Raw genomic sequence first — 57,671 nt, 5'->3', positions numbered from 1 at the left:
GAAATGCCATCGATTTAGTAAAAACAACTGCAAATGAATCAACACTGACCAATGAAGAAGATGGTGTTGGCGTCTATTTAAATGAATTATTGAATTTAAAGGTATATTAATTAATAAAATAGAAAGCGTCCTTTAAGTTAGGGAATTGCCTAGCTTCAGCGCCTACCCCCTCGAGGTCACAAGCCAATCCCCCCAGAAAGGAAAGGTCAACTTTCCGTGCGGTTTGTCTTGTGCTTGTCGGGGGTGAGCAAGGCGCTTACGCATGTCTATTTCTGCCGTTTTTTCTCAAAACGGTTAAATGATTCCCTTTTTAAACAAGAAGACATTGCACATACTATAAAACGAAGCAGCGGCAGCTGTTTCAACATTCTTCATTTGGAGGGGATTCGATTGGGTAAACGTACGAAATCGAGGCGCTTTGTACAACAAGGAGTAGATTCTGTTACTAAGCACGCTGAACGTATCCCGTATCACATGACATATGCTGAAGCTGAAGCTGAAAAGTTAAAGAATGTGAAAGAATCTTCTCTTGGAGGAATATAAAATGGGCAATAGACTGTTTCAAGAAGCGAGACGTTTGGTTGAACAAACGAAAAATGTTGAACCAGTCGATCAGCATCAGCGGATCATTAGCGCTCAGAATGCTTTAAGTTCTGCAATTGCAAATGCCACAAGGGCAGAGCAAGCACAGCTCAGTGAGATGCAAAGTGATCTGGATGAATTGAAGTAATGAGGAGAAGCTGACATATAACATGTCAGCTTCTCTCTTTTTAATGGATTAGCGCAGAACAAATGGATAAATGTGAAGTTTTTTTCCCTCCCTATTTTTATCGAATAAATATAGGGTAACCGTTCCATTTTCGGGTATGTTTTCTTTCCGGAGAGTAAAGGTAAATGAGAACTTAGACCATTGTGAGTTGTTTGTATTCACTTTTTGCCTTGTTTCCGTAATCAGTTCATTATGACCGTCTTCGACAATATAGTAGAATTCTCTCTTGTTTGAGCGAATTTCCCCTGTTACTTTGTAAACGCCATTTTTTCCTGTTGCTTCAACACTTCTGAATAACTCCCTTTTTATGGAATCACTTGAATGTTGAATAAAATCTTGATTGTCTATGTGGAATGGCTGAACTTGTAAAAGGCTAATGACAGTAAAAACAAAAAGCATTCGCATAATATCCCTCCAAAAGTTTTAATCCTTACGGAAGAAACCAAAAATACCAACTGTTTGTACAATATTAGTAAAAGCTTGTGGATCTACTTCTTTAATTATTCTTTCAAGTTCAAATAATTCATATCGGGTTATAACGACGATCATCATTTCCTTGCTTTCATTTGAAAAAGCCCCCTTTGCTGGTACTGTTGTTATACCCCGTACGAGTCTTCCATGAATCATTTTTTTCATTTCCTCAGATTTTTTTGTTATAATCATGGCTGTAACCTTTACGTGTCTTGTGTGAATCGCATCAATTACCCTTGTTGAGGCATATAAGGTTACAATAGTGTATAATGCTTTTTCCCATCCATATAGTGCACCTGCAGTAATAATGATAATGGAATTCAATGTGAAAAAGTACGTTCCAATAGGCTTGTCTTTCATTCGGGAAAGAACCATGGCGATGATATCCATTCCACCTGTTGAAGCACCCCACTTTAAAGTCATTCCAACTCCTACAGCTGCAATGACCCCGCCAAAAACTGCATTCAATAAAATATCTTGAGAGAAATGCTTTATGGGGATTACTTCCATGAAGAATGACATGGCAAAAACACTTATGAAACTATAAAGAGTAAAAGTCTTTCCGACCTTCTTCCAGCCAAGAATTGTAACTGGAATATTTAAAATGAAGAGGAGAATCCCTGTTGAAATGTTCCCTCCAAGAACGCTGGACAATAATTGTGCCACACCAGTAAACCCGCTGGCATAAATATTTGCCGGAATGAGGAAAAAATTCATAGAAATAGCACCTAAAAGTGCACCAATCAGTACAATAATTATTTTTTTAGCTTCTATCAAGACCAATATAGACCCTCCCTGTTTTTTGTGAAAAATTAAATTGTCGGTCTGATTAATTGAACAAGCCTTTATGTACGAAGTAATAACAAGCGTAGTGAAATTAAGCAGACCGACATTTACATACATGGTTGAGAGCATATGCTTATGAATGCTTTGTATATAATTATCTCAACTCCCGAATAATTTTCGTTGTCTTTTTTTTCTTATTTATATACACTTATAGAATATATATTGTATGGAAAGCAGGTGAATAAGGGTGTCAGTGAAAATATTGACAGACAGTGCAAGTGATCTGCCGCTAAGCTTTTATGAAAAAAACAACGTTACGCTTTTGCCGCTGAAAGTTCATTTAGATGATACTGAATATGTAGACCTATTAACAATCGATTCAAAAACAGTCTATCAAGCTATTCGTGAGGGAAAGGTTCCAAAGACGTCTCAGGTGTCGCCTCAAGTTTTCGAGGAAACATTTACAAAAATGGCTAAAAATGATGAAGATGGAATTTATATCGCGTTTTCATCAGAATTATCAGGGACATATCAAACGGCAGTCATGATGCTAGATCAGGTAAAAGAAGCTTATCCAGATTTTAAATTAACAATCATAGACACAAAATGTGCCTCTCTAGGCTTTGGTCTTATTGTTAAAGAAGCTGCAAGGCTAGCCAAAGAAAATACTCCCAAGGAAGATATTTTAAAGGATATTAAATTCCGCTGTCAGCACATGGAACATTTATTTACTGTCCATGATCTTGACTATCTTGCTAAAGGAGGACGTGTTTCAAGAGCATCCGCCTTTCTCGGGGGTCTTTTGAATATTAAACCATTATTGAATGTCGAGGATGGAAAGCTTGTCCCGATCGAAAAACACCGTGGAAAAAAGAAGCTACTTCGCCGTATCATTGAAATAATGAAGGAGAGAGGCGAGTCATTGGATCAGCAAATAATCGGTATTAGCCATGCGGACGATGAAGAAACGGCTTTAGAAATGAAAGAGCTTATTGCACAAGAATTTCATCCAAAAGAGTTTTATATTTCTTCCATTGGCTCTGCAATTGGGTCGCATACAGGATCTGGAACAATCGCTATATTTTTCCTTAATAAAGTGCAATCATAATTATTATACTTAGCAATCGGGTGCCCGATTGCTTTTTCTTATTTTCCCACATTTAATCATACATACTCCTTTTCATTTTACAGACAATAACATGAAGCAGCTTTCTTCAAGAAGGCAGCAATTTTGATTATAATGGAAGGAGTATTTCTATTATGCCCCGAACTTCTGATAACGATAAAAAAGCGCAGGATAATAATGCCTTTCGCCATGAAAAAAACATGATGCGTGAAAAAAACCAAAAAGCTGGTAAGAACCAGTATTCTAAAAAGACAGATCATTTATAAAAAATGAGCAAGCGGTCATGACCGCTTGCTCGTTTATTTTTCCCCTTTGCTATATGTCCAGCCCTCTTCTTGATAGATCCGTCCTTCTTTCATTAATCGGCCAAGTGCTCGTTTAAATGAAGCTTTGCTCATTTGAAAACGTTCCTGTATATCCTCTGGAGTGCTTTTATCTCCATACGGCATGGCTCCGTTACGTGTTGCTAAGTAACTCAAAATGGCTTCTGAATCCTGATCGAGTGCTTCATGTTTCCGTGGTGCCAAAGACACATTGATTGTTCCATCCTCTTTTACATCAATAATCCGTCCTTCTACTTTTTCGCCTAGGCGAGGCTCTGTCTTCCGCTGTGATTCATGAATAAATCCTTTAAATCCTTCTGCCGTATAAATCCAGCTTCCAACTTTTGCCGTACGATAAATATGTCCATGTATATTCTTATTGAAGTCTTGTCTAGTTGCTTTAACAGCGACTCCATCAATGACTGGATCTGTTGCTAATTTCACATAAATTCGTTCATTGCGGTTGACTCTTAAAGTAATATATAGTAAATCTCCTACCTTTGGCCAGACGGATTGATGAACGGGCAGGTCTTCTTCACCGAGCAGCATATCCTTCTTTATACCGATGTTGATAAATATGCCGATTCCGGGTTTTATATCGCTAACCTGCGCCCAGCCGTAGTTTTGCGTTGTAATTTCAGGAATAGTGGTTGTAGCGGCAATTCTTCCTCTTGAATCAGTATAAAGAAAAACCTCAACCTCTTGTTCCTCTTCTAACTCTATATCCGTATCGTTTTTGTGCAGCAGAACATCTTCTTCGCCATTAGATAAAAAATAGCCGAATTCAGCTAGTCTTTCCACTTTTAAATTTACAGTTTGTCCAATATATTCGCTAATTGCCATTAATAACGCTCCTTTATTTTTCTAGTATATATGAAAAGTTTCAAAAGTTACTCCTTAAGTTGTATGAACTGCTATATTTTACTATAATTAAAGAACAAAGTGAAACCTCTTTAGTAAAGAGGTAGTTTTAAGGAGGCAGCCATGTCGAAAGAAAGTTCATTTGATATTGTATCCAAAGTTGATTTTTCAGAAGTAACAAATGCAATTAATATTGCAATGAAGGAAATTCAAACCCGCTATGACTTTAAAGGCAGTAAGAGCACGATTTCACTTGATAAGGAAGAGCTTGTGCTAATTTCAGATGATGAATTTAAGTTAGAACAGCTTAAGGATGTTCTTTTTAGTAAAATGATTAAAAGAGGGATTCCTGTTAAAAACCTGGATTATGGCAAGCTTGAAGGTGCATCGGGTGGAACTGTCCGTCAAAGAGCCAAAATTGCACAAGGCATTGATAAAGAAAATGCAAAAAAAATTAATATGCTCATTAAAAATAGCGGATTAAAGGTCAAAAGCCAAGTACAAGATGATCAAGTCCGTGTTACCGGCAAAAACCGTGATGACCTGCAAAAAATTATTGCAGCAGTAAAGGAAGCCGATTTGACGGTTGATGTACAATTTGTGAATTATAGATAATGGAATTGGAAAGCAGTCCTCAAATGAGGCTGCTTTTTTTCTATGACTTTATAGTGGCGTTCCGTAAGTCTAGTAGGTATAATTATCTAGGAAAGACGCACCATTGAAAGCCATTAGGAGAGGATCTTTTATGCTGGATAAAATTAAATTTAGAAGTATTCGATTAAAAATGATTGCAGTCATTGTGATCGCATCAATTATTAGTACACCACTTTCTTCAAAGCTAAATGAGTATGTTATGGATTTTGTAGATGTACATAAAAGTTTTGGTATTTATATTAACACGATTATTAACCTCATAATAGCAACATTTATTGTTGCAGTTTTCACTCGATGGATCATTATTAATCCGCTCCGTAAACTATTAGAAGCAACGAACAAGGTTTCAGAAGGAGATTTAAGTGTTGAAGTGGATTTTTCAAAACGTGTGGATGATGAAATTAGCCAATTGGCAAAAGGTTTTCAGCAAATGACCGAGCATCTTAAAAATGTTGTTAGCAAAATTAATCACACATCAGACAGAATAACAGTTTCAGTTAATCAATTATCTGCAAACTCAGAAAATACAGCATTGGTTTCGGAGCAAATTTCCGCTGCAATCCAAGGAGTTGCTGCAGGATCTGAAGAACAGACGGCTGGAATGAAAAAAATCGCATCAGCTATGAATGTGGTCAGCAATGAGATTGACGATATTTCTACTAATACTGAAATTATTAGCAATCAATCGAGAATGAATACAGCAGTTGCTGAAGAAGGGGAAAAAACGGTTGATAGAACGGTAAAGCAAATGAGTCTTATTCAAAACTCTGTCAGCCAGTCGGATCATTCGATTCAAATGCTTCAGGAACAGACAAAAGAAATTGGTCAATTTTTAACAGTTATTACAGATATTGCGAATCAAACAAATTTATTAGCACTAAATGCTGCCATTGAGGCTGCACGTGCTGGAGAAGCAGGAAAAGGCTTTGCTGTAGTAGCTGAAGAGGTCCGCAAGCTTGCTGAGCAGTCAAACGAATCTGCTCAGCAAATTGCAGAGCTTGTAAATGAGATTCAAAAGCAAACAGGCGATTCCGTTGCAACGATGAAGCATGTAATAGACGATGTTCAAGAAGGAATTATTATGACAAACGAGACAAAAGACATTTTCCATCGAATCTCTCAATCGATGGCAGAGATGAACGGTCAAATGGTGAAAATCCTAAATGGAGGAAAAATGATTTCTGGCAGTGCTGCGGAAGTAACTGCTGCTGTTTCAGCTGTAAGTTCGATTGCAAACCTTAATAGCCAAAATTCAATGAATGTTTCAGCAGCTTCGCAAGAGCAGCTTGCTTCAATTGATGAAGTTGCAAATTCGACAAAGGAATTAGCTGAAGTAGCTGAAGATCTCCAAAAACTTACACATATTTTTAAAATTTGATTAGCCGCTTTTATAGGGGAAAACACACTGGACTCTAACAATCATAGTGTGTTTTTTTTGTTGTTGGAAGGATCCCTGCGAAATATCCTCATCTGAATTTCAGTCAAAAAGTGACATTTTCCTCAATATATATTAAGTCAATGTGAGATTTTTCACTTATTTATTTGGAATAGTCCTCTATAATTTGAGTGTAAAGATGATCTATTGAAAAATAAAATCCGACATTTTCTCATGAATAGAAATATAAATGAGGGTGTTGAAGGAGGATTTTTATATGCCTTTTAAACGTGATTTTAACCAGGACCCATTTATCGTGATATGGGAATTAACGAGAGCTTGTCAGTTGAAATGCTTACATTGCCGTGCAGAAGCTCAATATAGAAGAGACCCTCGCGAATTATCATTTGAAGAGGGGAAACAATTAATTGATCAAATCTATGAAATGAATAATCCAATGCTTGTATTTACAGGCGGGGACCCATTAATGAGAGAGGATGTCTTTGATATTGCAGAATATGCTGTCAAGAAAGGTGTACGCGTTTCGATGACACCTAGTGCAACCCCTAATGTAACGAAAGAGGCAATTGAGAAGGCGAAGGAAGTGGGGTTGTCTCGCTGGGCATTTAGTTTAGATGGACCGAATGCAGAGGTTCATGATCATTTTCGTGGAACGGCAGGCTCATTTGATTTAACGATGGAACGGATTAAATATTTGCATGAACTTGAAATACCTATTCAAATTAACACGGTTATCTCCAGATATAATATTGATTATTTAGATGAGATGGCTAAAGTTGTTGAAGGGTTAAAATGTGTCCTTTGGAGCGTCTTTTTCCTTGTACCGACAGGAAGAGGACAGGAATCTGATATGATTTCTCCTGTTGAACATGAAAAAGTGTTTACTTGGCTGTATGAGCTAAGCAAAAGGGTGCCATTTGACATAAAAACGACTGCGGCTCAGCATTATCGCCGTGTTGTTATCCAGCAAAAAATGCGCGAGGCAAAAGATCATAGAGATGAAATACAATATTTAGATGCATTGACACAGCAAGGCTTAACAGGCTCCATTGATGGGCTTGGCAGAGCGCCAAAAGGAGTTAATGATGGGAATGGCTTCGTCTTTATTTCCCATGTAGGTGATGTTTATCCGAGTGGATTATTGCCTGTAAAAGCAGGGAATGTGAGGGAACAAACGCTAGGAGAGATTTATAGAGAATCCCCTATTTTTAAAGATTTGCGAAATCCTGATAAATATAAAGGGAAATGCGGGGTTTGCGAATTCAGATATGTATGTGGGGGCTCAAGATCACGTGCCTATGCGATGACTGGGGATTATATGGAAAGCGAGCCATTCTGCGTCTATATTCCTAAAGCTTTAAGAAAGAAAGCTGCAGCTAAATAATGGCTATTTTCTAAAAGGGTGTTATTTCTGAGTCATTTGTGAATAGATTTTTTTTTCGGAAAATTGTTTGACTGGAGCGGAAATCAACCCCTACTCACTATACTTTAATAGCAACAATGAATGTAAAAACTGCTAGAATAAATGTAATTAATTTTTTTACCAGAAAGTGCAGTCTTGTTCTAAGGCTGTACTTTTTTTAATCTTATTAGATATATGTTACCTTTAATACAATGAGAATAATGACAACATCATGACATTTTAAATATGTTATTAACATATAGGTAGTTATATGGTGTAATGATAAGTATACATGGTTCATGCAGTGTCATTTGTAACCAGAATGTAATGTGAGATTGTGTACAGTTTCTAAAGGGAACGTGTGATAGAATAGTTAATAAAGAGATCACTCTTAATCTGGAGTTGATAAAATGGAAAGAAATATTATTAAAGATCAATTAAATAGACCGTTAAGAGACTTACGAATTTCAGTGATAGACCGCTGTAATTTTCGTTGTACGTACTGTATGCCTGCTGAGAAGTTTGGTCCTGATTTTGCCTTTTTACCAAAAAGTGAATTATTAACCTATGAAGAAATTGAACGTCTGGCTAAAATATTTGTCAGTCTAGGTGTTGAAAAAATCCGGCTTACAGGTGGGGAGCCTTTGCTAAGGAAGGACTTGCCAACGCTAGTTAAGAAGCTTTCAGAAATTGAAGGCTTAAAGGATATTGGATTAACAACAAACGGGGTATTGCTGCCAAAATTTGCAAAAGAGCTAAAAGAAGCTGGGCTTTTACGTGTGAATGTCAGCTTGGATACACTTAATAGTGAGCTTTTTGGAAAGATTAATGGCAGAGGAGTCGGAGTTGACGTTATTCTTGAAGGGATTAAAGCTGCACAGGATGCTGGTCTTGGTGTAAAAATCAATATGGTTGTGAAGAAGGGCTTAAACGATTCAGAAATTGTTCCGATGGCAAAGTTCTGTAAGGAGCAAGGATTGCAGCTTCGTTTTATCGAATATATGGATGTTGGCAGCACAAATGGCTGGAAAATGGATGATGTGGTGACGAAGAAGGAAATCTATGAATTGCTTAAAGAACATTATCTTTTAGAACCAGTAGATCCTGCCTATTTTGGAGAAGTAGCCAAAAGATATCGCTATGAAGGGACGAATGTGGATGTAGGATTTATTCCATCTGTTTCCGAATCTTTCTGCTCAAGCTGTACTCGTTCAAGGCTTTCAGCAAATGGACAGATTTTTACATGCTTGTTTAATGGAGAAGGGCATGATATTAAAGAATTCATGCGGAAAAATGTGACAGATGAGGAGATAGCCAATCGCATTACATCTATATGGAGTGGAAGAAAGGATCGCTATTCGGACGAGCGGACGGAAGAAAGTGCAAAGACTAGAAAGAAAATCGAAATGTCCTATATCGGCGGATAAAAATACCCCCTGTTGTAATTAACAGGGGGTATTTTTTGTCCTTGTTTTAAGTTGTGCTAATGATCGTCTTGCGAGGTATGCGGAACTTTTTTCATTGAGTTTGAACACGTACCTCGCAAGCTTTTTTATGAAAAATATTTTAGCCTAAATATCTTGGGAATAAAATATTATTCTCTAGGTGAACATGCATGAATGTAAATCCTTCTAGCGCCTCAAGACGCTTGTATACTAGTGTGTACGTTCCGCATGCATCAAGTGGAAGCTCATAATCTGATGTAATTTCTCTTAGCTGTCTTAATATTTCTCCTACATGATCATGCTCTTTTTCAAGCTCAGTTATATAATCAACAATTTCTTGGCGATTTTCGAGTGTTGGATCCTCTAATTTTTTTAGCATTGGGAAGACAACTTCTTCTTCTTTCGCTGTGTGTTCAATCATTTCTTTTTTAAACTCATAAAATAATTCATAAACCTTTAATAGTTCTGGATGGCTGTCACCATGAACTTTTGATACTTTTGTGACATATGGACTTAATTGAGCAAGTTCATCTAGTGTTGTGGCATGATAGTGTTCACTAATATGTTTTATAATATTTTCTGAACTACTATCTGTCCAAACAGCCATATCATCTTTATTATTTTCTTCTTTTATATAGACTTCCTGCAGATCAGACATTAATTTGTCCATATCTACTGAAAGGTCAGCAGCAGCTTTGTTTAACGGAATATTCCCGCCACAGCAAAAATCTATACGATAACGTTTAAAAACATCGCTAGTTTTGGGTTGCTCATTTACAATATCCTTAACTAATGTGGTTTCAGTAATAGTCAATGCCATTTTATTCATATCCTCCTTAGTAATCCATTCTTTATTTCATAATAAGCATAACGGATAATATGCTTTGAGCAGGTGACCCTCATCACACTTCTAACTTTTTTTTTGGATGACTGCATTAAATTTTGCTAATGATTTTCGCTACAGGCACTTAGCGATCGCGGGGCAGGCGGTAACCCTGCGCGTGGCTTGCGCTCCTGCGGGGTCTCACCTGTCCTTCTCTTTCCGCAGGAGACTCGTGCCTTCCGCAAGAATCAACGTATGATAATCAACATTTAACTTTCACTTGAAACATAGTTGTGAGGTTTGTCATGTTGAATACGATGCTGTACATTTATAATATAAGAAGAGATAAGCTTGACTTTTTTGAGGAGCTGATAGGAATGATAGAGAGAAGAACACCCATCCCAGTTGGAGAGGCAGTTAAACGGATAATGAATCACCAATGGAGCGGACAAACGGAAAATGTCTCTATAAAAGAAAGCTATGGAAGATATTTATCAGAGGATTTAAGAGCGACAAGTGATGTTCCTCATTTTGACCGGGCTCCATACGATGGTTTTGCTGTCAGAACAATTGATACAAAGGATGCATCCCAAACGACTCCTGTGGAATTTGAGGTGGTTGATCATATCGGTGCGGGAATGGTAACAGCGAAAACGGTAGGTGCTTTTCAAGCAGTTAGAATTATGACTGGTGCACAAATGCCTAAGGAATGTGATGCTGTTGTCATGCTTGAGCTAGCTAAGGCATATGAAAAAGATGGAAAAAACTATATGTCTATTAAACGTACATATAAACCGGGTGATAACGTCTCGTTTAAAGGTGAAGATGCAAGAGAAGGGGATGTGCTAATTAAAAAAGGTACAAAGATTAATCCAGGAATTCAAGCAATCCTTGCTACCTTTGGCTACTCGCAGGTGCTTGTAGCAAAAAAGCCAATTGTAGGATTATATGCAACAGGTACAGAACTATTGGATGTACATGACGCATTAGAGCCAGGAAAAATAAGAAACAGCAACTCTTATATGATTGCAGCTCAAATTGAACGTGCAGGTGCCGATGTGCATTACTTTGGACAGCTCCCTGATGAATTTGAAACTTGCTATGAAGCAGTAAAAAGTGCACTTGGGAAAGTAGATATGCTCATAACTACTGGCGGTGTTTCCGTTGGGGATTTTGATTATTTGCCAGCTATTTATGAAAAAATGAAAGCGGAAGTGTTATTTAATAAAGTAGCGATGCGTCCAGGCAGTGTAACAACTGTAGCGCAATTTGAAGGAAAGCTTTTATTTGGTCTATCAGGAAATCCATCTGCATGTTATGTGGGATTTGAATTATTTACAAGACCCATCATAAGGAGAATGCTGTTTGCTGAAAAGCCGCATCTTCGAAAGGAAAAGGCTATTCTTGATGTTGATTTCCTAAAGGCGAATCCTTTCACCAGATTTGTTAGAAGTGCCGTAACTGTATCAGATGGCAAGCTGATCGCTTCTCCGAGCGGGCTTGATAAATCGAATATCGTTATGAGCCTTGCTGGGGCGAATTCTTTAATGATATTGCCTGGAGGAACGAGAGGCTTTGAAGCAGGTTCTGAAGTAGAGGTTTTATTGCTTGAGGACTTTGATGGAAGCGAGTGGCCATGGTAAGAAAGCCAATTTTGCTTCAGATTGTTGGTTTTCAAAACAGCGGCAAAACGACTGTTGTTAAAAAGCTTATCCAATGTCTTGCTGCTGATAATTTTAATGTAGCTACAATAAAGCATCATGGGCATGGGGGGAAGCCGGATATAGTCGAAGGCAAGGATTCCAGCGAGCATATTTCCTCAGGTGCAAGTGCATCTTTAATTGAAGGGGACGGACGAATTCTGCTGCAAGCAGAAAAGGGTAGCTGGACATTAAGTGAGCAAATTAAAATTCTTGAAATTTTGCGCACTGATATCATTTTAATTGAAGGTCATAAAAGGGAAAAATATCCAAAAATAGTTTTAGCAAGGAATATAGATGATCTTGACCATTTGTCGAAATTAAAGAATATTCAAGCTGTATTATTTTGGAATGAAGAATGTTTGGAAATGAAAAGCCAGTTAGATTCTGTCCCATTTTTCAGTATTGACGATTATCAGTGTTATGAATGGATATACAATTATCTGACTAATGAGTTGAAATAGATGTTGATATTTGTCGAAAAACCGTCACAATTTGGCGGTTTTTTCTGTGATGATCTTCACTTTTTTACTTTCAGGTTTTAGATATAGTATGGGTAGCATGCTATAAGGGGGAATAATCATGAAGATATGTTTACCAAAACAGCATGGTGCTTGGGCGATGTTAATCATCCCATTTTGGCTTGGAGTGGTTGCTTCTGAATTTATGTGGTCACATATTGCCTTTTTCATAGGCTGGTTATTTTTATATTTAGCTACATATCCATTGCTTTTATTATTTAAAAAGAAAAAAATGAAGTATTACACGAAGTGGACAATCATTTATTTTGTTCCAGCAATCCTATTGCTGTTAATTCCGCTATTTGTTCAGCCATCTATCATTATATTTGGTTTAATTATGATTCCTTTATTTATTTTAAATGCCTATTTTTCATCGAATAATCGCGAAAGGGCTTTTACGAATGATATTAGTGCGATTTGTGTATTTGCTATTGCTGGTTTAGCAAGCAGCTACCTGCCTAACGCAGAAATCAATTCCTTAGCAATTATAGTATTTATTACATCCATTTTATTTTTTACTGGTTGTACTTTTTTCGTAAAAACGATGATACGCGAGAAAAAAAATCCAACATTTAAATGGCTGTCATGGGGTTTTCATATAGCTGTCCCATTCATTTGGATTCTATTAGGGGAGTGGCTAATTGCCATTGCTTTCATTCCGAGTTTAATTAGAGCATTTGTCTTCTATGGCAAAGGAATGACAATGAAAAAATTAGGCATTCTAGAAATCATCAATTCTGCCTTCTTTTTTATCATTATGGTCATCGTTGTTATTTAACAATAAAGAAGCTGCATCTCAAATATGGAGATGCAGCTTTCTTTATTCAATATTACAAATGTTAACTGGGCAATTCTCACAATCAATAGATTCTTTTAAATAGGTTAGGTCGTGAATGGTAATCATTCCTTTTTCGATCGAGAGCACTTCATTTTTGCGAAGTTCGCCTAACATTCTATTGACAACTTCTCGTGAGGTTCCGCAAAAATTTGCAAGCTCTTGGTTTGTTAAAGGGGTATTGATCATAATCCCCTTCTCGGTTTCAATGCCATAGCTATTAGTTAGCCGGATTAAGGTAGAGTAAAGCGCTCCTTTTTTTCCATGTAGGACAAGATCTCGAAATTTAGTTTGTGTTTTACGATATTGGAGACTAATCCATTTCATCAATTCAAGCGCTAGGGAATGATCTTGATTGAGCTTTTCTTCAAGCTCCACCTTATTAATGATTGCTACAACTCCACTCTCAATCACTTTTGCATTCAGCATATATTTAGGCGATGGGCAGAAAAGTGATAATTCCCCAAACAAATCTCCTTCCCCGCACATTCTTAATGTAAGCTCACGGCCATCAGGTACAATCTTACTAATTTGAATTAAACCGCTTTGAACAATAAAAAGTTCATTTGCTGTCATTCCTTCTTGGTATAGAAAGGATCCCTTCTCAACCTTTTTGTTATGATGTGAGGCTTGTAATAATACATTAAGCTTTTCAGAAATTTTAATATTTGATTGCATGTATTACCTCCTCTTTCGGTAATGCATCCGTCCGTTGTATATAAGATAATACTACTATTATATTGTAAAGATTAAAAACTTCAAGAAAAAACAGTTGATTTTCTATTCTTAACTTTCTATAATAAGAGAAATATAAAATTAATAAATATTTACCAAGATGAGTAAATATACAAAAAGTGAAGGGGAAAATCATGAAAGTCTCTATAATTGGAACAACAGGATATGGAGGAGTTGAATTACTGCGAATTTTACACCAGCATCCTACATTCAAGATTCAATCCATCCATTCAACGAAAGATGAAATACCCATCTGGAAGGAATATCCGCACCTCCACTGTTTACTAGATAAAAAAATGGAGCCAATTGATCCTGTACAAATAGCCAATCAATCAGAAATTATCTTTCTTGCTACTCCATCAGGCATTTCTGGGCAATTAGCAAATGAATTTGTTAACAAGAACATAAAAGTGATTGATCTGTCAGGGGATTTAAGATTGTCTGCTAAAGATTACCAAGCCTGGTATAAACACGAGCCTGTTCATGAAAACTTGCAATCTCAAGCAGCGTATGGGTTGCCTGAGTGGAATAAGAAGACGATTAAAAATTCAAGTTTGATTGCTAATCCTGGCTGTTATCCAACTGCATCACTGCTAAGTCTAGCCCCAGTTGTAAAAGCAGATTTGATTGATCCGACAAGTATTATCATTGATGCAAAGTCAGGCGTTTCTGGTGCAGGAAAATCTCTATCAAGAAATACAAGCTTGGCTGAAGCGAATGAGAACTTCAGAGTGTATAAGGTAAATGAGCATCAGCATACACCAGAAATTGAGCAGCAGCTTCTCCAATGGAATAATGACATTCAGCCAATTACCTTCACCACACATCTTTTGCCAATTACAAGAGGGATTATGACAACAGCCTATGTTCAATTAAAAGATGAGCAAAATACGAGCCAATTGCTAGAATTATATAAAGAAATTTATCATCAGCATCCATTTATCCGTATTCGGCCGGAAAATACCTTCCCATCAATTAAAGAAGTTGCTGGCTCGAATTATTGTGATATTGGCCTGCATGTAGATGATCGAACGGGAAGGCTGACAATAATTGCGGTGATTGACAATTTGATGAAGGGGGCAGCGGGGCAAGCTGTGCAAAATGCAAATATTATGAGCGGTTTTGATGAAGCAGCGGGACTTGATTTTGTCCCGATGTATCCATAAGGGAGGAAGAATTCATGTATACTTTATCGCACTCTCTAGCGATTAAAGAAATTGCTGGAGGGAGTATTACAACGCCAATAGGGTTTAGTGCTTGCGGTGTACACGCAGGGCTTAGATACTCAAAGAAGGATATAGGTGTGATTCTAAGCGATGTTCCTGCTAATTGTGCTGCTGTCTATACAACGAGCCAGTTCCAAGCAGCACCGCTTAAGGTTACACAGGAAAGTATTGCATTAGAACAAAAGCTTCAAGCAGTGATTGTGAATAGTGCGTGTGCAAATGCATGTACAGGTGAACAAGGCTTGCGTGATGCCTATCAAATGAGACAGTGGACAGCAGATCATTTTCATCTTCAAGCACATCAGGTAGCAGTTGCTTCAACGGGTGTAATTGGGGAGTTTCTGCCAATGAAAAAAATTCAAAAGGGGATCCAATCTCTTGAACCTGGAAAAGGTAATGAGTATGCTGCAGATTTTCAAACAGCTATTTTAACAACAGACCTAGTCATGAAAAGCTGTTGTTTTTCAACTGAAATTGAAGGAAAGCCTGTTTATATGGGAGGGGCAGCGAAAGGCTCCGGGATGATACATCCAAATATGGCAACGATGCTTGCTTTTATTACGACAGATGCAAAGATTGAGAGTCATTATCTTCAGATGGCACTTAAGGAAATAACGAATACAACCTTTAATCAGATTACTGTGGATGGGGATACATCGACGAACGACATGGTGCTAATCCTGGCTAATGGGGAAAGTGGAACGAATTCATTAACACCAGCGCATGAAGACTGGGATCATTTTGTCCAATTACTTGCAAAAAGCTGTGAAAGTCTAGCGAAGCAAATTGCAAAAGATGGCGAAGGAGCGACTAAATTAATTGAGGTTGAAGTGAATGGAGCGATAAATGATGAGGAAGCAAGAATGGCTGCGAAGCAAATTGTCGGGTCTAATCTTGTTAAAACAGCCATTTATGGAGAAGATGCAAACTGGGGAAGAATTATCGGTGCCATTGGGCAAAGTGAGGCAAATGTTAATCCAAATACAGTTGATATTTCGATTGGACCAATCTCGATGTTAAAAAATAGTGAACCACTGCCTTTTTCTGAAGAGGATGCATCCACCTATCTGCAGAATAACATGATACAAATTTATGTTGATCTCCAAAATGGAAATGGAAACGGAAAAGCCTGGGGCTGTGACCTGTCCTATGATTATGTGAAAATCAATGCAAGCTATCGGACATAGGGAGGGAATGATTTGAAAACAGTTTTACTAAAATGCGGTGGCAGTGTTATTGATGAATTATCACCTGCATTTTTTAATAGTTTAAAAGAGTTGGAGAAAGAAGGGTATCATTTTCTGTTTGTTCATGGCGGAGGTCCTGATATTAATGCGCAGCTGGATCTTTATCAAGTTCCGCACGAATTTGAACATGGGCTGCGGAAAACAACAGCTAAAGTGATGGAGATTGTCGAATTGGTCTTGGCTGGGAAAACCAATCGTACCCTTGCAGCAAAGCTTGCTTCTCAAGGATTTCATGCATTTGGAGTAAATGGAAGCGATGGCGGTTTTTTACAAGCTGATTTTATTGACCAAGAAAGATTGGGCTTTGTTGGTGATATTGTAAAAGTAAAAACAGAGGTAATCTCCATGCTGCTAGAAGAGAAGTATACACCTGTCATTACGCCAATTGCCGCAACTGTTAATGGGATTAAGCTAAATATTAATGCAGATTTTGCAGCAGCAGCAATTGCTCTTGCGCTTCATGTAGACCATTGTATTTTTGTTACAGATGTACAAGGAATTCTCATGAATGGAGAACTAGTCCCACAAATAAGTAAGGAAGAAATCGAAACGTATATTCAGACTAACATCATAACAGGTGGAATGATCCCAAAAGTTCGTTCAGCTGTTAACGCAATTGAAAAGGGGCTGAAAAGTGTGAGAATTGTGTCTGGAAAGGAAGTATTTTTCAGCCAATCACAATGGATTGGAACTGAAATTATTGCCAAAGAGGGGATCTTGAGATGAGTTATTTATTTCCTACTTATTCCCGCTGGGAAGTAGAGCCTGAGCATGCAGAAGGAAGTATTATTATTGATAAGCATGGGAAAAGATACTTGGACTTTACCTCGGGAATTGGTGTTTGCAATTTAGGACATCGCCCTGTATCTGTGCAGGAGGCAATCACTAGTCAGCTTAGCCGTTATTGGCATGTTTCTAATCTTTTTATTCAAGAAGAACAAGAGAATGCAGCGAGGCGATTGGCAGAAAGCGCGGAGATGGACTGTGTTTTTTTTGCAAATAGTGGTGCAGAAGCGAATGAAGCAGCCATCAAATTAGCTCGAAAGGCAACAGGAAAAAAGAAAATTATTACCTTTGAAAATTCCTTTCATGGCAGAACATTTGCAGCAATGTCAGCAACTGGGCAGGATAAAATTAAAACGGGATATGGGCAGATGCTAGAAACGTTTATTTACCTTCCATTTAATAATATTGAGGCAATAAAAAAGGAATTGGATGATGAGACTGCGGCTGTGATGCTTGAGATTGTTCAAGGAGAGGGCGGCATTTATATTGGCGAGCATGCCTTTTTGAATGAAGTTAATAAACTTTGCAAGGAAAAAGGGGCACTTCTTATTATTGACGAAATCCAAACAGGAATTGGCCGAACGGGGAAACCTTTTGCCTTTCAGCATTTCCAATTAACGCCTGATATTGTTACGTCTGCAAAAGGGTTAGGCAGCGGGCTGCCAATTGGAGCGGTAATCGGGAAAAAGGAACTTGCTCACTTTTTTGGACCGGGCAGCCATGGTTCAACTTTTGGTGGAAATCCATTGGCGATTGCAGCTGCAACAGCAACGATGGAGACCATTTTTCAAACAGAATTTTTAGAGGAAGTGAGGAAAAAGAGCTCTTACCTGTTTGAACTTATTTGTATGGAATTGAAGAAGATTCCTGACATAATGGATATTAGACAATTAGGAATGATGATTGGCATAGAGACATCAATCGAACTGCCGATTTTATTGAAGGAATTAAGAAATCATGGATTGCTTGCACTGCCAGCGGGAATGAATGTGTTAAGGCTTTTGCCGCCATTAACGGTTACGATAGATGAAATTGATGAGGCGATAGACATTGTACAATCTGTAATAAAAAAATTTTCACAAGCAGCCGTATAGGCTGAAATTTTTTCTCAATAATGCATAAAAATTTAAAATTATAAATAAATATACAAAAATTGAGAGGTGGAAACATGAAAGGATATTTACACTTGAAAAATAATCATTGTTTCAACGGTGAATGGCTGACAGCTCCTCCTAATCAGCAGATTGAAGGGGAAATCGTTTTTTTTACTGGAATGACTGGTTACCAAGAGGTGCTGACAGATCCTTCTTATAAGGACCAGATCATTGTTTTTACATATCCCTTAATCGGAAATTATGGAATTAATGAACAAGATTATGAAAGTAAGGAGCCGCATGTGGCAGGTGTCGTTGTTTATGAAGCAACGAATCATCCGTCTCATTATCAATCCACTTATTCACTCAAAGAATACCTACAAAAATGGGATATTCCATTATTGGGTCATATAGATACGAGGGCGGTTGTTAAGACCATCAGGAAGGAAGGCACGATGCCAGCGGTAATGTCTATTAATGAATCGTTTATGAAGACCGATGTTGAATTGCACAAAGATGAAAAGGTTACAAAGGTAACAGCTAATACTAATGGTTACTATGGGGAAGGCGAAACACATATTGTTCTTGTTGATTATGGGACAAAGAAATCCATCATACATTCCTTACTTAAAAGAAACTGCAGAGTAACAACCGTTCCTTTTAATACGACATTTCAAGAAATAAAAAAACTAAAGCCAGATGGAATTGTGCTTTCCAATGGCCCTGGAGATCCAAAAGAGCTAACAAGTATATTGAAAAACATAAAAAAAATGCTAGAACAGTACCCATCGCTAGGAATATGCCTTGGACATCAGCTAGCTGCCTTAGCTTTTGGAGGAAACACGAAAAAGCTTCCTTTCGGTCATAGGGGTGCAAATCATCCAATTGCTGACTTGAAAAAGAGAAAAGTATTTATGTCTTCTCAAAATCACAGTTATGTTGTTGATGAAGAAAGTCTTCAGAAAACAGGGTTTGAAAAGCGCTTTATTAATCTTCATGATCAGTCGGTAGAAGGACTCATTCACCAAATTTTGCCGATTCAAACGGTTCAATTCCATCCAGAAGCACATCCGGGACCTGCAGATGGTGAGTATATCTTTGATGAATTCTTGAACATGATAAAAGCGAACGATGGGAGCGTTATTGCATATGCCTAAAGATACAAGCATCCAGTCAATCCTAGTAATTGGGTCTGGTCCCATTGTTATTGGGCAAGCAGCAGAATTTGATTATGCGGGGACGCAAGGATGCGCTGCATTGAAAGAAGAAGGGTATAAGGTCATCCTTGTAAATAATAATCCAGCAACAATTATGTCAGATAAGGTTTTTGCTGATCGCATTTATTTTGAGCCATTAACCGTAGACAGCTTAGAGAAAATTATTGAAAAGGAACGTCCGGACGGAATCCTTGCTACATTAGGCGGCCAAACAGGGTTAAATTTAGCTTTTCAGCTAAGCGAATCAGGTATTTTGGAGCGTTTTGGTGTGAAGCTTTTAGGAAGCAGCATCGAGTCTATAAAAAAAGGGGAAGACAGGGAAGCCTTTAGACAGCTAATGAAAGAATTGAATGAGCCAGTTCCAGATAGCACGATTGTTCATGATGTAGAGGGAGCAATTCAATTTGCTGAAACAATTGGATTTCCGATCATTGTTCGTCCTGCCTATACGCTTGGGGGAACAGGAGGCGGCATAGCTAATAGTCTTGCTGAATTAAAATCACTCGTTAGAGGCGGTTTGAATGAAAGTGCAATCAACCAATGCTTGATTGAAAAAAGTATTGCTGGTTTTAAAGAAATTGAGTATGAGGTTATGCGGGATTCAATGAATACGTGTATAACGGTTTGCAATATGGAAAATATCGATCCTGTTGGCATCCATACGGGTGATTCAATTGTTGTTGCTCCTTCACAAACGCTAACAGATGAGGAATATCAGATGCTTCGAACGGCATCAATAAAAATTGTTTCTGCACTTGGTATTATCGGCGGATGTAATATTCAATTTGCCCTAGATCCACACAGTAAAAACTATTATTTAATCGAAGTGAATCCAAGGGTTAGCCGTTCTTCCGCGCTTGCTTCAAAAGCTACTGGCTACCCAATTGCAAGAATGGCTGCAAAGCTTGCTGCAGGATACACATTATCAGAAATTATTAATCCAGTAACAGGAGATACATTTGCAAGCTTTGAGCCTGCTCTCGACTATGTAATTGTAAAGTTTCCAAAATGGGCATTTGATAAATTTCCAACGGCAGATAGAAAACTTGGAACACAGATGAAAGCAACGGGCGAAGTGATGGGAATCGATCGAAACTTAGAACGTGCCCTTTTGAAAGCAGTCCACTCCTTAGAAGGAAAGACATTAGATTTAAAGAATCCATCTTTTGCAGAAGCAGCGACTTTACAATTAGAAGAAATGCTAAAAGAGCAAACAGATGAAAGATTTTTTATTATAATGGAGCTCTTGCGCAGGGGTGTATCAGTAGAAGGCCTGCATGAAATCACAAAAATAGATTATTATTTTTTGCATTCCTTTTTGGAGCTTGTGGAACTGGAGGGTCAGGCAGCTGCTCTTACATTTGAAACGGCAACAAAAGGACAATTACTGTCTCTTAAGGAAAAGGGCTTTAGCGATCAATATTTAGCCAAGGAATGGCATGTTACGGAAAGAGAAATTCGCGACAAGCGCAAAATGCTTGGTGTCCTCCCTTCTTATAAAATGGTAGATACTTGTGCAGCAGAATTCGAAGCACAATCCAATTACTTTTATTCGAGTTATTTTGGTGAAAATGAGCTTGTGAAAAGTAATAAGAGGAAAGTGTTAATTATTGGAAGCGGACCTATTCGCATCGGGCAAGGGATCGAGTTTGATTATTGTTCAGTCCAGGGCGTATTTGCTTTAAAGGAAGAAAATATTGAAACGATAATGATTAACAATAATCCTGAAACAGTGAGCACAGACTTTACAATTGCAGATCGGCTATACTTTGAACCGCTTATTCTTGAGGATATCTTAAATGTGGTTGAAGCAGAGGGAATTAAAGAAGTTATCGTTCAATTAGGCGGGCAGACAGCGATTAATCTTGCTGAAAAACTAGAAGACTATGGCTTAACACTACTAGGAACAAATTCGAGAACGATTGATGTGTTAGAGGATCGAAAGCTCTTTTATCAGCTTTTGGACGATTTAAATATCCCGCATATGGATGGGGAAGTTGTTTATTCAAGAAATGAGCTGTTTTCAGCCATTCAAAAACTGGGTTTTCCGGTTTTGATCCGTCCTTCCTTTGTCATTGGGGGAAAGGGGATGGAGATCATTAACTGCCAGACTGAATTTGAAATGTATTTGCGAAAAAATGAAACTCCTTACCCAATCCTAGTAGACCAGTTCTTCCAAGGTACGGAAGCAGAATTTGATTTAGCTGCGGATGGTTACCATATTTGTGTACCTGCCATCATGGAGCATATCGAAAAAACAGGCATTCATTCTGGGGATAGTATGTCCGTTCTTCCTCCGAGAAATCTGTCTACATATACCCAGAAAAAAATGATTGCCTATGGAAAGGCTATTGTTCAAAAACTTCAATACAAAGGTCTAATGAATATCCAATTTATTATTAATGGAGATGAAGTTTTTGTTTTAGAGGTGAATCCTCGCGCAAGCAGAACGGTTCCGATTGTAAGTAAAGTGACCGGTATTCCACTCGTACAAATAGCGACAAAAGTATTGCTTGGGAAATACCAAATGTCGAATGATGAAATACCCGATTGTCAAATTCATTCATTTACATGTGTGAAATATCCCGTCTTTTCAAACTATGCCTTAAAAGGTCTTGATGCAAAAACAGGACCAGAAATGAAATCGACTGGGGAAGGGATTGCTTTAGCTTCAACGTATGAAGAGGCAGTTAAGAAGGCATTTTATCATGGGCGATTAAAAAAAGAGGAAAGATTACAAGTTGTCATTTCAAATCCTTCAATCGATTGTAAACTTGATTCTATTGCTAAAAGAGCGGGAGTAGATTTTATTTTTACAGAGGAATTGACGAAAGATACCATTGCTCTATACAGCACTAATAATACTATGAAGGACATAAAGCTGCGTGAGAAAGCTGTAAAAAATAGAGTATATACATTTACTGAAGAAGAAACGCTAAAAGCATTTTTAGAAGGATTGATGGTTGAGGAATGGAGTGTCCAATCGATTGAAGATTGGCTTGGAGATGGGATAGATAATTCTACATTAAAGGAAGTGCGTATTTAATGATTTCGATTCATGCATCCGAAAAACAACTAAATATAAAGGGAAAACATTTCTTGACATTAGCTGATTTCTCCTCAGATGTAATTAAAGGGATCTTAGCAAAAGCACAAAAAATGAAAAATGCTTCTTATACAGGTGAAGACCCCAAACCATTAAATGGAAAAATATTAGGGATGATTTTTGAAAAATCATCCACTCGTACAAGAGTTTCATTTGAGGCGGGGATGCTGCAGCTTGGCGGTCATGCATTATATTTAAACAGCAATGACCTGCAGCTTGGAAGAGGCGAATCTATCGCTGATACGGCAAAGGTGCTCTCTCATTATGTAGATGCAATCATGATTCGTACGTTTTCCCATCAAACGATTAAAGAACTCAGCTCTCATGCATCCATCCCTGTCATTAATGGTTTAACGGATCTCTATCATCCATGTCAGGCTTTAGCAGATCTATTAACAATTCAAGAGAATAAAGGGACATTTGCTGGGCAAAAGCTATGCTATATAGGGGATGGAAACAATGTCGCACACTCTTTAATGATTGCTTCTGCAAAGGTAGGAATGGATATAACAATTGCCAGTCCAGCGGGCTATGAGCCAAATGCAGCCATTACTAAACTGGCAATGCAATTTGCTGAAGCAAGTGGGGCAAAAATTGATATAACGAATAATCCCTTGGAAGCTGTAGAAGGAGCGGATGCTATTTATACAGATGTTTGGACGAGTATGGGACAGGAAGAGGAAAATGATCAGAGGAAAAAAGTGTTTTCGAGCTTCCAAGTGAATAAGGAGCTTGTCCAATATGGGAAGAAAGATTTCGTTTTCCTTCACTGTTTACCTGCCCATAGAGGGGAAGAAGTATCGGCAGAAATCATTGATGGTCCTCATTCCGCCGTTTTTCAGCAAGCAGGAAATCGTCTTCATGTTCAAAAAGCATTGCTGTCTGAGATATTGTAAAGAAAAGACCTTCTCGAACTCAAACGAGAAGGTCTTAAAAAGTTTAATTAGGATAAAAAGAAGACTAATGGACCAACGATGAAGCAGTAGATCGCAAAATACTTTAAATTTCCTTTAGCCATAATATTCATAAACCATTTTAAAGAAAAATAGGAGGCAATTAAAGAAGCGATAAATGCAATCGTGTAAGGCAAGGCGAGAGATGCTAAATTTTTATCATTAAGTATATCGCTAAATCCAAGTATCATGCCGCCCACACTTACTGGTATATATAGGAGAAATGAAAATTTCAACGCAGTTTCTTGTTTCATCCCAATAGCCATCGCAGCAACAATCGTTGCACCAGAACGGCTGATTCCAGGTATTAAAGCAACTGCCTGAGCGAGACCAACGATGATTGCATCTCTATAAGAAAGATCTGCATCATTTTTTCTTCCTCTCAAATTGCGGATAAGCCATAGAGCAAGACCAGTAATCAAAAGGGTAAGACCTACGGTTTTTATACTTGCTAGGTGTTCATCTATAAAATCTTCAAATAATATGCCAATAACACCTGCAGGGATTGTACCAATGATTAAGTAGATGATAAATCGAAAATCTGCTTCTGCACTTTTTTCCTTTGTTGTCAAATAACGAAGTCCATTACGAATTAGCCTCATTATATCTTCTCGATAAATAAACAATACCGCAAACAAAGAAGCAGTGTTAACTAATAAGGCAAAGCTCAATCCTTCTATTTCTAATCCAAAAAAGTATTCAGCAATTTCTAAATGTCCGCTTGATGAAATTGGGATCGGTTCTGTAATACCTTGAAAAAGTCCAAGAAATAAATATTTCAACAGTTCAAAAATATCTTCCACTATTAAATATCCCCCAATGAAAAAGTCTCATTCCACCTTCATTTAACTATAAAGATGCTGCTCTGTAAAGGAAAATACTATAATAACTAGTGATAATTGGAAAAAAATTCACTTATGAGGAGATATTCATTGGAAATAATATAAAAGATTCGAGAAATCAAAGGAGGTATTTGTCGTGGGACAAAATCGCCAATTTAAAGCAGGACAAAAGGCACCCAATAATGGTGTGTATATCGAGGTTGGGGAGACTGGAAGCAATGTAAATAATCCACAAATGTTAAAGTTAAGAGCAGGAGATCGATTCCCAGAAAACTCCAATCATAACCGTGTGTGGACCTATCAAAGAAAGCCGTAATTAAGAAAAGCGGAAGCGCCTTGCTTAGTCCTGTATGGACTGGACCGCCCCCGACGAGATAAATGAAACACGAAGAGCGATAGCGCATTTGTGCTTGACTTATCGTAGGAAGGGAAGTCCAATAAGGCTAGTCGCTGGAGCTAGAAGCAGTTCTCAAAATCGAAATTTGTTATACTTTCTTAAAAAAGATTAACTGTACTAAAAAATTCACAAGAAAATAGGTTTTAACATGAGCCATCCCTTGTGGATGGCTTTACATATGGATTATAATAAAAATAAAGGTCAAAAATGGTCAAAAGGAGGTCGTCATGGATTTAAACCGAATGACAGAGCGGATGCAAGAAGGAATTATGGCAGCACAAGGAATGGCTATTCGTGAACAGCATCAAGAAGTAGATGAGGTTCATCTGTTTTTGGCCCTTCTTAAACAAGAGGATAGTCTCATGGTTTCATTCATTAAAAAGGCAGAGGTTTCTGTTGAAGAAATAATAAAGGAGCTCGAAGTTCTATTAAGTAAAAAGCCGCAAGTTTCAGGCAGCGGCATCGAGCAGGGAAAGGTATACATTACAAATAAACTGCAGCGGCTTTTTACAGATGCAGAATCTGAAATGAAAAAATTAGAAGATGAATTTATGTCGGTAGAGCATCTGCTGCTAGCATCTGTTACCTCAGGACAATCAGATGCAGGAGCTGTATTAAAAAATGCTGGTGCTGATAGAAAAAAGCTAGAACTTGCGATAAATGAAATAAGGGGGAATCAAAAAGTGACATCCCAAAATCCTGAAGCAGCATACGATGCATTAAAGAAATATGGAAGAGACCTTGTGGCAGAAGTTAAGGCTGGCAAACTGGATCCAGTTATTGGAAGAGATAGTGAGATCAGACATGTCATTCGTATTCTATCAAGGAAAACGAAAAACAATCCTGTTCTAATAGGTGAACCTGGAGTAGGGAAAACAGCAATCGTTGAAGGCTTAGCTCAAAGAATTGTACGTAAAGACGTACCTGAAGGGTTAAAAAATAAAACAATTTTTTCACTTGATATGAGTGCCTTAATTGCTGGTGCGAAATTTAGAGGGGAATTTGAGGAGCGATTAAAGGCTGTTTTAAATGAAATCAAGAAAAGTGAAGGCGGCATTCTACTTTTTATTGATGAGATCCATACGATTGTCGGCGCTGGAAAAACAGAAGGTGCAATGGATGCAGGTAATATGCTAAAGCCGATGCTTGCAAGGGGTGAATTGCATTGTATTGGAGCGACAACCCTTGATGAACACCGCAAATACATTGAAAAGGACCCTGCACTCGAACGTCGCTTTCAGCAGGTGCTTGTGCAAGAACCGAATGTAGAAGATTCAATTTCTATATTAAGAGGTTTGAAGGAACGCTACGAAGTCCACCATGGAGTTAATATTCATGATCGTGCACTTGTAGCTGCCGTCACTTTGTCTGACAGGTATATTTCAGATCGCTTCCTTCCAGATAAAGCAATTGATTTAGTGGATGAGGCATGTGCGATGATCCGTACGGAGATTGATTCCATGCCTTCAGAATTAGATGAGGTAACACGGCGTGTCATGCAGCTCGAAATTGAGGAAGCCGCCTTAAGAAAAGAAAATGATGAGGCAAGCCAAGCAAGGCTTTTATCCTTACAAAAGGAACTAGCGGAACTGAAGGACCGCGCACATGCTATGAAGGCAAAATGGGAACTTGAAAAAGAAGGAATACTGCGGATTCAGCATAAAAGAGAGATGCTCGAAAAATTGCGTCATGAACTTCAGGATGCTGAAAATAACTATGATCTTAACAAGGCAGCAGAGCTTCGCCACGGAAAAATTCCCGAGCACGAAAAGGAATTGAAACAACTGGAAATAGATGTAAATCGCAGTGAGGGGGACCGATTATTAAGAGAAGAGGTTACAGAAGAGGAAATAGCAGGGATTGTTGCAAGATGGACAGGAATCCCAGTAGCAAAGCTTGTGGAAGGTGAAAGGGAAAAACTGCTTCGGCTTGAAAATATTTTGCGAGAAAGAGTCGTTGGGCAGGATGAAGCTGTCGGGCTTGTTTCTGATGCTGTACTACGTGCAAGAGCTGGAATAAAGGATCCGAATCGTCCCATTGGTTCGTTTATTTTCCTCGGACCTACAGGTGTTGGGAAAACAGAGCTTGCCAAGGCGCTTGCACAATCATTATTTGATAGTGAAGAGCAAATCATTCGGATAGATATGTCAGAGTATATGGAAAAACATGCTGTTTCAAGATTAATTGGTGCACCACCTGGGTATGTAGGATATGAAGAGGGCGGACAGTTGACGGAAGCAGTAAGAAGAAAGCCATATTCTGTTATTTTGCTTGATGAAATTGAAAAAGCTCACCCAGAAGTTTTTAACATCCTTCTGCAAATGCTTGATGATGGAAGAATCACGGATTCACAGGGGCGGACAGTTGATTTTAAAAATACTGTAATCATTATGACCTCGAATATAGGTTCACAGTTTTTACTGGAACGCGTTGAAGGGAAAATAGATGACATTATTAATGAAGAAACACGGAATAAAGTGATGAGCACACTTAGAGGACATTTCCGTCCAGAGTTCTTAAATCGGGTGGATGAAATTACATTATTTAAACCATTAGCGTTGGCAGAAATTAAAGCGATTGTTTCCAAACTAATTAAAGAGCTGCAGGAAAGATTATCCGATCAGCATATTCAGCTTAGTATAAACGAAAGTGCAAAAGAATATATTGCAGAAAACGGCTTTGATCCCGTTTATGGCGCACGGCCATTAAAACGTTTTATTCAGCGGAACGTTGAAACTTTACTAGCTAAGAAAATAATCGCCGGGCAAATCAAAGAACATAGCCAAGTGACGATTTCAAATGAAAACAAAGATATTACATTGGAGATTAAATAGATGCGAAAAAAAGTCATCCTGACGATTGCCAGGATGACTAATTTCTAATGAATTGCTTCTTTTTCACTCGGTCCTTCAGGAATAATGGAAGCGACGATGAAAATTAAAATTGTTGCAGCTACTGCAAGAATGGAACCGGTTTTCAAGTTGAATGCAGTACCGATCATGGAACTAACAACATAATTAATCATTTGCACAAGAAGAAATGTCCAGAAAAAAGTCCAAAAGAATCTCAATGTATTCACCTCTTACATTTTAAAATCCCTTTTCATATTACCATAAGCCAAATAATTAATAAACGTTAATATCCCAATAAATTCGAAACAACCGCAAAATTAAGTAATACTTTTCCTTTAATGATATTTGACTACAAACAATAGGCAAACCCCCTATCATTTTATGTGAGGTTTCATACATTATTAGGAACGATCATAGGAAAGGAGATAGTAAAATGGAAAGCCGAAACTTTCAACTGGATACCGAATGGAACATGATTCATTATCCCGAAAAGCCTAGTGGTTTCGGTATCCTTGTAATTGGTGATGAAAGAAATTTTGTTAATGCCGAAAGCAGTTTTTGGACACAGAACGAGGGGAAGTCTGTCTTACTAAACCGATTTAAAGAAGAAGGGTATACGATTTTTTATTCAAACCTTTACGGAAAGAACTGGGGTAATGATAAAGCCGTCAATCTTGCAAGAAGATTATATGAGCACATTATCCGTACAGAAATTATAAATGGGAAAATACACATTATAGCTGAAGGGATGGGCGCATTAATCGCTCTTAGGCTTATGAATGAGATGGGTCCCAGTCAAATACGAACTTGTGTATTGATTAATCCTATCGTTTCCCTTCAACATCATTTAGAACTTGAAAAAGAACATAAATTTTTTTACAAAAAATTATTAAAGGAATTATCCGATTCATTTGGTGCTGAAATGAAGCAAGTAGAAGCTAAAATTAAGCAGGTAAGCACGAATGCTTTAATTGAAAATGATCCGATCCCTTTAAAGGTTATTCAAATATTATCTGACCGGCGCGCATATAAACAAGCAAATCTATTGAAAAGTCTCACTGTTAATTGGAGAGAAAAGGAATCGCCCCTTTCAATTTGCTATGTCCTACCCGAAAAAAGACAAGGAATTGGCAGTCAAATCGTTTATTTTTTGAAAAAAAATGAAAGATTTTTATAATCCTAGCCTAATTTAATTTAAAGGAAATAATTAATAGTTTATTAGCATAGGATACACTAAGAAAATGGGGAGGCTTAGAAATGGACAGGGCAATAGTAATAGGGACATACGAAAATTTAGGGTTTTACTTTTGCAGTTCCTTATTGGAGGCGGGATACGAAGTAACAGGCATTCATTATAAGGATATGGATGAGGAACTACTTGAGGAAAAACGAATGGAAATAGGCAGAAATGCTAATTTTCAAGAAGTGCTTCAGAAAGAAGGTAACTCTTTCACGGAGATTCAAGAACAGTCATTAATTATTATTGATTTCAATTATTTATATCTGCGTAACCCCAATCATTCTCTGGAAATAAGCACGTACCTAGAAAAGTTTCTTGTCCATAATGAAAAAAAAATAAAGGATACAGAGTCAAAAGTAATTTGCCTCCTCCCAATTGAGGGCGATGAATCTTCTAATAAACAATTTTACAATATGATTCAAAATGTGAAGGCTAGTGATTATCATTATCTTTATTTTTCAAGGGATGCTGATATACAAAAAGGATCCATAAAAGACCTAATAGAAGGCGGATTCTAGCTAGGTATCGGAAAAAACACTTTTCAATTCTTATCTGTAAAGGGTAGAATAAAAATAGTCGGGTATTTTTCAGGATAGATAGAAAGAGGGAAATATGGATGTGGCTATTAAAGAGAGGCGGAGTAATGGAAGATGCATAAAATGATAATGCGTTTTGGGATGATCTTTTTATGCCTTCTTTTATTGGCCTCTTGCGGACAAGCAATGTCTGCGGGAAATCTTAAAAAAGCTGGTTTGTTAGTCCCGGATACGATAAATGATCAAGTTTGGGGCACAAAGGGCTATAAGGGAATGCTAAAGATACAGTCCCATCATGATATTGAAGTTTACTATAAAGAGGGCATGAACTCCCAAATGGTTGTGGAACGTGCAGTTAAAGAGTTCGATCAAAAAGGGGTTAACATTATATTTGGTCATGGAAATGAGTATTCTGAGTATTTTAATAAAATCTCGAAAAAATACCCACATATTCATTTTGTAAGTTTTAATGGCGACGCTGAAAATTCCAACACAACAAGCTTAAATTTTGAAGCTTATGCGATGGGGTTTTTTGGGGGAATGATTGCTGGGCATATGACAAAAACGGATACGATTGGAATAATTGCCGCATATGAGTGGCAGCCTGAAATAGAGGGCTTCTATGAAGGTGCTAATTATGAAAATGAAAATGTCAAAGTGATTATTGAGTATGTTGGCAACTGGGACGATGGCACGCAAGCATTTCAAAGCTTGGATAGAATTTTTGCCAAGAATGCAGATGTTATTTATCCTGCAGGCGATGGATACAATGTTCCAGTCATTGAAAAGGTGAAAGAAAAAGGGCATTATGCAATTGGATATATTTCTGATCAGTCTGACCTTGGGGAATCAGCCGTATTAACAAGTACAGTTCAGCATGTTGATGTACTATATGAATTAGTAGCTGAGAAATTTAATGATGGGAAGCTAAAATCTGGGAACCTTTCTTTTGATTTTCAAGATGATGTGATCACACTAGGCAAGTTCAGCCCAAATGTAGACAAAGAATATATTGAGTTAATTAATGCTGCAATTGAAAAGTATAAGAAAACCGGAAGATTGCCTAATGAATAGGGACAGGGGTACTCAGAACTCCGTCCCCAAATAACGCTTGGAGGAAAAAATCAATGCAACCAACAGATAAAACATTAGAATTTATGCAAATCGCAATGAAATACATACCAGAAGCAAAGCAGCAATTAGATGAAGCTGGAATTGAGCTTTCATTAGAAATGATTCAGCCATTCATGAACTTGTTTACAAAGGTTATGAATGAAGCGTATGAAATGGGAAAAGCAGACGCTTTTAAAGAAATGGAATAACTAAAAAACCGGCTTTGATAAAGAAGCCGGCTTTTTTATGATTTCTTTAAAAAATGGCTAATTAGGGGAGTCGCCTTTTTGTATAAGGGTTTTAATTGATCAGCTGAATCAACTAGAATTTCAATGTTTTCGATAAGTTCTCCCAGGTTAATTCTGTTTAGAAAAGCTAAGGCCCCAAGATCCTTTTTCTTTTCCTCCACAGCATCTACTTTTATTCCAAATAGCCAATCTCTTTCTCTTTTCCTTATAAATGCATGATCGAAATCTTGTGACTCATTTTTCTCTATATCATTTATTTCTTCTGTTGTTCTTCTGTATTTGCTCTTTCCGAACATAAAGCTAGTGAGCGGATCTGCTTCTGCAGCCAAATGCTTCTGGTTCTTTTCCTCCATATCTCCCCAACCTCCATTAGACTTATGTATATTAGCTTATGAAAATTTATTACTGCCGTATAGATGGGTGTCCTTAGTAATTCTCGGAGATCTAATATATTTCTTGATTATTTACGTGTACATTTGATAAAATTAGTACCAAGTCATAATAATTGATAATAAAATAAATAGAACTTAATATGAATAAAATGAAACATAAAAAAGGAGCGTGGGATGGATGAATGCAGGAATTATTGGGATTGGAAGATGCCTTCCAGAAAAAATACTGACTAATGCAGATCTTGAAAAAATGGTAGATACATCAGATGAATGGATCAGAACAAGAACAGGTATTGAGGAAAGACGAATAGCGGGTGATGATACAGATACATCTGACCTTGCTTATGAGGCAGCGAAAAATGCGATTGCTCATGCGAATATTCCTGCAGAAGAAATTGGTATGATTATCGTTGCAACAGTGACTCCTGACCGGCCATTTCCATCTGTGGCAACGATGCTTCAAGAAAGACTTGGAGCAGTAAATGCAGCAGCAATGGATGTAAGTGCAGCATGTGCTGGCTTCATGTATGGTATGATAACAGCAAAACAATTTATTGAAAGTGGTTCATATAAGCATATTTTAGTAGTAGGTGTTGAGAAGCTTTCAAAAATTACTGATTGGCAAGACAGGAATACAGCTGTATTATTTGGCGATGGTGCCGGTGCTGTTGTTCTTGGCCCAGTTTCAGCAGGAAGAGGAATTCTGTCATTTGACCTTGGAGCAGATGGGAGTGGCGGAAAGCATTTATATCAAGAAGATTATATTGTTATGAATGGGCGTGAGGTTTTTAAGTTTGCTGTTAGACAAATGGGAGAAAGCAGTGTAAAAGTATTAGAGAAAGCAGGTTTGTCTAAAGCAGACGTCGATCTGCTAATCCCGCATCAGGCAAATATCCGTATTATGGAGGCATCTAGACAACGCCTTGAATTGCCTGAAGAGAAAATGTCAAAAACTGTTCATAAATATGGAAATACTTCCTCCGCTTCCATTCCTATTGCTTTAGCAGAAGAATTAGAAGCTGGAAGAGTGAAGGATGATGATTTAATTGTTATGGTTGGTTTTGGCGGAGGTTTAACTTGGGGAGCGATTGCGCTTCGCTGGGGACGTTAAAAAATTTCTTCAGATGTTCATACATTTTGTAAGACCGATAAATTTTTTCTAATAAAGGAGATTCGATAAAATGGATAAAAAAAGAGTTGTTGTTACAGGAATTGGCGCTGTGACACCACTTGGAAATGATGTAGAAACGACATGGAAAAATATATTAGCGGGCGTATCTGGTGTTGGACCTTTAACAAGGGTTAATGCGGATGAATATCCTGCTAAGGTTGCGGCTGAGGTAAAAGATTTCAATATTGAAGATTTTATTGAAAAGAAGGATGCCAGAAAAATGGATCGCTTCACTCATTATGCAATTGCTGCTTCTTTGATGGCTGTAAAAGATGCAAATCTGTCCATCAATGATGAAAATGCACACCGAGTTGGAGTATGGATTGGATCTGGAATTGGCGGAATGGAAACTTTTGAAAATCAATTCGAAACCTTTCTAAATCGTGGATATAGAAGAGTTAGTCCTTTCTTTGTTCCGATGATGATTCCGGATATGGCAACGGGTCAAGTATCGATTACTTTAGGAGCAAAAGGATTTAATTCTTGTACTGTAACAGCATGTGCTACAGGTACAAACTCAATTGGTGATGCATTTAAGGTAATTCAGCGTGGAGATGCAGATGCAATGATTACAGGCGGAGCAGAGGCACCAATTACAAGAATGTCGGTAGCAGGCTTTTGCGCAAATACTGCTCTTTCAACAAATCCTGATCCAAAGACGGCAAGCCGTCCATTTGATAAAAATCGCGATGGATTTGTCATTGGTGAGGGAGCAGGTATTGTCGTACTAGAAGAATTAGAGCATGCATTAGCACGAGGCGCACATATTTATGCTGAAATCATCGGCTATGGCGCAACTGGTGATGCTTACCATATTACAGCACCTGCACCAGCTGGAGAAGGCGGGGCTAGAGCGATGAAAATGGCGATTGAAGATGGCGGGCTAAAGCCGGAGGATATTGACTATATTAATGCGCATGGTACGAGTACTGATTATAATGACAAATTCGAAACATTAGCGATAAAAGAAGTTTTTGGTGAGCATGCTTATAAATTGGCTATTAGCTCAACAAAATCGATGACTGGACACCTTCTTGGCGCAGCTGGCGGAATTGAGGCAATTTTCGCGGTTAAGTCAATACAGGATGGCGTACTGCCTCCAACAATTAACTATGAAACACCAGACCCTGAGTGTGACTTAGATTATGTGCCAAATAAATCGAGGAAAAAGGAAATCAAAGCTGTCATCAGTAACTCATTAGGCTTCGGCGGACATAACGCAACAATCGCTTTTAAAAAATACGAGTAATTATTAAAGACCAAATCATATTGATTTGGTCTTTTTTAGTGTTTAACGGGAACGAAAGAGCAGTTTATGTGCCCGCAGAAGCGGATTATAGTGTTTAGCGGGAACGAAAGAGCAGTTTATGTGCCCGTAGAAGCGGATTAAAGTGTTTAAAGGGAACGAAAGAGCAGTTTATGTGCCCGCAGGAGCGGGTTAAAGTGTTTAACGGGAACGAAAGAGCAGTTTATGTGCCCGTAGAAGCGGATTAAAGTGTTTAGTGGGAACGAAAAATTTGCACTGGCAATTTGCTTAAGCCTTTTCAATTAAACAAATGAACCCTTAAATCATAAACTATATCATAGCGGATATTCTAAAATAGGTCGGGTGAGAATGTGGGGGTAATTAGAACAGATAATTGGCTGGAAAAAGACTTTAATGATCCAGTGAAAATTTGTCAAGAGTTTATGGAAACCTTTGGGGAAAAGAAACCGCATAACATTTATAATTATTTGATGAGCTTTGGCATGTATAGGCCAAATCGAAAAACATATGAAGATTATAAAAACTTAGTACAGTTAAAATGCTGGGATATTACTGAAAGGATTTTTAAAAAGTATAGAAAAAAGTGGAAGGGGCCAGATATCCCTATATATATATTTCCTGCGGCAGCTAACAGCAGTTTATTCTATATCGGGAAAAGTGAAAAATCAGGGGTAGCATTCAAGGATAAGCTGTTTCTTTTTATTCCCCCGCTAACGGATGAAAAAGAAATTGAAGCACTTTTTGTTCATGAATACCACCATACTTGCAGATTAAACAGACAGAAAAAACATTTAAAAGATTTTACATTATTAGATTCCATTGTTTTAGAAGGGCTTGCCGAGTATGCAGTCGCTCACTGCTGTGGAGAAAACTATCGGGGAAAATGGTGTGATTATTATACTCGAGAAGAAATTGATAGTTATTGGGAGAAGTTTTTAAGTAAAGAGCTGCATGTTACAAAGAATGAAAAGCTTCATGATGAAATATTATACGGTTTTAAAGATTATCCTAAAATGATTGGATATGCAGCAGGATTTGAGATTGTTTCAAGCTATTATAAAGAAAAGAATCTTCGAATGGAAGAATCGTTTTTTTTGCCCTCAGAGCATTTTATTTTGCGGTTTCATTCATAGTCTCTGTTAATCCATTTGCTAATTTAGGAATAAATTTACTGTCTTTTGCCCATACTTATTGGTAAACATTTTGTAAAAGTGGGGGTTAAAAGATGTTATATCTTCATGACGTTTGGGTGAACTGGTTTGAAGGTGAAGAAAATGGTTACAATGTTTGCCACTTTCATGAATGGCGTAAAGATGATGGCGTTGAATTACTTGACCAAGTGCCGTTATTGAAAATTGATCCCATTTTATTTAATTACATTGAAAATGATCTATCAGAGCTGCCTCAACAACTATTGGATGATATTTATCAAAAAGCGTATTTACGAAAAAATCATGAAAGAGTTCAATTAGAATATTGTTTTGTTGTATCAGATGGCATGGGTATCTTAGCAGTTGATACGATTGGTTACAACATCCCTATTCGTAAGAGCCGCCTCATTCCTCGGCAAGAACAGTTAGCATACGAAATGTTAGATAATCATGATCCGATAACTTATTCTTTCAATGATCAACGGGCATTAAAGGACTTTCATATTCTTTCGCCATCGCCTGAACTGATGAATGGGCTGACTAGAAAAGAAAGACAGCTAAAGCAATTAATGTTTATGGCACTTGATCAATTATACTCTTCGAAAAATGTTGCAGAGGTAAGGTATTGGTTTACAGAATGGAGCCCGGAATATTATTCGGAAATTCAGCAAATGGATTTTGACCATGCCTGGCTCCAATTGTTTGAACAAAGTAAATATGGATGGACAAGCAAGCATGAAAAGTTTTGTGAAAATCTCATTAAAGGACAGCCATTTTTTGAAAAGCTATGGGAAATGGAACATGGTCCGAAGGTAAATTAATCTGCAGTAAATGGAATTCATTAAATAAGGGATTGCTTGCCAATTCTATAACAAATAGAATTGGCTTTTATTATTTTGGCAAGAAAATAATAGGGACTTCCTCCTCAGTAGTTTGTTGAAAACAAATGATGCATTTGCTTTTCTTTCAATTATGTTTTACATTAAATTTAGAATATTCAATTTTGTAATTAATTGGAGGAGTTGGTAATATTTATTATGACAAGTTATACAGTTACTAGAAAGAAAAATACAGACACCAGTCAATTCCAGGTGGTCCTAATTGTTATTACATTCCTTTCAAGCTTTGTAGTACCTTTTATTATTTTATATCCAATCCAGGAACTTTTATATCGGCCAAATGATATATGGTTTTTTGAAGCTTCGATGAGTACATATTTAACTTTTTGTGCAGCTTTGATTTCTGTATCTGCCATCTTGCTTATTAATGTTCTATTCATACCTAAAAGCAAAGCTAAGAAAACAGTTAAAGGAATTATTGTCATATTATCTTTGTTGGCTGCTGTAATTGTTATGATCCTTTGTGTCGATAACTATTATTATATGAACTCAAAAGGAATCTATAAAAACAATCTATTTAGTTTCTCAGAAGAATTTATAAGCTGGGATGAAATTGATAAAGCTGAACAAACCTTTCTTAAAAAACAAAGGGTAACTGTTGAAGATAAATTGATTCTGACAACGAAAGATGGAAAGACAATAGAAATGCAAATTACAAAAAAAATGAGTGCAAATAAAGCAAGTATCCGCCAAAGCTTAAAAAATAATGGGGTGATACTTGAAAACTCCCCACCAATAACAACCTAGTTTATTACATAACTAGAAAAATATTTATTAAATTATTAATTCCAAAGAATAATTATTTTCGCAATTTTAAATTAAATTTATATTGCAATAATGAAATAATTGTAATAATATTAAGAAAAATTAGGTATTTAATTAATGGAAAATTAGTAATCTTTAATGTATTACTAATAGAGTTTATTTACATAATATTCGTTCAAAAAGGTGTGGTTAAATGAATTCAATGCTCGAAGTAAAAAATCTTAAGACAGGCTTCGATATAGATGGTGCTCTCTATCATGCAGTAGATGATGTTTCATTTTCAGTAAAGCCTCGCCAGATTGTTGGAATAGTTGGCGAATCTGGCTGTGGGAAAAGTGTATTGTCTCTTTCTGTTATGAAACTGCTTCCAAAAGGAATTGGTAAAATTACCAATGGTGAAGTTATTTTCCAAGGGAAAAAACTTGAAGGGCTAACAGATGATGAGATGAATAAGATTAGAGGAAAAGATATTAGTATGATTTTTCAGGAACCGATGACATCTTTGAATCCAGTATTTACTATTGGGTCTCAATTAACTGAAATCATGCTGAATCATGGAGATCTTTCGAAAAAGGCTGCAAGAGATATGGCTATCCAGCTTTTAAAGAGTGTTGGCATTTCAAGACCTGAAAAAATAGTAGATGAATATCCGCATCAACTATCAGGTGGAATGAGACAGAGGGTCATGATTGCTATTGCTATTGCATGCCAGCCGAAGCTTCTCATTGCTGATGAACCTACTACCGCTCTAGATGTGACGGTCCAAGCACAAATCCTTGAGCTTCTCAAAAGTATTCAAGAGAAAAATGATATGTCCATTATCTTAATTACACATGATCTAGGGGTTGTTGCTGAGATGTGTGATGAGGTAATAGTTATGTACGCTGGGAAAATAGTAGAGCGAACTGATGTTGATAGTCTGTTTCATAATCCTCAGCATCCTTACACAAAATTATTAATGGCTTCTATTCCAAGAATAGATGAAGAAGTTGGACAGCTAGCGACGATTCAAGGGATTGTTCCATCCTTAAAAAATATGCCAACAATTGGATGCAGGTTTGCAGATAGATGTCCTTCAGCTAAGCCAGAATGTAAAACGGTTATTCCTCAGCTAGCCAAATTTGAAGAGGGGCATGAGGTATCCTGTTTGTTATTTGAAAGTAGTTATCCTAAAGAAAGTGTGAGGTGACAACGTGAGTAACACTACACTTAAAAAAGAAAAAAGTAATTTATTAGAAATAAAAAATCTGAAAACCTATTATCCAATTAAAGGCGGATTCCTTAGAAAAACTGTTGCACATGTTAAAGCTGTAGATGATGTATCATTTGAAATCAAAAATGGAGAGACCCTTGGATTAGTCGGAGAATCTGGATGCGGAAAATCGACAACCGGCCGGACGATCCTTAGATTATTAGAACCAACTGATGGACAGATTCTTTTTGAAGGGAAAGATATTACTAGTTTAAGAGGCAAATCCTTACGTGAAATTAGAAAAGATATGCAAATGGTTTTCCAGGACCCTTATGCATCGCTAAATCCAATGCAGATGGTTGGTGATGTAATTTCTGAGCCGATTCGAAACTTTTCTAATAAATCTCAAAAGTCACTTAAAAATGAGGTAATGGATTTATTGAAAAAGGTCGGTTTGCCTGAAGATGCTTATTATAAATATGCACATGAGTTTTCAGGCGGGCAGCGTCAAAGAATTGGAATTGCGCGTGCTTTAGCTCTAAGGCCAAAGTTAATTATTGCTGATGAGCCAGTTTCTGCCCTGGATGTTTCAGTTCAATCCCAGGTTCTTAATCTATTAAAAGAATTACAAGATGAATTTGATTTAACATTTTTATTCATAGCGCATGATTTAAGTGTTGTTAAACATATGAGTGACCGTATAGGAGTTATGTACTTAGGGAACATCGTAGAAATTGCGGACAAGGAAAATATTTATGCTGAACCAATGCATCCATATACACAAGCTCTAATTTCTGCCATTCCTGTGCCTGATCCTAGGAAAAAAAGTGAACGTATTGTTCTGCAAGGTGATGTCCCAAGTCCTGTTAATCCTCCAAGCGGTTGTCCTTTTCATCCAAGGTGCCCACACGCGATGGAATCATGTACAACAGAGAAGCCGGTATTAAAGGAGGTGAATCCCGGACATAGAGTAGCTTGTCATCTGTACTAATTGGTATTTTTGCAAGAAATATTTTTGTAATTTTCAAAAACAAGGGGGTATTTTAATGAAAAAGTCAGCTTTATGGACTGTCGTGCTTATGCTAGTCGTTTCCTTATTTCTAGCAGCATGTTCCGGCAAAACGACTACAACCGAGAAAGAACCTGAGAAAGATAAAGACAAAGAACCAGCAACAGAGGAACCAGCAGAAGCTACAGAAGGTGGAATCATTACTTATGGAACAGACCAAGCTCCAGAAGGTGTTTATGATCCTGCATATGCTGGAAGTATTGTTGATAGTAATATTCAAGGATTTACTACCGAAGGCATTTACACAGTAAATGATGATTTAGAATATGTACCTCTTTTAGCAACATGGGAAATTAGTGAAGATAAATTAACGTATACTTTCTCATTTAAAAAAGGTGTGAAATGGCATAACGGAGAAGAATTAACTGTAGATGACTGGGTATTTGCGCTTGAAACATTAGCTCATCCTGATTATGATGGCCCTCGCTACAATTATGTTGAAGGCATCAAAGGTGCAAAGGCTAAGAAAGAAGGAAAGGCAGACAAAATCGAGGGAATCGAAGTTGTTGATCCTTATACAGTAAAAATTACATTTGAAGCTGTGAAAATCAATAACCTTGAAAACCTATGGTCAAACCCAATGCCTAAGAAGCATTATGAAGGAATTGCTGTAAAAGATTTAGGTGAATCAGATCAAGTACGTGTAAACCCAGTAGGTCTTGGACCTTTCAAAGTGAAAAAAGTTGTTGCTGGTGAGTATACAGAATTAGAACGTTTTGATGATTACTGGCAAGGAAAGCCAATGCTAGATGGAGTAATTGTGAAAGTTATCGATCCATCTTTAGCTACAGGTGCATTCCAAAATGGTGAAATTGATATCATGGATATTAATCCACAATCTGTTAAGGAACTTTCAGCGTTAGAACATGTCCGTATTGAAGAAACGACTGGAGTTTCATATTCTTATATCGGTTTGCGTTTTGGACATCGTGATAAAGCTACACTTACAAATGTAGACGACTTTGACAAATTCAAATCAAAAGAATTGCGTCAAGCATTACTTTATGCAATCGATCGTCCAGCGATGATTAATGCGTTCTTAGAAGGAAAAGCAGAAGTTGCAAATACTGTTATTCCTCGTACTTTCTGGACTGCTGCTCCAGAGTCAGAATTAAATCCATATGAGTTTAACCAAGATAAAGCAAAAGAACTATTGGCATCTGCTGGTTATGTTGACAAGGATGGAGATGGATTTGTAGAAGATCCTGAAGGTAAACCGTTCAGTATTTCATTCGGTCACTATGCTGGACCAGCTGCTTTTGAAGGCCGTTCACAAGCAATTGTTCAAGCTTGGAATGATATCGGTGTTAAGACAGAATTAGCAACAGGCGCTTTAGTAGAGTTTAACCTATACAATGAAATGAAAGATAATGATGATGCTGCATTAGAAGCATTCTTCGGATCATGGAGCACTGGCGCTGATCCAGACCCGTCTGGTTTATGGGCTAACAATGCGGAGTGGAACTATGGACGTTGGGTAGATGATGAAAATCAAAGATTGCTAGATGAAGGATTAAGTGAAAAATCATTCGATAAAGAGTACCGTAAACAAGTGTATATTGATTGGCAAAAATATTTCAATGAGGAAATGCCTGCACTTCCTTTATGGGAAAACCTAGATCTATATGGTATTAATAAACGTTTACAAGGCGTACACATTAATGCTGTTGGCTTCCAAACAGATGTCCATAAATGGCATATCGCTGAATAATCGTAATAAGTACTAAAGGTTTATAAGCTGTTAAGCCCCTAACTTTTGCCTAGCTGGGTGGGGAATCTACAGAGAGAAACCGATAAAATTACTATCAATCAATAGTGGCCCCCACTATAGGGGGCCATTGATTGACAGTAAAATTTTATTGATAAGGAGACTTCACATGCTACAATACTCACTTCGAAGAATTCTTGGCATGATTCCATTATTACTCCTTATATCCGTTGTGGTGTTTACCCTAGCAAAAATGATGCCTGGGGATCCATTTGCGGGCGAAATCGATCCATCAAACACAAATCCAGAGTATATTGCTGAGATGCGAGAAAAATTAGGTTATAATGACCCCATTCTTGTGCAGTATGGAAGATGGATTTCTGATTTTGTTCAAGGAGATTTTGGAAAATCAACTGTCTATAAAAAGCCCGCTTCAGAAATTATTGCACAACGTATCCCTAACACTTTATTTTTAGCTATTACTTCCTTGATTTTAACGTATATTTTTTCCTTTATTATGGGAATGTATGCTGGCAGAAAGCCATTTACAATAGGGGATAATTTAATAGCCGGCTATAATTATTTAGCTCTAGCAATTCCGTCATTTGTTGCTGGGATCGTTGCTATTTACTTCTTCTCATTCCAATTAGGCTGGTTTCCTTTTAGCGGATCAGTTGCAATCGGTGTGGAAGAAGGAACTTGGGAATATTTCTTAAGTAAAATGCAGCATGTGCTATTGCCAGCATTAGTACTAGGATTAATGGGGACTGCTTCATACACTCAATTTTTGCGAAATGATATTATTGATAACAGCAGAAAAGATTTTGTAAGAACGGCAAGGGCGAAAGGAACAAGAGAATCAAAGATTTATAATAAGCATATTTTAAGAAATTCGATTATTCCATTAGTTACATTTCTTGGTTTTGATGTTGCTACATTAATAAGCGGCGCAGTTATAACTGAAACGATTTTTACATATCCAGGGATTGGGCAGCTATTTTTAGAATCAGTTAATAGAAGAGATTATGCAGTAATGATGTCGATAACAATGTTACTTTCTTTTTTAACACTTTTGGGAAATCTAATAGCAGATTTATTATATGGTGTAGTAGATCCACGTATTAGGTTGAATTAAGGAGGGGTATTATGGAAATCGTTACAGACAAAAATCTTCCTGCACCGAATGCACCACAAAAAAGTCCCTCTCCATGGGTGATTGCAAGAAGAAAGTTCTTTAAAAATAAATTAGCGATGATTAGCTTAGTATTCTTAATTACAGTTATTATCCTGTCATTTTTGGCTCCCTATATTACAACAAAGGATATTGTCAGGGTAGATTTCATGAATATAAGTAAGGAACCCTCAAGTGAAAACTGGTTAGGGACAGACACGAATGGCCGGGATGTATTTACACGAATGATGTATGCTGGACGAGCATCTTTAACCATTGGATTATCTTGTATGTTTTTAATTGTTTTGTTTGGAACAATTGTAGGCTCTATTTCTGGATACTACGGAGGCAAAATTGACCAGATTTTAATGCGTTTTACAGATTTTGTATTAACTTTCCCATTTTTAGTATTTGTCATCGTATTAAATACAATTCTTGTAGGGAAAGTTTCAGGTCTTTGGACACTAATTATAGTCATTTCTGTTTTGAATTGGGGGGGAGTTGCTCGGATTGTACGGAGCAGAATCCTCGCAGAAAAAGAAAATGAGTATATTCTTGCAGCTGAATCAATAGGGTGTAGACCATCGAAAATAATTATTAAGCATCTATTGCCGAATGTTGCCTCTGCAATTATTGTACATGCTACCTTAACAATGGCTGCCATGATAGTCGTAGAATCAGCCCTTAGCTTTTTAGGTTTTGGAGTTCCTGCTGATACGCCAAGTTGGGGGAATATGCTTGCAGAAGCGCGGAATTCAGATGTATTGCGGAATAAAATTTGGATGTGGGTCCCACCTGCTACAGCTATTACATTAGTTATTCTCTCTATAAACTTTATTGGTGAAGGGCTAAAGGATGCACTGAATCCAAAATCAAGAAGATAAAAAAATCTATCACTTATGTGATAGATTTTTTTATCTAAAAAGCCAAATTAATCAAATTACCGTCTTTTTCTTCCCAGCCCCATCGCATTTTCCATTTTCTTCAGCATCTTATTTGCGACAGCCTGTGCTTTTTCAGCACCCCGGTCAAGGATTTCATCAAGCTCGCTTGATTGCATAAGCTCTGTATATTTTTCCTGTATTGGCTGGATTTCATTTATAACAACTTGTGCTAAATCAGCTTTAAAATCACCATATCCTTTTCCTTCATACATCTTTTCAATTTCTCTAATCTCTTTACCAGAGAAAATCGAATAAATAGAAAGAAGATTAGAAACACCTGGCTTGTTTTCTTTATCGTATTTTACAATGCCTTCTGAATCAGTAACAGCACTTTTAATTTTTTTCTCAATTTGCTTTAGATCATCAAGCAAACGAATCGATGCTTTTGTGTTAGGGTCAGATTTGCTCATTTTCTTTGTAGGTTCTTGCAGTGACATAATTCGTGCACCTACTTTAGGAATACGTACATCTGGAATTGTAAAGATATCGTTATACTTTTTATTAAATCTTTCTGCCAAATCCCGCGTCAATTCGATATGCTGTTTTTGATCTTCGCCAACAGGAACGAGATCTGTATTATATAACAAAATATCTGCTACCATTAAAGGCGGATATGTTAAAAGAGCTGCGGATACAGCATCTTTGCCTGCAGATTTATCCTTAAATTGAGTCATCCTTTCAAGCTCGCCGATATATGAAATACATTGCATCATCCATCCCGCTTGAGCATGGGCAGGAACCTCAGACTGTATAAAAAGGGTTGCCTTCTCAGGATCAATCCCAACCGCTATATATAGTGCTGCAAGGCTGCGGATGTTTTTTCTTAATTCAAGTTTGTCCTGCGGAACAGTGATGGCATGCTGGTCAACAATACAAAAATAACAATTATACTCATTTTGCAATTCAACAAATTGCTTCAATGCACCTATATAATTACCAAGTGTAATTGTGCCGCTAGGCTGGATGCCAGAAAAAATAGTTTTCATTAACCTTCCTCCTTATTGTTGGCTGATAAAGGCAATTATTAAATGGACGATCGGGTAAAAGGAGTGTTTCTTTCATATAAGTTCAACATGATTGACAGAAAATAAACACAAAAAAGACCCTTCATCCCTAAAAAAATAGGGACGAATGGTCCGCGTTGCCACCCTAATTACTCAAATGCTTGAGTCACTTTGATCCATGTATATAATATACATGGAACCCTCTGTAACGTGAGGGAACGTCTTTCACAGAAGGCTCAAAAGTCCATTCGATTTACCTGGCTGCTTGTTTACACCGGCCACAAGCTCTCTAGAAACCAAAAATAAATGTACTACTCTTTATCAATGCCATTGCTTTTATTATATTAAATGTAATATTATAGTAAATGGGTATGAAAATCAAGAATTTCAAAGAAATTTTTTAGTAAATTTATCTCAAAATACGTTCGTTATTTTATTAATTATTATTCAAAAATATGCAAAAAAACTCGAAAAATGACGAAACAAAAAATTTTTTTTTGGTCTTTGAAACACTTATTTTATAAGTATTTTTATAAAAATAGGATTGCTAGATTGATATATAACAGATAAAACCTACTTGCAATAAATTTTTAAACTATTTATAATAAACCTAACAAACGAATTCTTTACGAAATTGTTACAAATTTTACTGAAATATAACAACTCGAAATTTAGGGAATTTATTATAGTAGTATAAGAGTAAGTTGCCACTTGTAAAATATCTACAATAGTATTTGTAAACAGGTGAAATGAACTTACTTTTTAAATTACTAGCAGATAGTCTGCTTAATTTTTACTCTAAATTTCCAGACTATTTAAGTAATATACCCTGAGCGTACAGTTGTATTTCGTAGAAAAATATAGTAGAGAACGTTTGGGTAAATATATATAGGGGGTTTCATCCGTGAAAAAAAGACTATCGATCTTTTTTAGTATGTTGCTAGTTCTTAGCATGTTCCTTGCAGCTTGTGGCGGCAAAGACGATGCGGACAGCGGCGAAAAGGGCGGCGACAAAGACGCTGGAAAATCAGATGTTCCGCAAGAATTAAGTGTTAATATTAACACTGAACCACCTTCTTTACACCCAGGATTAGCGAAAGATGCTACTTCCGGTACTGTTCTTCGTCAAACATTCGAAGGGTTAACACGTATTGGTGAAGATGGACAACCTCACGAAGCAGCAGCAGAAAAAATTGACATTTCCGAAGACCAAAAAGTTTACACGTTCACTTTACGTGATGCTACATGGTCTAATGGTGACCCTGTAACAGCAAAAGATTTCGAATATGCTTGGAAATGGGCATTAGATCCAAATAACCAATCAGAGTATGCATACCAGCTTTACTATATTAAAGGTGCTGAAGATGCTAACCTTAACGGTGGATCAATTGATGATGTAGGTGTTGTTGCAAAAGATGACAAAACACTAGAAGTTACATTAGCAAACCCAACTCCATTCTTCTTAGAATTAACAGCATTCTATACTTACCTGCCAATCAACAGCAAAATTGCTGAAGCTAACCCAGATTGGGCTAACGATGCTGGTGATGACTATACATCAAACGGTCCATTCGTTATGACTGAATGGTCTCACAGTGACAAGATTCTTCTTGAAAAGAACGAAAAGTATTGGGATGCAGATACTGTAAAATTAACAAATATCGAAATGATTATGATTAATGATCCAAATACAGAATTATCTATGTTTGACAATGGCGAGCTAGATTGGGCTGGTGCTCCAACTGGCGCACTTCCAACAGATGCAATGCAGGCGCTTAAAGATGAAGGCCGTTTAGTTACTAAGTCAATTGCAGGTATTTACAACTATAAGTTCAATACAACTGAAGGTCCAACAGCTAACGTAAATATCCGTAAAGCTTTAGCACATGCAATCAACCGTCAAGAAGTTATTGATAATATTTTACAAGGCGAGCAATTACCGGCTATGGGTATCGTACCGCCGTCAATGTTCCCTGAAAACGAAAAAGGATATTTCCCTGATAATGACGTTGAAACAGCAAAAGAATTTTTACAAAAAGGTTTAGAAGAACTTGGTTATAAAGATGCTTCTGAACTTCCAGCTATCGTGCTTTCTTACAACACTTCTGAAGCACACCAAAAGATTGCTCAAGCAATCCAAGATATGTGGAAGAAAAACCTTGGTATTGAAGTAACTCTTGAAAACCAAGAATGGGCAGTATATCTAGATAAAGTACATTCATTAGATTATCAAGTAGCTCGTATGGGCTGGTTAGGTGACTTTAACGATGCAATTAACTTCCTAGAAATGTACCGTGACGCTGAAGGCGGTAACAACGATACAGGATGGGAAAGCAAAGAATTCCAAGATTTACTTGCTAAATCCGCAACAGAAGGCGATCATGATGCTCGTCAACAAATGTTAAAAGATGCTGAAGCAGTATTCATGGAAGATATGCCAGTATTACCAATCTACTTCTATACAAACAACTGGGTACAAGCTGAAAACTTAAAAGGTGTAGTTGTTTCTGGACTTGGTGATGTTCAATACAAATGGGCACATTTTGAGTAAAAATAGCTAATAAACGAAAGGTATATGGGATACAAATGACCCGTATACCTTCGTTTCGGCTTTAGAGAAACTGTCTAGCTTTGAGCGCCAATGGCTCAAGTGCATAAGTTAATTCCTTTCCAAAGGAAAGTACACCTTTTGTAAGGAATTGACTTATGATTGTTCCAAAATTTACGCGCTCTTTGCTTTTCGTATTAAATTGGAGGTGTTTGACAATGGCGAAATATATTGGAAAGCGCTTACTGTACATGCTCATCTCACTTTGGCTGATCATTACAGCGACGTTTTTCTTCATGCGCATTGCACCGGGAAACCCATTTACATCTGAGAAACAGCTGCCTCCCGAAATTGAAGCGAATCTAAATGCTCACTATGGATTAGACAAGCCTTGGTACGCACAATACGGGGACTACTTATTAAAGGTAGTAAAATGGGATTTTGGTCCATCATTTAAGTATAAAAGCCAAACGGTTAATGATTTAATTAGTGAAGGTTTTCCTGTATCATTTATTCTTGGTATGGAAGCAATCTTTTTAGCAGTTGCTTTTGGTCTTATTTTAGGGATTATTGCTGCATTAAAACATAATAAATGGCAGGATTACACGGCAATGATTATAGCAGTAGCAGGTATTTCCGTTCCATCCTTTATTATGGCAACCTTTTTACAATATTTCCTTGCAATTAAAATGGGAGTATTCCCAGTAGCACGTTTTGAAACATTTATGCATACCGTTCTGCCAGCTCTGGCATTAGCTTCAACACCAATGGCATTTATTGCCCGTTTAACACGTTCAAGTATGTTAGAAGTAATGAGCAATGATTATATCAAGACAGCGAAGGCAAAAGGTCTTAGCCGAGGAGTTATTACTGTAAAGCACGCGATCCGTAATGCGCTTTTACCTGTTGTAACATATATGGGACCGTTAACTGCAGGGATATTAACAGGAAGTTTCGTTATTGAAAGAATCTTCGGTATCCCGGGTTTAGGTGCTCACTTTGTTACTAGTATTACAAACCGGGATTATACGGTTATTATGGGTGTGACAGTGTTCTATAGTATTATATTGCTCGCATCTATTCTCCTTGTTGACATTGCATACGGAATCATCGACCCGCGCATCAAACTTGCTGGTGGGAAGAAAGGAGAGTAAATTATGCAGATTTCGAAAGATAAATTTCAACTCGTTGGCTCTAAAATTTCAGAGGCTGAAAAAATTTCTAAACCAAGTCTTTCGTTCTGGAAAGACGTATTTATCCGATTCCGAAAAAACAAGCTTGCCATGTTTGGATTAGTATTGTTAGGAATATTAATCATTATGGCGATCTTTGGACCATATATGACTGATTATGATTATGCAACAAATGATTTAACGAATAAAAACCAAGCACCATCATCTGAGCACTGGTTTGGTACAGATGACCTTGGCCGTGATGTTTTCGCACGTACTTGGGAAGGTGCGCGAATTTCCATCTTCATTGGGGTTGCTGCAGCACTGATTGATTTATTTATCGGTGTACTATGGGGCGGTATTTCTGGCTATAAAGGCGGCCGAACTGATGAAATGATGATGCGTTTTGCTGACGTTCTTTACGGAGTTCCTTACCTTCTATTAGTAATCTTGCTAATGGTCGTCCTTGGTCAAGGCTTAGGAACAATGATTCTTGCTATGACAATAACTGGCTGGATCAATATGGCTCGGATTGTTCGTGGTCAAGTATTATCTTTAAAGAGTCAAGAGTATGTACTTGCAGCAAAAACACTCGGTGCAAATACAAGCCGAATTATGGCAAAACACTTAATTCCAAACTCAATGGCACCAATTCTTGTTACGATGACATTAACAATCCCAAATGCAATTTTCACAGAAGCATTCTTAAGTTTTATTGGGTTAGGTTTAACACCTCCCCTTGCCAGCTGGGGAACGATGGCTAATGACGGGTTGCCAGCGATACGATATTATCCATGGCGTCTATTTTTCCCTGCTATCTTTATCAGTTTAACGATCTTTGCGTTTAATGTTGTTGGAGATGGCTTACGTGACGCACTAGACCCAAGACTTCGCAAATAAATTGAAATGCGTAGGCGGCTTGCTCAGGGGCGACAAGCTTAAGGCGAGCTGGCAGGAAGACCGTACTCTAGTCTTCGTGTCAGATTGACTTAAGACCTCGAGACCCTAGATGCCGTAGCTAGACAAGGGAGTGAGGATATGGAGAAAATACTTGAAGTTAAAGATTTAGAAGTCTCATTCCAAACATATGGAGGATCTGTAAAAGCGGTTCGCGGTGTAAGCTTTGACCTTCATAAAGGAGAGACTCTTGCTATTGTTGGTGAATCAGGGTCTGGTAAGAGTGTAACCTCCCAGACAATTATGAAATTAATCCCTATGCCACCAGGAAAAATTACAGGCGGACAAATTCTATTCAATGGAGACGACATTGTTCCTAAAACAGAGAAACAAATGGAAAAGATCCGAGGGAAAGAAATTAGTATGATTTTCCAAGATCCGATGACTTCATTGAACCCAACAATGAAAATAGGCACTCAAATTATGGAGGGCTTGATTAAGCATCAAAATATGTCTAAACAGGCAGCAAGAACCCGTGCAGTGGAACTGCTTAAGCTTGTTGGTATTCCAATGCCGGAAAGACGTGTTAATCAATACCCGCACGAATTTTCAGGGGGTATGAGACAGCGTGCTATGATTGCGATTGCGCTGGCTGCAAATCCTAAACTGTTAATTGCCGATGAACCAACAACAGCATTAGATGTTACCATTCAGGCACAAATTCTTGACTTAATGAAAGATTTACAAAGCAAAATGGACACATCAATTATTTTCATTACTCATGACCTTGGTGTTGTTGCGAACGTTGCTGACCGTGTAGCAGTTATGTATGCAGGACAGATTGTTGAAATGGGTACGGTTGATGAAATTTTCTATGATCCTCGTCATCCATATACATGGGGATTATTAGCTTCCATGCCTAGTTTGGATAATGATAATAAGGAAGAACTTGCTGCAATTCCTGGTACACCTCCAGACTTAACAAACCCGCCGAAGGGCGATGCGTTTGCAGCAAGAAATCAGTATGCGCTTGCCATTGATTTTGAAGAAGAACCGCCAATGTATCAGATCTCTGAAACTCATTTTGCAAAAACATGGCTTCTCCATCCTGATGCACCAAAGGTTGAGCCGCCAGAAGCTGTAAAAAGGCGCATGCGTCAATTATCCTCTACATTTGATAAAGCTGTCATTGTTAAGGAGGGTAAATAAATATGGCTGAAAAATTATTAGAAATTAAGAACTTGAAGCAGCATTTTAATGTTGGAAAAGGGAATGTCGTAAAAGCGGTAGATGGTATTACTTTTGATATATATAAAGGTGAAACACTTGGTCTAGTAGGTGAATCAGGATGCGGAAAATCTACAACTGGCCGTACGATTATTCGTCTTTACGATGCAACCGATGGTCAAGTCCTTTTCGATGGTGAAGACGTTCACGGAAAAAAATCAGCAAAAGAATTGAAAAAGTTTAATCGCAAAATGCAAATGATTTTCCAAGATCCTTATGCATCACTGAATCCGAGAATGACTGTTGCAGATATTATTGCTGAGGGCATTGATATTCATGGTCTGGCAAAAGACAAGAAAGAACGCATGGAAAAGGTGTATGCTCTTTTAGAAACTGTTGGACTAAATAAGGAACATGCCAACCGTTATCCGCATGAATTTTCAGGCGGTCAAAGACAGCGTATTGGGATTGCTCGTGCACTAGCAGTTGATCCAGATTTTATCATTGCCGATGAGCCAATTTCAGCACTTGATGTATCCATTCAGGCACAAGTTGTCAACTTGATGAAAAAGCTGCAGCGTGAAAAAGGGCTGACTTATTTATTTATCGCACATGACCTTTCAATGGTGAAGTATATTAGTGATCGTATTGGTGTTATGTATTTTGGAAAGCTTGTTGAACTTGCATCTGCTGAAGATTTATATAACAATCCTATGCATCCGTATACACGATCATTGTTATCAGCTATCCCGCTTCCAGATCCAGATACAGAACGTACACGGAAGCGTGTATCTTATGATCCAAAAGTTCATAATTATAGCGATAATGAACAGGTTGAAATGCGCGAAATTGTGCCAGGACATTACGTTTATTGTTCTGAAAAAGAAGCACAAGCCCATAAAGCGTCATATGTGAAATAAAAGAAGCGATCTCTTGAATGAGATCGTTTTTTTTGAATAAAAAAGATGCCAACTGTTGTCAGCACCTCCAACCATTTATTTCTTTTTTCCTCCGACTTGCTTCCAGCCAGACTGAATTTTTATTGATTGATCAACAAAAACAGAGCCTTTTTTTCCGCTGAATAGCTTCTCGCCAATCCCATTAGTAAGAACACCCAGTGTAGCTGTCAATCCGATTATTAACAGAGCAACAACCGCTAAATCAAATATGTATCCTCCCATGATAAACCCCCATCATTCTATTCTACAGCATGAATCTGAATAAAGAATGTATACCCTCTATTCTTATTGTAGTAGATGTTCGCGAGTATTTAAAGGGGGAAAATGATGATTCGTTCATTTGATTATGAATTTTTCGTATGTTAAATTTATAAGATGTAAATTACTGACAAAAAAGGAGACAGAAAATGAATTGGTATGAAAAGCTAAATCAATATTTTCCTGTAGAGGAAATGAAATCAAAAGAGCATATGGAAACACTTTTAAAAGAAAGGCCTGAAATTTACCATAAAGATGAAGGTCCTTATCATGTGCTCATGTATGCAGAGCTTGATAATTTTGTTTTCATTGACTACTTGTACGTTTCTAAAGAATCCCGCGGTCAGGGTCTAGGTCATAAGCTGATAGATAAGCTTAAGAAGAAACAAAAACCGATTATTTTGGAAGTGGAGCCAGTTGATTATGAGGATACAGATACGGAAAAAAGGCTGCATTTTTACAAAAGGGAAGGGTTTGAGCATGCGAGTTCTATTGGTTACAGAAGACGTTCACTTGCAACAAAGCAAATTAATGAAATGGAAATTCTCTATTGGGCACCTAATAATGAAAGTGAAGAACTAGTCTTTAGTGCTATGCAAAAAACATATGAAATGATCCATACGTATCGTGATACTCATTTTTATGGAGAATCCTATCAGCCGGTGGATGAAGTACTTACTTTCGAGGAAGATAAAGATACAAATAATAATATATTAGATGAAATCTAATATTCCTTCACAGCTATTCTTTTTGAATGGCTGTGTTCTCATTTTTCAGCCTGCCTGGGAAAGGTAAAAATTTTTATAAAAAAAATGAAACTTTTCATCTCCTCATTCGTCTTATATTATAGGTTTACAAAATGAACATTTGATTCATTATAATGGGACAGCTTCTCGTTAATTGAAAAACATATACCAAATTAGATGGATTTGGTGTATAATACTTAATATAAATTACTTATTTAAAGTAATTTTAATTTAAGATTAGCTCGTATGTTCATTAATAAACAAACCAAATTCTATATATTGCGATTTGATACGTCAATAATAAAGGAGTGAAATTGTAAAATGGTCACATTATACACTTCACCAAGTTGTACATCTTGCAGAAAAGCAAAATCATGGCTGGAAGAGCATGATATCCCTTATAAAGAAAGAAATATTTTTTCAGAGCCGCTTTCGATTGAGGAAATTAAAGAGATTCTTCGCATGACTGAAGATGGAACAGATGAAATTATTTCAACACGTTCAAAAATATTTCAAAAACTTGATGTGAATTTAGAGGCAATGCCGCTGCAAAATCTTTTTGAGTTAATTAAGGAAAATCCAGGTTTGCTTCGCCGCCCAATTATTCTTGATGAAAAACGGCTGCAGGTTGGATATAACGAAGATGAAATCAGACGCTTCCTTCCAAGAAAAGTTCGTACTTTTCAGCTTCGTGAAGCTCAGCGCTTAGTTAATTAATCATTATAATGCTTTAGCATAATCTAGCCAGATTATATATCCATGTAAAAAAGATCACTTCCTTCCCAGGCATAGAATAGACCTTCTTTCTGCGGATGGAAGGTCTTTTTTATTTTTGATAAGGTTTTTAGTTTGTGAAAGAGCTGAAACTTTGATAAAATACAAGAAATTGTATGGGCATATAATGGTTTTTATAAAGTTGTGACATTTTCATTCCCTTTATACTGTTTTTGTCATAAAATAAATGTACAAGGTGCAATATCAATTACCTTCTTTAAAAAGGGATAACCGTATATCGGTATGGGAATTACACAAACGTATATATGGGGGAATATTCCCTTCAAATGCTTCTATTTACTGTAGAGGCAGTAACAATTTCCAGAAGGGAGAGTTGCAATATGGAAATCGAGCGTATTAACGATCATACAGTCAAATTTTATATTTCATACGTTGATATAGAAGAAAGAGGCTTTGAACGCGATGAGATATGGTATAATCGTGAACGGAGCGAAGAGCTTTTTTGGGAAATGATGGATGAAGTTCATCAGGAAGAAGAATTTTCTGTAGAAGGTCCGCTTTGGATTCAAGTTCAAGCATTAGATAAAGGTTTGGAGATTTTAGTTACAAAGGCGCAGCTTTCTAAAGATGGTCAAAAACTGGAGCTTCCTGTATCTGATGAGAAGTTCAACCACATTCCAGTAGATGAGCGGATTGAAGATCTTCTAGACCAGCACTTTAACCCGAATATGGATGAAAGTGAATTGGAATATGAGGAGAATCTAGACTTTCTATTAACGTTCGCCGACTTTGAAGACCTTATTTCCCTTTCTAAACGTGGCGGATTAGATAACATTCCTACTAAATTATACTCTTTCGACGGCAAATATTATTTATTTGTTGAGTTTCCAGAAGAGGAATTCGAAGAGGAAGATATTGATAATTTATTATCCATTCTATTGGAATATGGTCTTGAAACACAGAAAACGATTCATCTTATTGAAGAATACGGAAAACAAATCATGGATGAAAATGTTTTTGAACAAATAAGAAAGTATTTTTAATTAGAAAAGCCGATTTCAACTATGAAATCGGGTTTTTTTGCGAAATTAAAGAAAATATGAATTGTTGATAGTAGGTGCAAAGTTGAAAAATACAGTAAGAATCGTGTTATTTATCAGCCTTTTAGTTGGATTTGTTTTTGTATATGATCGCTACGTAGATCCAGCAGGAGGATATGTAGGTTATATAAGTTTATTAATGTCGATGTCAGTTATATTTATTGCTTTTGTCATCTTCTTAGAGAATCGGCATCCCGCACAAACTTTAACTTGGTTAGTTGTTTTAGGTAGTTTTCCATTATTTGGATTTATTTTTTATCTTTTATTCGGCCGAAATTATAAAAAAGAGAAGATGTTTAGACGAAAATATATCCTTGATAAGCAGGCATTTTTACGATTTGAAGGTGAAAATGATCCAATTAATGAAGAAAAAATCAAACAAATGGCAGATCATCAACGTAAGTTGTTCCATCTTGCACAGAACTTAGGGCATAGTCCTATATCATTTGCTACTCAAACAAAGGTGCTTACAAATGGGGATGAAACGTTCCGAGAAATATTAGAATCATTAAAGAGTGCCACCCACCATATCCATTTGGAATATTATATCGTCCGTCATGATCATATTGGTCAGGAAATAAAGGAGATTCTCATTCAAAAGGTAAAAGAAGGAGTAAAAGTAAGATTTCTATTTGATGCCGTTGGTTCCTTGCAATTATCAAAAAAGTATATTTCTGAGCTTAGGCAGGCTGGAGTGGAAATAATCCCATTTGGTCCCGTCCGATTGCCTTTCCTGAATAGCAAGATTAATTTCCGTAATCATCGAAAGATTATTGTTATTGATGGAACTGTAGGTTTCGTTGGCGGACTGAATATTGGGGACGAGTATTTAGGGCGCGTTGAGAGCTTTGGATTCTGGCGAGATACCCACATGATGTTGAAGGGGGAAGCTGTTAGAAGTCTTCAATTGATTTTTCTGCAGGATTGGTATTATATGACGAATCAAAATATTTTATCAGCTGATTATTTATCACCTGTATTAGAAGAAAATATTCATGGCGGGGTTCAATTGATTGCTGGGGGTCCAGATAATGAATGGAGTGTTATTAAAAACATCTTCTTTTCCATGATTACTTCAGCAGAAAAATCGGTATGGATTGCCTCTCCATATTTTATTCCTGATGAAGATATTTTTTCTGCTTTAAAGGTAGCTGCTCTAAGCGGAGTTGATGTTCGATTGCTCATGCCGCAAAGACCAGATAAGAAAATTGTATTCTATGCCTCAAGATCTTATTTTCCTGAGCTGCTGGAGGCTGGGGTGAAAATTTATGAGTATAAGAAGGGCTTTATGCATAGCAAAATTGTCATCGTAGATGAGGAATTGGCATCTATCGGAACATCTAATATGGACATGAGAAGTTTTCATTTAAATTTTGAGGTAAATGCATTCTTATATCGAACAAGAAGTACCCAAAAGCTTGTAAAAGAATATATGAATGACCTCAAACATTCGAGAAAGATAGATATTAGTAAATTTAAGCGGAGACATATTGGATACCGTGTGATTGAATCAACCTCAAGATTGTTATCACCTTTCTTATAGAACCTAGTCCTAGTTGACTAGGTTTTTTTATATAAATAAAGGTATTTGTCATTTCCCGTCGAATGATTGAAATATAGAAAGGAGATGAGATTTTGCTTGTTTCAAAAACTAAGTGTGGAGAATGGATTAGCTTGACTGAGGTTCAAAACCAAGAAAAGTTAAAGGAAATAAGGCGAAAGGAGATATTTTTTTGTCCGGAATGTAGTGAACAGGTGATATTAAAAATTGGCACAAAAAGAATTTCTCACTTTGCTCATAAAGTTGGGAGTGTGTGTGCTGACAGCTATGAAAGAGAGTCAGAATACCATTTACGCGGGAAAATTCTGTTGTATAAATGGCTGGATTCACTAGGCTTAAAACCGAGTCTTGAGCCTTACTATCAAGAAATTTCACAGCGGCCAGATATCAGTTTTGTTTATGAAGGTGTCCAATATGCGATTGAGTACCAATGTTCTGTTATTCCAGAAGAATTATTTATGAAAAGAACAAACAATTATTATCAAGCAAATATTGTCCCGATTTGGATTATGTCTGGGAAAAATATAAAACGAAAAGGAAGCCATAAGGCTGCTCTATCTAGTTTCGATTATTTATTTCTCTCTAAATCTCCCTCAGAACAATGGCGTATACCAGCATTTTGTCCTATTACAAATACCCTCATTTCCCTGCATTCCATTCTTCCTGTTACAGTTAAAAACGTCATAACAAATTATTCAATGATCCCGATCGAAAAGGCTCAATTAGCTGATTTGCTGAATCCGAGCTGGAAACAGCTAGCCAGACTAATAGAATGGCAAAACGAGATGAAGAAACAAAAAGATATGAGCCCTCTATATGGTGGCCAACAGAATAAATTCCTCCAGGATTTATACAACCACTCCCTCATTCCATCCCTTTTACCGCCAGAAATCGGCCTGCCTGTGTCTAATGCACCTTTTATTGAAACATCTGTCCTGAAGTGGCAGTGCTATTTATTAATGGATGTGTTTCACCATCAGCGGTCTTTTTCAATGAAGGAAGCTATTCATGCTTTTAGAAAACGAGTGCAAAAAGGAGATATTAAAATTAGAAATCTCCCTTTAGTAAAAGAAGGAAATGGAATAGCTGCTGTAAATGAGTATATTCAGCTGCTTGTTCAAGTAAATTATTTGAAGATGCTTAATCAAAATTATTTCCAGTTGGCAAGGAAACAATATGCTGAAAATTATTCGAATCAGGAAAAAATGGCAAAAGACTTTTATCAGGAATATGGAAAATTAATTTGTAATCACTTAAATAAGGTACAATAATGGAAATCGTTTCTTTTGAATACAATAGAAGAAGGAGATTTTTTAATCAAAAGGAGGATTTTATAAGTAAGGATAGAAATTAACAAATGAGGTTTTTTTTCGCATATCGAAATGTTGAATGGAGGATAAGAAAATGGCTAATGAAACAGCAGTTAAAAAGCTTCCGAATAGAAGTGAAATCTCTGTAGAGGATACATGGAGACTTGAGGATATTTTTGCTAGTGATGAAGCATGGGATAAAGAATATAAGGAAGTTGAGGCTCTTGTCCCAGAAGCAAGCCAGTATCAAGGAAAGCTTGGGGAAAGTGCAGAACAATTGTATAAGGCCCTTCAGTATCAGGATCATCTCTTAGAACGTCTCTCAAAGCTTTATACATATGCACATATGCGCTATGACCAGGATACAACTAATTCCTTTTATCAGGGGATGGATGACCGAATTAAAGGTTTGTATTCTCAGGCAGCAAGCAGCCTTGCTTATATTGTCCCAGAACTTCTTGCAGTCGATGAGGGGAAGATTGATGCCTTTTTAGAGGAAAAGGAAGAGCTGAAAGTTTATAAGCATTCATTAGAAGAAATCAATCTGCAGCGTCCGCACGTTTTATCTGCGGAGGCAGAAAGTTTACTTGCACAAGCTTCTGAAGTATTCAGTGCATCAAGCAACACGTTTGGAATGCTAAATAATGCAGATCTTGAGTTCCCATCTATTACAGATGAAAATGGGGAGGAAGTGGAGATTACGCATGGACGCTATATCCGCTTTCTTGAAAGCGATGATCAGCGTGTAAGACATGATGCGTTCAAAGCTGTCTATGACACATATGGCAAGTTCCGCAATACGTTTGCAAGTACTTTAAGCGGAAATGTGAAAACAAATAATTTTAATGCGAAAGTAAGAAATTATGACTCTGCCCGTCATGCCGCACTAGCAGCAAATAATATTCCTGAATCCGTCTATGATAATCTTGTAAAAACAGTGAACGATAACCTGCATTTATTGCACCGCTATGTCAAGCTTCGTAAAAAAGTGCTTGGTTTAGAAGAGCTCCATATGTATGATCTTTATACACCTCTTGTAAAAGATGTGAAAATGGAAGTGAAATATGATGAAGCGAAGGATTTGATTTTAAAAGGATTAGCACCGTTAGGGGAAGACTATCAAATTGTTCTTCAAGAAGGCTTTGATAATCGCTGGGTGGATGTCCATGAAAATAAAGGGAAGCGGAGCGGAGCCTACTCATCCGGAACATACGGAACGAACCCATATATTTTGATGAACTGGCAGGACAATGTGAATAATCTGTTTACGCTTGCACATGAATTTGGCCATTCTGTTCATAGTTACTATACAAGGAAATCTCAGCCTTACCCGTATGGAAACTATTCGATTTTTGTTGCTGAAGTTGCGTCTACATGTAATGAATCGCTCCTTAATGATTATTTGCTGAAGACAATCGATGATGAGAAGAAGCGTTTATTCTTGCTAAATCATTATCTGGAAGGCTTTAGAGGAACAGTATTCCGTCAAACGATGTTTGCCGAATTTGAGCATCTCATTTATCAGAAGGTACAAAATAATGAAGCGTTAACAGCTGAATCATTAACAAAGGAATATTATGAGTTGAATAAGAAGTATTTTGGTGAAGAAGATCTTATTATTGACGAAGAAATCGGGTTGGAGTGGTCTCGAATTCCGCATTTCTATTACAATTATTATGTTTATCAATATGCTACTGGCTTCAGTGCGGCAACTGCTCTAA

Annotated in this window: 56 protein-coding genes and 1 other annotated feature (2 of these 57 cut by a window edge); of the genes, 46 read left to right on the top strand and 10 right to left on the bottom strand. The window is 37.2% G+C overall.

Annotation, left to right across the window (positions count from 1 at the left end):
- The 3 genes from C1726_RS03295 to C1726_RS03290 all read left to right on the top strand — a co-directional run.
- Window positions 1–110, top strand: the 3' portion of a protein-coding gene (locus C1726_RS03295) for a Cof-type HAD-IIB family hydrolase (protein ID WP_102271859.1). 709 nt of this gene lie to the left of the window's left edge; 110 of the gene's 819 nt are visible here — the last part of the coding sequence; its start codon lies off the left edge, out of view; the stop codon is at window positions 108–110.
- 280 nt (window positions 111–390) lie between these two features.
- Window positions 391–543: a hypothetical protein gene (locus tag C1726_RS26060; RefSeq protein WP_180968085.1), complete on the top strand. Its 153-nt coding sequence runs from the start codon at window positions 391–393 to the stop codon at window positions 541–543.
- A 1-nt stretch (window position 544) separates the two neighbouring features.
- Window positions 545–730: a DUF3813 domain-containing protein gene (locus C1726_RS03290; protein ID WP_102271858.1), complete on the top strand. Its 186-nt coding sequence runs from the start codon at window positions 545–547 to the stop codon at window positions 728–730.
- 48 nt (window positions 731–778) lie between these two features.
- On the opposite strand, the gene C1726_RS03285 is transcribed toward C1726_RS03290, so the two are convergent.
- Window positions 779–1,174 carry a Gmad2 immunoglobulin-like domain-containing protein gene (locus C1726_RS03285; RefSeq protein WP_102271857.1) on the bottom strand — a complete coding sequence of 132 codons (396 nt, stop codon included), beginning with the start codon at window positions 1,172–1,174 and terminating at the stop codon, window positions 779–781.
- Window positions 1,175–1,192: 18 nt separating this feature from the next.
- A complete protein-coding gene (locus C1726_RS03280; protein ID WP_102271856.1) occupies window positions 1,193–2,023 on the bottom strand; it encodes a YitT family protein in 831 nt (276 codons plus the stop codon).
- 250 nt (window positions 2,024–2,273) lie between these two features.
- On the opposite strand from C1726_RS03280, the gene C1726_RS03275 reads away from it, so the two are divergent.
- Together C1726_RS03275 and C1726_RS03270 are read left to right on the top strand one after the other, a co-directional pair.
- On the top strand, window positions 2,274–3,134 hold the full coding sequence (locus C1726_RS03275; protein ID WP_102271855.1) for a DegV family protein: 861 nt from the start codon (window positions 2,274–2,276) through the stop codon (window positions 3,132–3,134).
- Window positions 3,135–3,286: 152 nt separating this feature from the next.
- Complete coding sequence (locus C1726_RS03270) at window positions 3,287–3,418, top strand: DUF3941 domain-containing protein (RefSeq protein WP_102271854.1); 132 nt, start codon at window positions 3,287–3,289, stop codon at window positions 3,416–3,418.
- 33 nt (window positions 3,419–3,451) lie between these two features.
- On the opposite strand, the gene C1726_RS03265 is transcribed toward C1726_RS03270, so the two are convergent.
- Window positions 3,452–4,318: a CvfB family protein gene (locus C1726_RS03265; protein WP_102271853.1), complete on the bottom strand. Its 867-nt coding sequence runs from the start codon at window positions 4,316–4,318 to the stop codon at window positions 3,452–3,454.
- Between the two features lie 141 nt (window positions 4,319–4,459).
- On the opposite strand from C1726_RS03265, the gene C1726_RS03260 reads away from it, so the two are divergent.
- From C1726_RS03260 to moaA, 4 genes are all read left to right on the top strand, one after another.
- Entirely contained in the window at window positions 4,460–4,951 is a 492-nt protein-coding gene (locus C1726_RS03260) for a YajQ family cyclic di-GMP-binding protein (RefSeq protein ID WP_102271852.1), read from the top strand.
- Between the two features lie 130 nt (window positions 4,952–5,081).
- A complete protein-coding gene (locus C1726_RS03255; RefSeq protein ID WP_102271851.1) occupies window positions 5,082–6,368 on the top strand; it encodes a methyl-accepting chemotaxis protein in 1,287 nt (428 codons plus the stop codon).
- 274 nt (window positions 6,369–6,642) lie between these two features.
- Window positions 6,643–7,770 carry a TIGR04053 family radical SAM/SPASM domain-containing protein gene (locus C1726_RS03250; protein WP_102271850.1) on the top strand — a complete coding sequence of 376 codons (1,128 nt, stop codon included), beginning with the start codon at window positions 6,643–6,645 and terminating at the stop codon, window positions 7,768–7,770.
- Between the two features lie 428 nt (window positions 7,771–8,198).
- Window positions 8,199–9,215 (top strand): GTP 3',8-cyclase MoaA, encoded by a 1,017-nt coding sequence (gene moaA / locus C1726_RS03245; protein ID WP_102271849.1) that lies wholly within the window; start codon window positions 8,199–8,201, stop codon window positions 9,213–9,215.
- Window positions 9,216–9,354: 139 nt separating this feature from the next.
- Here the strand turns inward: moaA and ric are convergent, their stop codons facing one another.
- The gene (gene ric / locus C1726_RS03240) at window positions 9,355–10,053 is read right to left on the bottom strand and encodes an iron-sulfur cluster repair di-iron protein (RefSeq protein WP_102271848.1); all 699 of its coding nucleotides are present in this window, start codon (window positions 10,051–10,053) and stop codon (window positions 9,355–9,357) included.
- A 380-nt stretch (window positions 10,054–10,433) separates the two neighbouring features.
- On the opposite strand from ric, the gene C1726_RS03235 reads away from it, so the two are divergent.
- From C1726_RS03235 to C1726_RS03225, 3 genes are all read left to right on the top strand, one after another.
- Entirely contained in the window at window positions 10,434–11,699 is a 1,266-nt protein-coding gene (locus C1726_RS03235) for a molybdopterin molybdotransferase MoeA (protein ID WP_102272344.1), read from the top strand.
- Window positions 11,693–12,220, top strand: coding sequence for a molybdopterin-guanine dinucleotide biosynthesis protein B (mobB, locus tag C1726_RS03230; RefSeq protein WP_102271847.1), 528 nt, complete (start codon window positions 11,693–11,695; stop codon window positions 12,218–12,220). The genes C1726_RS03235 and mobB overlap by 7 nt, the downstream gene beginning before the upstream one ends.
- A gap of 118 nt (window positions 12,221–12,338) precedes the next feature.
- Window positions 12,339–13,055 carry a YwiC-like family protein gene (locus tag C1726_RS03225; RefSeq protein WP_102271846.1) on the top strand — a complete coding sequence of 239 codons (717 nt, stop codon included), beginning with the start codon at window positions 12,339–12,341 and terminating at the stop codon, window positions 13,053–13,055.
- A gap of 42 nt (window positions 13,056–13,097) precedes the next feature.
- Here C1726_RS03225 and C1726_RS03220 read toward each other — a convergent pair whose 3' ends face one another.
- Window positions 13,098–13,790, bottom strand: a complete 693-nt coding sequence (locus C1726_RS03220) for a Crp/Fnr family transcriptional regulator (RefSeq protein WP_102271845.1) — start codon at window positions 13,788–13,790, stop codon at window positions 13,098–13,100.
- A 191-nt stretch (window positions 13,791–13,981) separates the two neighbouring features.
- Here C1726_RS03220 and argC point away from each other — a divergent pair, with 191 nt between their 5' ends.
- The 7 genes from argC to argF all read left to right on the top strand — a co-directional run bounded on the left by argC (window position 13,982) and on the right by argF (window position 23,419).
- Window positions 13,982–15,013 (top strand): N-acetyl-gamma-glutamyl-phosphate reductase, encoded by a 1,032-nt coding sequence (argC, locus tag C1726_RS03210; RefSeq protein WP_102271843.1) that lies wholly within the window; start codon window positions 13,982–13,984, stop codon window positions 15,011–15,013.
- 14 nt (window positions 15,014–15,027) lie between these two features.
- Window positions 15,028–16,260, top strand: coding sequence for a bifunctional ornithine acetyltransferase/N-acetylglutamate synthase (argJ, locus tag C1726_RS03205; RefSeq protein ID WP_102271842.1), 1,233 nt, complete (start codon window positions 15,028–15,030; stop codon window positions 16,258–16,260).
- Window positions 16,261–16,272: 12 nt separating this feature from the next.
- Complete coding sequence (gene argB, locus C1726_RS03200; RefSeq protein WP_102271841.1) at window positions 16,273–17,046, top strand: acetylglutamate kinase; 774 nt, start codon at window positions 16,273–16,275, stop codon at window positions 17,044–17,046.
- On the top strand, window positions 17,043–18,200 hold the full coding sequence (locus C1726_RS03195) for an acetylornithine transaminase (protein WP_102271840.1): 1,158 nt from the start codon (window positions 17,043–17,045) through the stop codon (window positions 18,198–18,200). Before argB ends, C1726_RS03195 begins: the two co-directional genes overlap by 4 nt.
- 74 nt (window positions 18,201–18,274) lie before the next feature.
- A complete protein-coding gene (locus C1726_RS03190) occupies window positions 18,275–19,357 on the top strand; it encodes a carbamoyl phosphate synthase small subunit (RefSeq protein ID WP_102271839.1) in 1,083 nt (360 codons plus the stop codon).
- Window positions 19,350–22,463 carry a carbamoyl phosphate synthase large subunit gene (locus C1726_RS03185; protein WP_102271838.1) on the top strand — a complete coding sequence of 1,038 codons (3,114 nt, stop codon included), beginning with the start codon at window positions 19,350–19,352 and terminating at the stop codon, window positions 22,461–22,463. The genes C1726_RS03190 and C1726_RS03185 overlap by 8 nt, the downstream gene beginning before the upstream one ends.
- Window positions 22,463–23,419 (top strand): ornithine carbamoyltransferase, encoded by a 957-nt coding sequence (argF, locus tag C1726_RS03180; RefSeq protein ID WP_102271837.1) that lies wholly within the window; start codon window positions 22,463–22,465, stop codon window positions 23,417–23,419. Before C1726_RS03185 ends, argF begins: the two co-directional genes overlap by 1 nt.
- Window positions 23,420–23,466: 47 nt before the next feature.
- On the opposite strand, the gene C1726_RS03175 is transcribed toward argF, so the two are convergent.
- Entirely contained in the window at window positions 23,467–24,279 is an 813-nt protein-coding gene (locus C1726_RS03175; protein ID WP_102271836.1) for an undecaprenyl-diphosphate phosphatase, read from the bottom strand.
- Between the two features lie 175 nt (window positions 24,280–24,454).
- Here C1726_RS03175 and C1726_RS03170 point away from each other — a divergent pair, with 175 nt between their 5' ends.
- Together C1726_RS03170 and clpB are read left to right on the top strand one after the other, a co-directional pair.
- A complete protein-coding gene (locus C1726_RS03170; RefSeq protein ID WP_057763843.1) occupies window positions 24,455–24,634 on the top strand; it encodes a YjzC family protein in 180 nt (59 codons plus the stop codon).
- Window positions 24,635–24,942: 308 nt separating this feature from the next.
- Window positions 24,943–27,549: an ATP-dependent chaperone ClpB gene (gene clpB / locus C1726_RS03165; RefSeq protein ID WP_102271835.1), complete on the top strand. Its 2,607-nt coding sequence runs from the start codon at window positions 24,943–24,945 to the stop codon at window positions 27,547–27,549.
- Between the two features lie 44 nt (window positions 27,550–27,593).
- Here clpB and C1726_RS03160 read toward each other — a convergent pair whose 3' ends face one another.
- Window positions 27,594–27,785 carry a DUF2929 family protein gene (locus C1726_RS03160; protein ID WP_057763847.1) on the bottom strand — a complete coding sequence of 64 codons (192 nt, stop codon included), beginning with the start codon at window positions 27,783–27,785 and terminating at the stop codon, window positions 27,594–27,596.
- A gap of 215 nt (window positions 27,786–28,000) precedes the next feature.
- Here C1726_RS03160 and C1726_RS03155 point away from each other — a divergent pair, with 215 nt between their 5' ends.
- The 4 genes from C1726_RS03155 to C1726_RS03140 all read left to right on the top strand — a co-directional run bounded on the left by C1726_RS03155 (window position 28,001) and on the right by C1726_RS03140 (window position 30,665).
- Entirely contained in the window at window positions 28,001–28,744 is a 744-nt protein-coding gene (locus C1726_RS03155) for an alpha/beta hydrolase family protein (protein WP_102271834.1), read from the top strand.
- 80 nt (window positions 28,745–28,824) lie between these two features.
- Window positions 28,825–29,325: a hypothetical protein gene (locus C1726_RS03150; protein WP_102271833.1), complete on the top strand. Its 501-nt coding sequence runs from the start codon at window positions 28,825–28,827 to the stop codon at window positions 29,323–29,325.
- 132 nt (window positions 29,326–29,457) lie between these two features.
- Entirely contained in the window at window positions 29,458–30,417 is a 960-nt protein-coding gene (locus C1726_RS03145; protein ID WP_102271832.1) for a BMP family ABC transporter substrate-binding protein, read from the top strand.
- 53 nt (window positions 30,418–30,470) lie between these two features.
- Entirely contained in the window at window positions 30,471–30,665 is a 195-nt protein-coding gene (locus C1726_RS03140; protein WP_102271831.1) for a ComZ family protein, read from the top strand.
- A gap of 35 nt (window positions 30,666–30,700) precedes the next feature.
- Here C1726_RS03140 and C1726_RS03135 read toward each other — a convergent pair whose 3' ends face one another.
- Window positions 30,701–31,057, bottom strand: a complete 357-nt coding sequence (locus C1726_RS03135; RefSeq protein WP_102271830.1) for a hypothetical protein — start codon at window positions 31,055–31,057, stop codon at window positions 30,701–30,703.
- A gap of 217 nt (window positions 31,058–31,274) precedes the next feature.
- On the opposite strand from C1726_RS03135, the gene C1726_RS03130 reads away from it, so the two are divergent.
- The 10 genes from C1726_RS03130 to opp4C all read left to right on the top strand — a co-directional run bounded on the left by C1726_RS03130 (window position 31,275) and on the right by opp4C (window position 42,373).
- Window positions 31,275–32,207, top strand: a complete 933-nt coding sequence (locus tag C1726_RS03130) for a beta-ketoacyl-ACP synthase III (protein WP_102271829.1) — start codon at window positions 31,275–31,277, stop codon at window positions 32,205–32,207.
- A 70-nt stretch (window positions 32,208–32,277) separates the two neighbouring features.
- Window positions 32,278–33,516: a beta-ketoacyl-ACP synthase II gene (fabF, locus tag C1726_RS03125; RefSeq protein ID WP_102271828.1), complete on the top strand. Its 1,239-nt coding sequence runs from the start codon at window positions 32,278–32,280 to the stop codon at window positions 33,514–33,516.
- A 368-nt stretch (window positions 33,517–33,884) separates the two neighbouring features.
- The gene (locus C1726_RS03120) at window positions 33,885–34,667 is read left to right on the top strand and encodes a DUF2268 domain-containing protein (RefSeq protein ID WP_235822688.1); all 783 of its coding nucleotides are present in this window, start codon (window positions 33,885–33,887) and stop codon (window positions 34,665–34,667) included.
- Window positions 34,668–34,759: 92 nt separating this feature from the next.
- Complete coding sequence (locus C1726_RS03115; protein WP_102271827.1) at window positions 34,760–35,506, top strand: YjbA family protein; 747 nt, start codon at window positions 34,760–34,762, stop codon at window positions 35,504–35,506.
- 216 nt (window positions 35,507–35,722) lie between these two features.
- On the top strand, window positions 35,723–36,331 hold the full coding sequence (locus tag C1726_RS03110; protein ID WP_102271826.1) for a hypothetical protein: 609 nt from the start codon (window positions 35,723–35,725) through the stop codon (window positions 36,329–36,331).
- Between the two features lie 211 nt (window positions 36,332–36,542).
- Window positions 36,543–37,538, top strand: a complete 996-nt coding sequence (locus C1726_RS03105; protein WP_102271825.1) for an ABC transporter ATP-binding protein — start codon at window positions 36,543–36,545, stop codon at window positions 37,536–37,538.
- A gap of 4 nt (window positions 37,539–37,542) precedes the next feature.
- A complete protein-coding gene (locus tag C1726_RS03100; RefSeq protein WP_102271824.1) occupies window positions 37,543–38,532 on the top strand; it encodes an ABC transporter ATP-binding protein in 990 nt (329 codons plus the stop codon).
- 55 nt (window positions 38,533–38,587) lie between these two features.
- The gene (opp4A, locus tag C1726_RS03095; RefSeq protein WP_180968084.1) at window positions 38,588–40,321 is read left to right on the top strand and encodes an oligopeptide ABC transporter substrate-binding protein; all 1,734 of its coding nucleotides are present in this window, start codon (window positions 38,588–38,590) and stop codon (window positions 40,319–40,321) included.
- A gap of 166 nt (window positions 40,322–40,487) precedes the next feature.
- Entirely contained in the window at window positions 40,488–41,453 is a 966-nt protein-coding gene (gene opp4B / locus C1726_RS03090) for an oligopeptide ABC transporter permease (protein WP_102271822.1), read from the top strand.
- Window positions 41,454–41,464: 11 nt separating this feature from the next.
- On the top strand, window positions 41,465–42,373 hold the full coding sequence (opp4C, locus tag C1726_RS03085) for an oligopeptide ABC transporter permease (protein WP_102271821.1): 909 nt from the start codon (window positions 41,465–41,467) through the stop codon (window positions 42,371–42,373).
- A gap of 56 nt (window positions 42,374–42,429) precedes the next feature.
- Here the strand turns inward: opp4C and trpS are convergent, their stop codons facing one another.
- The gene (gene trpS / locus C1726_RS03080) at window positions 42,430–43,419 is read right to left on the bottom strand and encodes a tryptophan--tRNA ligase (RefSeq protein WP_102271820.1); all 990 of its coding nucleotides are present in this window, start codon (window positions 43,417–43,419) and stop codon (window positions 42,430–42,432) included.
- A 134-nt stretch (window positions 43,420–43,553) separates the two neighbouring features.
- Window positions 43,554–43,771: a binding site (T-box leader), on the bottom strand.
- A 570-nt stretch (window positions 43,772–44,341) separates the two neighbouring features.
- Here trpS and C1726_RS03075 point away from each other — a divergent pair.
- The 5 genes from C1726_RS03075 (at window position 44,342) to C1726_RS03055 (ending at window position 50,201) form a co-directional block, all read left to right on the top strand.
- On the top strand, window positions 44,342–45,988 hold the full coding sequence (locus tag C1726_RS03075) for a peptide ABC transporter substrate-binding protein (protein ID WP_102271819.1): 1,647 nt from the start codon (window positions 44,342–44,344) through the stop codon (window positions 45,986–45,988).
- Window positions 45,989–46,203: 215 nt separating this feature from the next.
- Entirely contained in the window at window positions 46,204–47,139 is a 936-nt protein-coding gene (locus C1726_RS03070; RefSeq protein WP_102271818.1) for an ABC transporter permease, read from the top strand.
- Window positions 47,140–48,057, top strand: a complete 918-nt coding sequence (locus C1726_RS03065; protein WP_322090959.1) for an ABC transporter permease — start codon at window positions 47,140–47,142, stop codon at window positions 48,055–48,057.
- 138 nt (window positions 48,058–48,195) lie between these two features.
- Window positions 48,196–49,263 carry an ABC transporter ATP-binding protein gene (locus C1726_RS03060; RefSeq protein ID WP_102271816.1) on the top strand — a complete coding sequence of 356 codons (1,068 nt, stop codon included), beginning with the start codon at window positions 48,196–48,198 and terminating at the stop codon, window positions 49,261–49,263.
- Window positions 49,264–49,265: 2 nt separating this feature from the next.
- Window positions 49,266–50,201 carry an ABC transporter ATP-binding protein gene (locus C1726_RS03055; RefSeq protein WP_102271815.1) on the top strand — a complete coding sequence of 312 codons (936 nt, stop codon included), beginning with the start codon at window positions 49,266–49,268 and terminating at the stop codon, window positions 50,199–50,201.
- Window positions 50,202–50,276: 75 nt separating this feature from the next.
- Here the strand turns inward: C1726_RS03055 and C1726_RS03050 are convergent, their stop codons facing one another.
- Complete coding sequence (locus tag C1726_RS03050) at window positions 50,277–50,462, bottom strand: hypothetical protein (RefSeq protein WP_102271814.1); 186 nt, start codon at window positions 50,460–50,462, stop codon at window positions 50,277–50,279.
- A 185-nt stretch (window positions 50,463–50,647) separates the two neighbouring features.
- On the opposite strand from C1726_RS03050, the gene C1726_RS03045 reads away from it, so the two are divergent.
- From C1726_RS03045 to pepF, 6 genes are all read left to right on the top strand, one after another.
- Window positions 50,648–51,226 (top strand): GNAT family N-acetyltransferase, encoded by a 579-nt coding sequence (locus tag C1726_RS03045; RefSeq protein WP_102271813.1) that lies wholly within the window; start codon window positions 50,648–50,650, stop codon window positions 51,224–51,226.
- A 339-nt stretch (window positions 51,227–51,565) separates the two neighbouring features.
- Entirely contained in the window at window positions 51,566–51,961 is a 396-nt protein-coding gene (gene spxA, locus C1726_RS03040) for a transcriptional regulator SpxA (RefSeq protein ID WP_053475258.1), read from the top strand.
- A gap of 398 nt (window positions 51,962–52,359) precedes the next feature.
- Window positions 52,360–53,022 (top strand): adaptor protein MecA, encoded by a 663-nt coding sequence (gene mecA, locus C1726_RS03035; RefSeq protein WP_102271812.1) that lies wholly within the window; start codon window positions 52,360–52,362, stop codon window positions 53,020–53,022.
- Between the two features lie 82 nt (window positions 53,023–53,104).
- Window positions 53,105–54,622 (top strand): cardiolipin synthase, encoded by a 1,518-nt coding sequence (cls, locus tag C1726_RS03030; RefSeq protein ID WP_102271811.1) that lies wholly within the window; start codon window positions 53,105–53,107, stop codon window positions 54,620–54,622.
- Between the two features lie 92 nt (window positions 54,623–54,714).
- On the top strand, window positions 54,715–55,911 hold the full coding sequence (locus tag C1726_RS03025; protein WP_180968083.1) for a competence protein CoiA: 1,197 nt from the start codon (window positions 54,715–54,717) through the stop codon (window positions 55,909–55,911).
- Between the two features lie 133 nt (window positions 55,912–56,044).
- Window positions 56,045–57,671, top strand: partial view of an oligoendopeptidase F gene (gene pepF / locus C1726_RS03020; protein ID WP_102271809.1) — the 5' portion only. The gene runs 191 nt beyond the window's last position; only the first 1,627 of its 1,818 coding nucleotides appear in the window; its start codon is at window positions 56,045–56,047; its stop codon lies beyond the right edge, outside the window.

Origin of the sequence: Cytobacillus massiliigabonensis, assembly GCF_900199725.1 — a bacterium.
Taxonomy (GTDB): Bacteria; Bacillota; Bacilli; order Bacillales; family Cytobacillaceae; genus Cytobacillus; species Cytobacillus massiliigabonensis.
This window is presented reverse-complemented; position numbering and strand designations above follow the sequence as displayed.

Coding starts and splice junctions, on each gene's coding strand:
- clpB (WP_102271835.1), top strand. CDS start 24,943: ATGGATTTAAACCGAATGACAGAGCGGATGCAAGAAGGAATTATGGCA.
- argC (WP_102271843.1), top strand. CDS start 13,982: ATGAAAGTCTCTATAATTGGAACAACAGGATATGGAGGAGTTGAATTA.
- C1726_RS03070 (WP_102271818.1), top strand. CDS start 46,204: ATGGCGAAATATATTGGAAAGCGCTTACTGTACATGCTCATCTCACTT.
- C1726_RS03255 (WP_102271851.1), top strand. CDS start 5,082: ATGCTGGATAAAATTAAATTTAGAAGTATTCGATTAAAAATGATTGCA.
- argJ (WP_102271842.1), top strand. CDS start 15,028: ATGTATACTTTATCGCACTCTCTAGCGATTAAAGAAATTGCTGGAGGG.
- opp4C (WP_102271821.1), top strand. CDS start 41,465: ATGGAAATCGTTACAGACAAAAATCTTCCTGCACCGAATGCACCACAA.
- C1726_RS03150 (WP_102271833.1), top strand. CDS start 28,825: ATGGACAGGGCAATAGTAATAGGGACATACGAAAATTTAGGGTTTTAC.
- C1726_RS03270 (WP_102271854.1), top strand. CDS start 3,287: ATGCCCCGAACTTCTGATAACGATAAAAAAGCGCAGGATAATAATGCC.
- trpS (WP_102271820.1), bottom strand. CDS start 43,419: ATGAAAACTATTTTTTCTGGCATCCAGCCTAGCGGCACAATTACACTT.
- opp4B (WP_102271822.1), top strand. CDS start 40,488: ATGCTACAATACTCACTTCGAAGAATTCTTGGCATGATTCCATTATTA.
- argF (WP_102271837.1), top strand. CDS start 22,463: ATGATTTCGATTCATGCATCCGAAAAACAACTAAATATAAAGGGAAAA.
- C1726_RS03060 (WP_102271816.1), top strand. CDS start 48,196: ATGGAGAAAATACTTGAAGTTAAAGATTTAGAAGTCTCATTCCAAACA.
- mobB (WP_102271847.1), top strand. CDS start 11,693: ATGGTAAGAAAGCCAATTTTGCTTCAGATTGTTGGTTTTCAAAACAGC.
- mecA (WP_102271812.1), top strand. CDS start 52,360: ATGGAAATCGAGCGTATTAACGATCATACAGTCAAATTTTATATTTCA.
- C1726_RS03105 (WP_102271825.1), top strand. CDS start 36,543: ATGAATTCAATGCTCGAAGTAAAAAATCTTAAGACAGGCTTCGATATA.
- C1726_RS03235 (WP_102272344.1), top strand. CDS start 10,434: ATGATAGAGAGAAGAACACCCATCCCAGTTGGAGAGGCAGTTAAACGG.
- C1726_RS03265 (WP_102271853.1), bottom strand. CDS start 4,318: ATGGCAATTAGCGAATATATTGGACAAACTGTAAATTTAAAAGTGGAA.
- C1726_RS03115 (WP_102271827.1), top strand. CDS start 34,760: ATGTTATATCTTCATGACGTTTGGGTGAACTGGTTTGAAGGTGAAGAA.
- C1726_RS03145 (WP_102271832.1), top strand. CDS start 29,458: ATGCATAAAATGATAATGCGTTTTGGGATGATCTTTTTATGCCTTCTT.
- C1726_RS03225 (WP_102271846.1), top strand. CDS start 12,339: ATGAAGATATGTTTACCAAAACAGCATGGTGCTTGGGCGATGTTAATC.
- C1726_RS03190 (WP_102271839.1), top strand. CDS start 18,275: ATGAAAGGATATTTACACTTGAAAAATAATCATTGTTTCAACGGTGAA.
- C1726_RS03050 (WP_102271814.1), bottom strand. CDS start 50,462: ATGGGAGGATACATATTTGATTTAGCGGTTGTTGCTCTGTTAATAATC.
- C1726_RS03045 (WP_102271813.1), top strand. CDS start 50,648: ATGAATTGGTATGAAAAGCTAAATCAATATTTTCCTGTAGAGGAAATG.
- C1726_RS03055 (WP_102271815.1), top strand. CDS start 49,266: ATGGCTGAAAAATTATTAGAAATTAAGAACTTGAAGCAGCATTTTAAT.
- C1726_RS03135 (WP_102271830.1), bottom strand. CDS start 31,057: ATGGAGGAAAAGAACCAGAAGCATTTGGCTGCAGAAGCAGATCCGCTC.
- C1726_RS03110 (WP_102271826.1), top strand. CDS start 35,723: ATGACAAGTTATACAGTTACTAGAAAGAAAAATACAGACACCAGTCAA.
- C1726_RS03195 (WP_102271840.1), top strand. CDS start 17,043: ATGAGTTATTTATTTCCTACTTATTCCCGCTGGGAAGTAGAGCCTGAG.
- fabF (WP_102271828.1), top strand. CDS start 32,278: ATGGATAAAAAAAGAGTTGTTGTTACAGGAATTGGCGCTGTGACACCA.
- C1726_RS03130 (WP_102271829.1), top strand. CDS start 31,275: ATGAATGCAGGAATTATTGGGATTGGAAGATGCCTTCCAGAAAAAATA.
- ric (WP_102271848.1), bottom strand. CDS start 10,053: ATGGCATTGACTATTACTGAAACCACATTAGTTAAGGATATTGTAAAT.
- C1726_RS03260 (WP_102271852.1), top strand. CDS start 4,460: ATGTCGAAAGAAAGTTCATTTGATATTGTATCCAAAGTTGATTTTTCA.
- C1726_RS03290 (WP_102271858.1), top strand. CDS start 545: ATGGGCAATAGACTGTTTCAAGAAGCGAGACGTTTGGTTGAACAAACG.
- opp4A (WP_180968084.1), top strand. CDS start 38,588: ATGAAAAAGTCAGCTTTATGGACTGTCGTGCTTATGCTAGTCGTTTCC.
- spxA (WP_053475258.1), top strand. CDS start 51,566: ATGGTCACATTATACACTTCACCAAGTTGTACATCTTGCAGAAAAGCA.
- C1726_RS03155 (WP_102271834.1), top strand. CDS start 28,001: ATGGAAAGCCGAAACTTTCAACTGGATACCGAATGGAACATGATTCAT.
- C1726_RS03250 (WP_102271850.1), top strand. CDS start 6,643: ATGCCTTTTAAACGTGATTTTAACCAGGACCCATTTATCGTGATATGG.
- C1726_RS03185 (WP_102271838.1), top strand. CDS start 19,350: ATGCCTAAAGATACAAGCATCCAGTCAATCCTAGTAATTGGGTCTGGT.
- C1726_RS03220 (WP_102271845.1), bottom strand. CDS start 13,790: ATGCAATCAAATATTAAAATTTCTGAAAAGCTTAATGTATTATTACAA.
- C1726_RS03140 (WP_102271831.1), top strand. CDS start 30,471: ATGCAACCAACAGATAAAACATTAGAATTTATGCAAATCGCAATGAAA.
- moaA (WP_102271849.1), top strand. CDS start 8,199: ATGGAAAGAAATATTATTAAAGATCAATTAAATAGACCGTTAAGAGAC.
- C1726_RS03285 (WP_102271857.1), bottom strand. CDS start 1,174: ATGCGAATGCTTTTTGTTTTTACTGTCATTAGCCTTTTACAAGTTCAG.